This is a genomic window from Stenotrophomonas sp. YJH_SMC_29 (assembly GCF_059371235.1).
In genome coordinates, this window is the sequence record NZ_JCAFUK010000026.1 from 1 (window position 1) to 52,460 (window position 52,460).

Below are 52,460 nucleotides of genomic sequence, written 5' to 3' on the forward strand. Positions count from 1 at the left end.
AGCCCGGCTACACTCGGCGCTGGGCTACCACTCGCCTAACAACTACGCCCGGCAGCTCCGGACTGCCGCCTGAAACGGCTTCATGGCGTCCGTTTTCAGGGGGCCAGATCAGTCAGCCGCATGGATGCGGCTGCCAAGCCTCCAGGGACGGATTCACGGCGTCCCCCGCGTACCCAACCCGACCGGCCTACCCGCGGCTTCTGCTTTCCGCGACCACCCAGACTCCACCCACGAGGGGCTGCGCCGTTGGCTGGAAGCGCTATCCCCCGTGCACGGGCCGGTGCCCACGCACCGCCATCACCAACCCGATGCCGGCCAACAGCGAAACCGCCGAGGTCCCGCCGTAACTGATCAGCGGCATCGGAATGCCCACCACCGGCAGCAGGCCGGAGATCATTCCACCGTTCACCAGCACGTAGACGAAGAAGGCCAGGCCCAGGCTGCCGGCCAGCAACCGCGCATGCGTGTCGCGCGCGTGCACCGCAATCCACAGGCAACGCCCCACCACGAACAGGTACAGCGCGAACAGCGTCGCCACGCCGATCCAGCCGAACTCTTCGGCCAGCACCGAAAACGCGAAGTCGGTGGTGTATTCGGGCAGGAAATCCAGCGTGGCCTGGGTGCCCTGCCCCCAGCCGCGTCCCTGCCATCCCCCGGAGCCGATCGCGATGCGCGACTGCAGGATGTTCCAGCCGGTGCCCAGGGGGTCGGCCGCCGGATCGAGGAAGGTCAACACGCGGTCCTTCTGGTATTGCCGCAACAGCCCGAACCACGCCAGCGGCGCGGCCACTGCCAGCCCCGCCGCACCGGTCGCCACCCAGCCCCAGTGCAGGCCTGCCAGCAACAACGCGAACACGCCGCTGGCGGTGACCAGCGTGGCGGTGCCGAGGTTGGGCTGCATCAGGATCAGCAGCGCCGGCGCGCCGATCAGCACCGCGGCGGTCAGTACCGTGCGTGGCGACGGCGGCAGCGGTTGCCGGTGCAGGTACCAGGCCATCATCAGCGGCAGGCTGAGCTTGAGCAGCTCCGACGGCTGCAGGTAGAACACGCCGAGGTTCAGCCAGCGCTGCCCGTATTTGCCGGTACCGATCACGTACACCGCCATCAGCGGCAGCATCGACAACGCATACAACGCCGGTGTCCACGCGCGCAGGCGCAGCAGCGAAACACGCGACAGCAGCCACATGGCCAGCAGTCCACCGGCAAAGCGCGCCGCCTGCCCGGCCACCGGCCCGGACACACTGTGCAGCACCGCCAGGCCCGCGCCCATCAGGATCAGCAATGCGACCAGCAACGGCAGATCGATCGTGCGCACTGCCTCACGGCAGCCGCCAAACAGTCGTTTCCATTCCACGCGCAGCACGCTAGCAACGGGCGCTTGCGTGAAGCTGTCAGGGTGTTTCCGCTCCCGGACTCAGCCGTAGCCGCCGTGCACCGGGTTGTGGCTGCGCACCGCCATCACCAGCCCGAAGCCAGCCAGCAGCGACACCGCCGAGGTACCGCCGTAGCTGATCAGCGGCATCGGCACGCCCACCACCGGCAGCAGGCCGGAAATCATCCCGCCGTTGACCAGCACGTAAACGAAGAACGCCAGGCCAGTGGCACCGGCCAGCAGGCGCGAATAGGAATCGCGCGATTGGCTGGCAATCCACAGGCAACGCCCGATCACCAACAGGTACAGCGCCAGCACGGTGGCCACGCCGATCCAGCCGAACTCCTCGCTCAGCACCGAGAACGCGAAGTCGGTGGTTTGCTCGGGAATGAAGTTCAGGTGCGACTGCGAGCCCTCGCCCCAGCCCTTGCCGTCGAAGCCACCGGAACCGATCGCGATCTTCGACTGGATGATGTTCCAGCCGGCGCCCAGCGCATCCATCTCCGGGTCCAGGAACATCATGATGCGGTCCTTCTGGTACGGCCGCAGCAGCCAGAACCACGCCACCGGCGCGACTGCGGCCACGCCGCCCACGCCCAGGCCCACCCACCACCACGGCAGGCCCGCCAGCAGCAGCACGAACACGCCACTGGCGGCGATCAGCACGCCGGTACCGAAGTCCGGCTGCAGCATCACCAGGCCGGTCGGCACGCCGATGATGACCAGCGCGGTCAGCACCGTGCTGAAGCGCGGCGGCAGCGGCATCCTGTGCAGGTACCAGGCCACCATCATCGGCAGGCTGACCTTCAGCAGCTCGGCCGGCTGCAGGTAGAAGAACTTCAGGTCCAGCCACTGCCGGCCGTACTTGCCGGTGCCCAGCACGAACACCGCCAGCAACGGGATCATCGAGATCGCGTAGATCATCGGCGTGGCCGAGCGGATGCGCAGGATCGAGACCCGCGAGATGCCCCACAGTGCGGCCATGCCCACGGCGAAGCGCGCGCCCTGGGCCATCACCAGGCTGTCGCCACCGGCGCTCTTCAGGGTGGCCAGGCCGATCAGCATCAGCGCGCCCAGCGCCAGGCACAGCACCCAGTCCAGGGTGCTGAAGAAGCGGCGCAGCATGTCGCCGGCCCAGCGCAGGAAGACGCTCATCGTGCAGGCTCCGCGTGGGTCGGGCGTGGCGTGGCCGGCAGCGCGGCCGCCGCCGGTGCATCCGGTTGCGGTGCGGGCGCGGGCGCCGGCGCGGGCACGCCGATCAGCACCGGATGGTCCCCGAGCTGCGCGGCGGCAAGGTCGCCTGCCTGGCGCGCGCCCGCGTCCTCGTTGTCGAACGCGGTGGCGCCGATGGCCGTGGTGCCGCGCTCGCTGTCCAGCGGCTGCATGCCCTCGGGCATCTTGCCCAGCAGGTAGGCATCGAACACCTTGCGTGCGATCGGTGCGGCGGCCGAGCCGCCGTAGCCGCCGCCTTCCACCGCCACCGCAATCGCGATCACCGGGTTCTCGACCGGCGCGAAACCCACGAACAACGCGCGGTGGCGCAGGTGCATCGGCAGGCTCTTCGGATTCACCGCAGCGGTGCCCTTGCGGCTGATGACCTGCGCGGTGCCGGTCTTGCCGGCCATCACGTACGGCGCACCCACCGCCACGCGCCAACCACTGCCGCCAGGCCGCATGGTCGCCATCATGCCCTCGCGCACGGCCTGCACGTTGTTGGGGTTGGGACTGATCGGCTTGCTTTCGCCGGCCGGCATGGCCGTCCAGTCACTGTCGAATCCTTCGCGCTGCTGGATCACCAGGTGCGGGGTGCGCAGCTGGCCATCGGCCAGCGCGCTGACGCCGCGCGCCAGCTGCAGCGGGGTCACCTTCCAGTCGCCCTGGCCGATGCTGATGTTGACCGTGTCGCCCGGGAACCAGGCTTCCTTGCGGGTCTTCCGCTTGTAGGCCGGCGACGGCAGGATGCCGCCGATTTCGCCGGTGAGGTCGATGCCGGTCGGCTGGCCGAAGCCGTAGTACTCCATGTAATGGTCGAAGCGCTCGATGCCCAGGTCCAGCGCCAGCTTGTAGTAATAGGTGTTGACCGACTCGGCGATGGACTTGCGCAGGTCGGTCCAGCCGTGGCCGCCACGATGCGCATCACCCCAGCCACGGGAAGTGCCGGGCAGGTAGAACATGCCGGTGGACAGCACCTTGTCTTCCGGGCGGCGCACGCCCGAATCCAGGCCGGCCAGGCCGATCAGCGGCTTCAGCGTGGAACCGGGGGCAACGCCACCGAGCACCAGGCGGTTGAACTGCGGCCGCGACGGGTTTTCGTTCAATGCCTTGAAGTCGGCATGGGAAATGCCGTTGACGAACAGGTTCGGATCGTAGGACGGCAGGCTCACCATCGCCAGCACTTCGCCGGTGCGCGGGTCCATGGCCACCGCCGAGCCTTCCTGGTCGCCGAAGGCAGCGACCATGGCGCGCTGCAGGTCGGCGTCGATCGACAACCGCAGATCGGCACCGGACTGCGCGGCAACGCGGCCGATGGTGCGGATCGCGCGGCCCTGCACGTTGGTCTCGACCTGTTCGTAGCCGACCCGGCCACGCAGCTGCTGCTCGTAATAGCGCTCCAGCCCGGATTTGCCGATGTGCGTCAGCGCGGCATTGCCTTCGCCGAGGATTTCCAGATCCTTGTCATCGACGCGACCGACGTAGCCGATGATGTGCGCGAACAGATCGCCATACGGATAGCGCCGGGTCAGGTAGGGTTCCAGCTCGACCCCCGGGAACCGCCAGCGGTCGACGGCAAAGCGCGCCATCTCCTCGTCGCTCATGCGCAGCTTCAGCGTGACCGGCAGGAACTTGCGGCGCGCCTTGCGCGACTTGTTGAACGCTTCCAGCTCTTCCGGGCTGATGCTGATGATCTTCGCCAGCCCTTCCAGGGTGGCGTCCATGTCCTTGACCTTGTCCGGGGTGACGTCCAGGCGGAACGCCGGCACGTTCTCGGCCAGCAGGCGGCCGTTGCGGTCGTAGATCATGCCGCGCCCGGGCACCACCGGCCGCGGCTTGATGCGGTTGGCTTCCGAGCGGGTGGCGTAGACATCGTGGTCCAGCACCTGCAGCTTGAAGTACCAGCCGCCCAGGCCCAGCAGGCAGACCAGCACGCCCAGGAAGCCGAGCGCCGCGCGACGGCGGAACTGCTCGGCTTCGGCGTGCGGATTCTTGACCTGGCGGCGCGGAATCATGGCTCAGCGCCCGCGCTTGCCGAAGCGCACCGCGTCCAGCAGCACGAACACCAGCGGCCACAGGCCCATGCCCAGCAGCGGCGCCCACCAGTACGACCACGGCAGGGTCGGTTCGCCCACCAGGATGTGCACCAGCGCGCTGACGATGCGGTCGTTGAACAGCAGGCCACCGATGGCCAGCATCTGCTGCGACATCGGGAAGAAGCGGATGCGGGCGCGGAAGCGCTGCAGGATGAAGGCCAGCATCACCAGCCGCAGCGCCTGTTCGCCGAGGACACCGCCGTACAGCAGGTCGGCGACCACGCCGCTGGCGAAGGCGATGCCCAGGCCGACACGCTCGGGCGCTTCGATGACCCAGTACGCCAGTACCAGCGCCAGCCAGTACGGGCGCAGCGGCTGCAGCAGCGCCGGCAATGGCAGCAGGCCCAGCAGCAGCGCCACCACCAGGCTGGCCGGCAGCACCCACGGGTTGTCGCGCAGGCGGCTCATCGCTGCGCCTCCGGCGTGGTCGGTTGCCGGCCAGCGGCCGGCACTACCGGAGCAGCAGGATCAGGCGAGGATGCGGGGGCAACAGTCCTCGTTTGCGACGAGGGCTGTGGCCGGCCAGCGGCCGGCACTACCGGGGCGCTGACCGGAGCTGGCGTCGTTGCCGCTGGCGCGGTTGCCACAGGCACGGTGGCGCCGGTGGCCGGGCCACCCGGGGCGGTTTCTTCCAGCTGCAGGCGCAGTTCCGGCGGAATGCGGATCGCCGCGCCCGGGCGCAGCAGCAGCACGTCGCGGCCGCGGTCGAGCTGCGCCGCCGGCTTCAGTTCGCCGACCAGGAACGCATGGGTGTCGTCCGGGCGCAGGCCGGTGATGGTGCCGACCGGGAAGCCGGCCGGGAAACGCCCGCCAAGACCGGAGGTGACGATCTCATCGCCCACTTCCACCCCGGCGCTGAGCGGAATATCGCGCAGCTCCAGCGTGTCGCCGCGGCCGTAGACGATCAGGCGCACGCCGTTGCGGGCCACGGTGACCGGCACCGCGTGGTCGGGATCGGTCAGCAGCAGCACGGTGGAGGTGCCACCGGTCACGCTGATCACCTGCCCCATCAGGCCGCCGGCGTCGATCACGGCCTGGCCGACGTGCACGCCTTCGCGGGCGCCAGCGTCGAGCACCAGGCGCTGCTTCACCGGGTCCAGGTCGATGTCCAGGATCGGCGCCAGCTGCACGTCCAGGCCGCTGCGCTCGGCCACGTTCAGCAGTTCGCGCAGCTGCGCATTGTCCAGCGCGGCGGTCTGCAGGCGGGTCAGGCGCGCGTTGGCCAGCAGCAGCTGGTTGCGCAGTTCGCGGTTCTCGGCGACCAGCTGGGTATGGCTGGCGGCGGAATCCTTGACCTGGTTGCCGAGCTTGCCGGGCAGGCCGGCCAGGGCCCACACCGGCTGCACCAGGCTGTTGGCCTGCTCGCGCAGGCGCGCCAGCCAGCCGGCCTGGTCATCGAGCACGATCAGGGTGATGGCCAACGCGAGATAGGCCAGCAACCGCAGGGGGCTGGCGGCATCACCGGATCGGGAGGCGACGGGAGGACCGGCGTAGGGCGGCACGGCGACGATTCAACTGGCAGAAGGCGGAAGGGAAACACGCGGACGCCCCGCCGGTGCCGGCCCGCCTTCACGGCGGGCCGCACCCCGGAAGGGCGCGGCGGGCAGGAACGGCCGGGACGGCTTATTCCGGCGCAAAGAACTCGTTGCCGTGCATGTCCACCAGCTCCAGCGCACGACCGCCGCCGCGGGCCACGCAGGTCAGCGGATCGTCGGCCACCTGCACGTGCAGGCCGGTTTCCTCGGAGATCAGGCGATCCAGATCGCGCAGCAGGGCGCCGCCACCGGTCAGCACGATGCCGCGCTCGGCGACGTCGGCGCACAGTTCCGGCGGGGTCTGCTCCAGCGCCAGCTTGACCGCGCTGACGATGCCCGACAGCGGTTCGTGCAGGGCCTCGAGCACCTCGTTGGAGCTGATCTTGATCATCTTCGGCACGCCCTCGGCGAGGTTGCGGCCGGAGATTTCCATCTCGATCACTTCCGCCTGCGGGTAGGCGCAGCCCAGCTCGACCTTGATGCGCTCGGCGGTGGCTTCACCGATCAGCATGCCGTGGTTGCGGCGCACGTAGTTGGTGATCGACTCGTCGAAGCGGTCGCCGCCGATGCGGACCGAGGCCGAATAGACGATGCCGTTGAGCGAGATCACTGCCACTTCGGTGGTGCCGCCGCCGATGTCGATGACCATCGAGCCACGGGCCTCGGTGACCGGCATGCCGGCGCCGATCGCGGCGGCCATCGGCTCTTCGATCAGGAACACGTCACGGGCACCGGCTTCCTCGGCCGATTCCTTGATCGCGCGGCGCTCGACCTGGGTCGAACCGGCCGGCACGCAGACCAGCACGCGCGGGCTCGGGCGCAGCACGCGCGACTTGTGCACCTTCTTGATGAAGTGCTTGAGCATCGCCTCGGTGTAGGTGAAGTCGGCGATGACGCCGTCCTTCATCGGGCGGATGGTGGTGATGTGGCCCGGGGTACGGCCGAGCATCTGCTTGGCCTCGGCGCCCACGGCTGCCACCGAGCGGGTGCCACCGATGGCACGGTCCTGGCGCACGGCCACGACCGACGGCTCGTTCAGCACGATCCCCTGCCCGCGCACGTAGATGAGGGTGTTGGCCGTGCCCAGGTCGATGGACAGGTCGTTGGAGAACATGCCACGGAGTTTCTTGAACATCTGAGGAAGGAGTCCTGAGGGGTGTCGTGCCCGCCGCGGGATGGCGAAAAAATGGGCAGAAATCGAGGCCGACAAGCCTAGCAACCCGCCTGCCGCCGAGCAAGGAAAAAACTAGCTGAACCCGCGTCTTCACAGGCTTTCGGCCTGATCGGGCATCACCCGGTTCTGGCCCTGAGCGGCACCAGCGGGTAACCTTTGCGCCGTCGGGCGCCCAAGGGCGCCGTTTGCTTGCCCGCTGAACCGGGCCGGCCCACCCCAAAATTCACCGCATAGGCTTACATCGATGTCCGCTCTGATCTGTGGTTCTCTTGCCTTCGACACCATCATGGTGTTCCCGGACCAGTTCAAGAATCACATCCTGCCGGACAAGGTGCACATCCTGAACGTGTCTTTCCTGGTGCCGCGCATGCGCCGCGAGTTCGGCGGCTGCGCCGGCAACATCGCCTACAACCTGCACCTGCTGGGCGGCCAGCCGATCCCGATGGGCACCGTGGGTTCGGACTTCGGCCCGTACCGCGAGTACTTCGAAGGCCTGGGCATCGACCTGTCGCGCGTGCGCGTGATCGATGAGCTGTTCACCCCGCAGGCGTTCATCACCACCGACCACGACAACAACCAGATCACCGCCTTCCACCCGGGCGCGATGATGCGTTCCTACGAGAACCATGTGCGCGGCGTGCCGGGCGTGACCCTGGGCCTGGTCGGCCCGGACGGCCGCGAAGGCATGATCCAGAACGCGCAGGAATTCCATGAGGACGGCATCCCGTTCATCTTCGACCCGGGCCAGGCCATGCCGCTGTTCAACGGCCCTGAGCTGCGCGCCTTCATCGATCAGGCCGACTACGTGGTGGTCAACGACTACGAGTCGAACCTGCTGCAGGAGCGCACCGGCTGGGACGAAAAGGAGATCGTCAGCCGGGTCAAGGCCTACATCACCACCCGCGGCCCGAAGGGCGCGGTCATCCACACCCCGGAAAAGAGCTACGACATCCCGCCGGCGCACGAGCGCCGCGTGGTCGACCCGACCGGCTGTGGCGACGCCTTCCGCGCCGGCCTGATCTACGGCATCCAGAAGGGCTACGACTGGCTGACCATCGGCCGCATGGGCAACCTGATGGGCGCACTGAAGGTCGAGCATCCGGGCACGCAGAACCAGCGCTTCACCTTCGATGAGTTCAACGAGCAGTTCAAGCAGCAGTTCGGTTACGCGCTGGGCGCGTAAACCGAACTGCCCGCGCATTCCACCTTATCCCCGCGCCTTCGGCGCACCCCCTTGAGCAACAAGGGGGCTTTCCACCCGATGCGCTGCTGGGAATGCTGTTGGTAGGTGTCGACCTTGGTCGACACTGCCGGCCAGCGGCCGGCACTACCTCTTCTGCTGCCACGCCGCCAACAGGCTGTGACAATCGGCGAAATGCCAGTCGGCCCGGCCCGGCCCGGCCAAGGGTGTTCTGGTAGGTGTCGACCTTGGTCGACACTGCCGGCCAGCGGCCGGCACTACCCCTTCTGCTGCCAGGCCGCCAACAGCGCGCGGCAATCGGCGAAATGCCAGTCGGCACGGCCCGGCCATGGGTTCTCCGGCAGATTGACCAGCACGGTGTGCGTGCCTGCGGCACGACCGCACTCCAGGTCGTAGGCGTGGTCGCCAACCATCACCGCCTCCGTCGCTGCAATGCCCCAGCGCCGCAGGTGCTGCTGCAGGCCATCCGGCGAGGGCTTGGGCACCGCTTCATCACGGCCGACGATGTCGGCATCATCGAACAGTTCCCCGACCCCGATCGCCTCCAGCGTCAGCTTCGCCAGCGCATGGTCGTTGCGGGTCAGGATGCCCAGCCGGCACCCGGCGGCCGCCAGCGCGCGCAGCAGCGTCACCGCACCCGGCGCGGGCAGCGCGTCCTCGGCCAGCGCGCGCTCGTGATCCAGCAACCACGCGCGCTTGGCCTGCGCCGGCGCGTCCGGCAGCGCCGCGATATGGTCGAGGATGTCTTCCTCGGCCGCGATCTGCAGCGCACGGCGGATCGCGGCGAAATCATGCACGGCCACCGTCAGCGTGCCGTCCATGTCGAACACCCAGTGCCGGATCGCGGACAACGCGTGCACTGCGCTGCCCGCCGCCCCCGTCACTGCCACCACTGCGGCATGCGGCTGGCGTCGACGCCACCGGTTTCGAACACCGCCGTGCGGGTGCCGCCGGCCTTGACCGGGAACTCGATGCTGATCGACTTGCCCTTGCGCGCCAGCTTCCACAGGGCCTTCTGGTCGGTGATGAACAGGGCGATGGCTTCATCGGTCTTCGGGCGCCACGCGGCCATCGATACCGGCTTGCCGTCGTCCACGGTCACCTTCACCGTGCACTGCGGGCAGCGGAAATCACCGGCCTGCAGCACCAGGTAGGCGTGCCGCTTCCACTCCGGGTGATCGCGGAACACCAGCTGCACCGGCTTGGCGCCGCTGCCATCCACGTCCACCCGTTCCTTGCTGTAGATCTGCGCCGACACCTGGTTGCCCTTGCTGCCCACCGGGATCTGGTTGTACTGCCACAGCGCCTGCATGCGGCGCAGGTCGCGCGCGGCATCGCCCTTGGCCTTGACCTCGTCGAAGCCGGCGGCGATGCGCTCGGCGGCGGCGGTGTCCTTGTACTGGTCCAGCAGCGAGGCGCCATGCAGGCGCGCGCGTTCCCAGTCCTGCGCGGCCACGGCCATGTCGTACTGCTTGGCCACGTCCTCGGCCTTGGCTTCCTTCTGCGCCTGCACGGCGGCCGCGGCGGCTTCCTGCGCCTTGCGCTCTTCCTCGGGGTTGCTGCAGGCGGCCAGCGCGAAGGCACATGCAGCGGCCAGGATCAGTCTTTTCATTGCGTACTCCCAATCGGTGAAGACGCCTGCCGGCGTGACCGGGACACTTTAGCAACCCGTGGTGGATGGACGCATGCCCGTGAACGGGAGTGGCCGGCAACCAGGCACGTTGCCTATCCCTCTGATCACCATCTCGTTCCAGGAACCCACCGGTGCAAGCCCACTCTTTTCTGCGAACACCTCCCCATCGGTGACATTCACCTGCCGCTTCTGCCCATCGCGACGTCAGGCAAGCATCTCATCGCTGGAGGCCGCAACCATGACCTGCCTTCCGCGCAGCGGACACAGTGCGAAAACCGGAGCCACTGGCTGAACGCCAGCCTTGAAAGGACACCCCAGGAGGAAGCCAGAAGGGTCGCCAACCCGGAATGATCACCAGTTCATGCCATGTGCCATTACTTTCCAGGGAGGCCTCGCGCGCCTTCTTCTCCGCAGACGTAACCTCAGTGGGGCCGCCTCCTGCTGAAGGGGTCGAGTGGATGGTGTCCAGTTTCCAGAGTCGGATACGCTCATGACCTTCAGGGGTCCGATCGCTGGAGACCTCGTATCTTTCGACGCCGTACGCCCATGGCACCTCGACTTCGGTTTTACGCGCCTTGCCAACGCCGTTATCACCCCGCACTTCAGCGGCTGCGCTGGCTACCATCGAGATTCTGCGGCTCAGCTCAGCGTACATCCATGTTACGGCAGCCAAAGCCTCCGGGTCGTCGCCCCTACTGGGCAACCCCGTCCTAACCGGGTTGAACCAAGGCTCTTGCCCGCAAAGCACGATGGCCACAATCCCCCTTTCTCCAATCCAGGCCGTCTGGTCACCATTTTGATAGAGACGCAAACTGCCACTGAACGTGGGGATGGACTCCCCAGTGGAGTACTTGATGAGATTTGCGGACTTGAACAGCAACGCTTCTGCAGGCGATGCGGTAGAGACTGCGGGTGTGGCAAGGAGAAGTGCTGCGAGAGCCAGACTGATCAGAACCGGGATCGCGGCGGGCCACATGTATTTTTGCATTGACGTTTTCATGGAAATGCCCCTCGCCCGCAACGCTGCGGAAACCGGCCTGATGGAATTGAAGATTGCATACCTGTCGGATATGCAATGGACTGCACTGCATCCAGCGGCTGGCAACCAGCCCCGTTGATGCAAGAGAGAATGTTCAAGCTCAGGTCCAGGGAAATCCATACAACAATCTTCAAAAACTCTTGCAGACACCCATCACGCAGACCCAACGCCTCCTTCCGCCATCATGAACGTGACACCGCGACCGATGGTTGCAACCACAAAAAACGGCAGGTTTCCCTGCCGTTTTTTGTTTCGCGCCAACGCCAACGATTATTTGCCGGCGCTCGCCTTGGCCAGCATGTCCTGAACCGAGGCGGTGGTGATCGGGTGGTAGCCCGGCTTGGCCTTTTCGAAGGCCTGCTTGGCCAGCTCCAGCCCCTTCGGGGTCTTCACCAGTTCGGCGTAGATCGGCAGGATCAGCTTGCGACGGCCGACGCGCTCGATGAACGCAGCGGCGCCTTCATTGGCCTGCTCGTAGCCGCTGCGGATCGCCAGCGGGTACCAGCGCATGGCGATTTCGCCATTCGGGGTGCCGGTGAAGTGGAACGCCTTGTCCAGCGTGGCCAGCTTGTCCAGCGGCTGGGTCGCGCCCAGGCCGTCGATGAAGCGCACCCATTCCTGCGTGCTCCAGTCGGCGATGACCTGGCTGCTGGGCACGGTGCCGGCGCTGGCGAAGGCAATGCGCGCGGTATCGACGCTACTGAAGTTGCGCGACTGCGCCTTGGCCGCAAACGCCGGGATGCCCGGCTCGTCCAGCCACGCCTTCAGTTCGGCCTCGGTCACGGCCGACGGATTCTTCGGCAGCAGGTTCTTCTTCATGTACGCGACGAACTGGTCGGTGTTCGCGCTCTGGAAGGCGTGGTCATCGAACCAGCCGCGCAGGAACGGATCGAAGGTCTCGCGGCCGAAGCGCTGTTCCAGGAACTCCAGGAACCATGCACCCTTGACGTAGGCGACCTGGCTGAGCGCTTCGTCGGGGTCGCGCTCGTTCAGCGGCGGCAGCGCCAGCGCCTGGTCGGCCGGGCTCATGTCCTTCACTTCGGCCAGCAGGTCGGTCTGGTCGATCTGCTTCTCCATCTCGGCCATCTCCTTGCCGTACAGGGCTTCGGTGATGCGGCCCTGGACGTAGGTGGTGAAGCCTTCATTGAGCCAGATGTCCTTCCAGCTGGCGTTGGTCACCAGGTTGCCCGACCAGCTGTGCGCCAGTTCGTGGGCGACCAGCGAGACCAGCGACTTGTCGCCGACGATCACGGTCGGGGTGGCGAAGGTCAGGCGCGGGTTTTCCATGCCGCCGAACGGGAACGACGGCGGCAGCACCAGCATGTCGTAGCGGCCCCAGCGGTATTCACCGTACAGCTTCTCGGCGGCACCGATCATCTTCTCGGTGTCTTCGAATTCCTTGGCGGCCTTGTTGACCATGGTCGGCTCGGCCCAGACGCCGGAGCGGCCGGAGATCGGCTCGAACACCAGGTCACCGGCGGCGATGGCCAGCAGGTAGGACGGAATCGGCTGCGGCATCTTGAAGGTGTAGTCACCGTCACGCGCGGCCTTCGGATCGTTGTCGGCGCTCATCAGCACCATCACGTCCGGGCGCGAGACCACGTGCGCGCTGTAGGTGAAGCGCACGCTCGGGGTGTCCTGCAGCGGCACCCAGGAGCGGGCATGGATGGCCTGCGACTGGCTGAACATGAAGGGCAGCTTCTTGCCCTCGGTCATCGACGGCGCCAGCCACTGCAGGCCCGAGGCGGTCGGTGCGGTGTGGTAGGTCACTTCCACCTTGGCCGGCTGCTCCGCGGCCTCGATGGTCAGCTTGCTGCCGAACACCTTGTCGGCCGGGGCCAGTTCGAACTTCAGCGGGCTGCGCGCGCCATCGGCGGCGACGGCCTCGACCTTGGACACGGTCAGCTCGCGGGTGTCGAGCACCAGCTGGCTGGCGTCCTTCTGCTTCCACTCCAGCGTATAGGTGGCGGTACCGCCGATCTGCTTCTGGTCGAAGTCCAGCTTCAGATCCAGCGCGATGTCCTTGATGACGACCTTGTCCGGCTCGGCGTACGAGCTTTCGTCGTGGCTGCGGTTCTCGGCGTTCACGGGGGCGGCGGGGGCCTTTGCGGCAGTCGGGGCGGCGGCGGGCGCGGCCGCCTCCTGGGAGCAGCCGGCGGCCAGGGCCACGGCCAACGGAAGGAGCATCAGCGGATTACGCATGAATCGGGACCGTTACGGGGATCAAACCCCAATGGTACCTCCCTCCGGCCGCGCAGGCGTTGCGCGGTGCGGGGTAATGGCGGCCACAGCACCGGCAGTGCCGGCCGCTGGCCGGCATCCGCACGGACGATGACCGGGCACGGGGATGCCGGCCAGCGGCCGGCACTACCCGGACACCGGGCTTACAGCTTGTAGCCGGAGTGGATCGAGACGATGCCGCCGGTCAGGTTCTTGTAGTGGCAGCGCTCGAAGCCGGCCTGCCCCATCATCGCCTTCAGTTCGTCCTGCGGCGGGTGCTTGCGGATGCTCTCGGCCAGGTACTGGTAGCTGTCCGAATCGTTGGCGAACAGCTTGCCCAGCTTGGGCAGGATCTTGAACGAGTGGAAGTCGTAGATCGGCTTGAACCAGTCCGCCGTCACTTCGGAGAATTCCAGCACGCGGGCCTGGCCGCCCACCTTCAGCACGCGGTACATCTCGCGCAGGCCGGCGTCCTTGTCGGTCACGTTGCGCAGGCCGAAGGCAATGGTGACCAGATCGAAGCTGTTGTCCGGGAACGGCAGGGCTTCGGCGTTGCACTGCACGTAGTCCAGGCCCAGCACCAGGCCGCGGTTGGTCAGGCGGTCACGGCCGACCGACAGCATGCCGGCGTTGATGTCGCCCAGCACCACCGAACCCTCGGCGCCGACGCGCTCCTTCAGCAGGGCGGCGATGTCGCCGGTGCCGCCGGCCAGGTCCAGCACGCGGTCGCCCGGCTTCACCTGCGCGGTCGCCACGTAGTAGCGCTTCCACGCCCGGTGCACGCCCAGGCTCATCAGGTCGTTCATCAGGTCGTAGTTGCGCGCGACCGAGGTGAACACCTGGCCGACCAGCTTCTGCTTGTCCTTGGCGGCGACGTCGCGGAACCCGAAATGGGTGGTACCGGCTTTGTAGGGGGATTCGCTCATGCCCCGATTATCGCACCGCCGGGAGCCAGCGGCACCCCCTGCCCGTATCATGGCGGGCCACGACTTACCGGAGCCCCACATGATCACCACGCCCGACTACCAGGCCCTGCTGCAGACCGCCATCGCCGAAGCCCGCCAGGGCCTGGCCGAAGGCGGGGTGCCGATCGGCGCGGCGCTGTACCACAACGACGGGCGCCTGCTCGGCTGCGGCCACAACCGTCGCGTGCAGGAAGGTGACCCGTCGGTGCACGGCGAGACCGACGCCTTCCGCAAGGCCGGCCGCCAGCGTCGCTACCAGGACACCATCATGGTCACCACCCTGGCCCCGTGCTGGTACTGCTCCGGGCTGGTGCGCCAGTTCAACATCGGCACCGTGGTGGTGGGCGAATCGCGCACGTTCCAGGGCGGCATCGACTGGCTGCGGGAGAACGGCGTCAACGTGATCGACCTGGACAACCAGGAATGCGTGGACCTCCTGGGTGATTTCATCAGCCGCCACCCGGACATCTGGAACGAAGACATCGGTGAATGAGCAGCGCAGCGCCTGCCGTTCCACCCGTTTAATGAACGCTTCAGTGCCGGCACGTTCTAGTGCCGGCAGCGTTTGCGGCCATCACTGTGACCGTGTGCACAGTCAGAGAGCGGGCCTGCACACGTTGCGGTAACACTCGCCACCGCCAACACGCCTACGGTGGGGTTCACCGGGGCTCCTTTCCCCGGCGGAGCCAGCCATGTGCGCGCACGCCGTACGCCCTACGCCAGACCCGATTCTTGCCCCGATCCGCGACCGCCTGCAGCACCAGTTCGCGCTGCATCGGCGCGGTGCATTGTTCTGGACCGCCTACCAGGGGCTGCAGCTGGAACTGGCGCGCAGCCATCCGCTGGAGCATGAGCGCCTGTGCAACGCCATGGCCGACATGGCCGAAGACCTCGGCGCCGTCGAGCATGCGCAGCTCATAGGCAATCGCAACGCCGGCTCCACATCCCGCTGACACGGCATGCACCGGCGCATACGCCACACTGCGATCACCCCCCACTCCCATCCACCTCAACCGATTGGATCGACATGCACGCTGAAGTTCCCGCCATTCCCCCGGTCATCAACGTTGACGCCGAGCTTGATCACTGGCGCCGCCAGCATGCCGACGGCGCGCTGCCGCACAACTCGTTCGGCTCCTACGTGCCGTGGATCAAGTTCGCCTGTGATTCGCTGATCACCCAGCCGCGCGCCAGCAATGCGCAGCGCGACGAGATGTTCCAGACCCAGTACGCCCTGCAGATCATGCCCCGCCTGAGCGAAGCCCAGGCCCGCGAATTCGTCGACCGTTGCTGGCAGCACGTCTACCAGAGCAGCCCGGTACGCCTGCAGGACGCGCCGCGCCTGCGCGCCTGAGCTGCGGCGAAGCGGCTGCACGGTCCCTGCACGAGCCACTACCGATCATCCTCGTCACCTGAGTGGGACGGACGACGATGAAAGCACGCAACCTGTTCAACACCATCGCCAAGAAGGCCGCGGCAGCCACCGGCTCGCCCTGGACCTTCCTGGCCGCCGTGACCATCGTAGTGGTCTGGGGCATCAGCGGTCCGGTGTTCGGCTTCAACGACACCTGGCAGCTGGTGATCAACACCGGCACCACCATCATCACGTTCCTGATGGTGTTCCTGATCCAGCACACGCAGAACGCGGACACTGCCGCGATGCAGATCAAGCTGGACGAGCTGATCCGCGCGACCAGCGAGGCCAACAACGAGCTCCTGGACCTGGAAGAACTGGACGAGGAGCGGCTGGAAGAAATCCGGCGCGAGTACGAGCAGATGGCACGCGAAGCTGGCGACGCGCTGGCGCGCGTCCGGGCCTGCCACGCCGCGCGGCGTGACGACGAAGCGGTCTAGCCCTGTAGTGACACTGCCGGCCAGCGGCCGGCACTACCCTCGATCATCAAGGTAGAGCCGGCCGCTGGCCGGCTGTCCTTCAGCCGCGCTCGTGCCAGCCACCGCCCAGCACCTTGTACAGGGTGATGCGGTTGGACTGCTGCGCCAGCTGGGCCTGCAGCTGGGTCTGCTGCGCGTTGTAGGCGGTGCGCCGTGCGTCGAGCAGGGTCACGAAGCTGTCCAACCCGGCGTCATAGCGCGCCTGCGACAGGCGATTGGCCTGCTCGGCCGCCTCCACCAGGCGCTGCTGCGCGCTGACCTGCTCGTCCAGGCTGACGTTCAGCGCCAGCGCGTCGGCGGTTTCGCGGAAGCCCACCTGGATCGCCTTCTCGTACTGCGCCAGCGCGATATCGCGGTCGGCATTGGCAATGGCGAGGTTGGCGCGCAGCTTGCCGCCCTGGAAGATCGGCAGGGTGATCTTCGGCAGGAAGCTCCACACGCGGGTGCCGCTGTCGAACAGGTTGGACAGTTCGGTCGAGCCACTGCCGATGCTGCCGGTCAGCGAAATGCTCGGGAAGAACGCCGCACGTGCGGCGCCGATGTTGGCGTTGGCGGCCAGCAGCTGGTGCTCGGCGGCCATGATGTCCGGGCGCTGCAGCAGCACGTCGCTGGGCAGGCCCGCCGGCGGCGGTGCCAGCGCGAGCAGCTGCGGGCCGATGCTGTCCGGCAGCAATGCCGGATCCAGCTGGCCACCGGCCAGCAGCGCCAGCGCATTGCGGTCCTGGGCCAGCTGCCCGCGCAGGCGCGCGGCATCGGTGCGTGCGGTCTCGACCAGGGTGCGGGTCTGGGTCAGCTCCAGGGCGGAGCTGCCACCGCGTTCGTGGCGTGCCTCGGCCAGGCGCAGCGAATCCTCGTAGGTCTTCAGCGTGGCCTCGGCAATCTTCAGCTGCTGCGCATCGGCACCATAGGTCAGCCACGCGGTGGCGGTCTCGGCCACAAGGCTCAGCTGCGCGTTGCGGCGGTTGGCGGCCACGGCGAAGTACTGCTGCAGCGCCGCTTCGCTGAGGTTGCGGACGCGGCCGAACAGGTCCAGCTCGAACTCGGCCACGCCAACACCGGCGGTGAACTGCTCGGTGACGCCGGCGTCGGTGCCCTGGCGCTGCATCTGCCCGGTCACGGCCACGCCGGGCACGCGGTCGGCACGCTGCACGCGGTACTGCCCCCGCGCGCGTTCGACGTTGAGCACGGCCACGCGCAGGTCGCGGTTGTTCTGCAGCGACTGCTCGATCACCTGCTGCAGGCGCCGATCAGTGAAGAAGTCGCGCCAGCCGACGGCGGCGACATCGGCGACCTGGCCCTGCGCGGCCTCGGCCGGCCACTGCGCCGGGATGGCCGGCGCGACGGCGGTGTCCTTCGGCGCCAGGGTGGAGCAGCCGGCGAGCGCGAGCGCGGCGGCAATGGAGAGGAACAGGGATGCACTTTTCATGGGAATGGCTTCCATCGGTACTGCCGGATGGCAGGAGGTAGTGCCGGCCGCTGGCCGGCAACCTCGTTGGATTCACATCAAGCAAGCAGTAGGTGCCGGCCAGCGGCCGGCACTACCGATTCGCTTACGTCGCGGACTTGCGCTTGAACACGCGCTGCACCACCACGAAGAACAGCGGCACGAAGAACACGCCGAGCACGGTGCCGACGATCATGCCGCCCAGCACGCCGGTGCCGATCGCCTGCTTGGCGCCGGAGCCGGCACCGCTGGAAATCGCCAGCGGTACCACGCCCATGCCGAAGGCCAGCGAAGTCATCACGATCGGGCGCAGGCGGTCGCGCACGGCGTGCATGATCGCGTCGACCAGGCTGGCGCCCTTCTCCAGGTTTTCCTTGGCGAACTCGACGATCAGGATCGCGTTCTTGCTGGTCAGGCCCACCGTGGTCAGCATCGCCACCTGGAAGTAGATGTCGCGCTCCAGGCCCTTGAAGGTGTTGGCCAGCACGGCACCGAGGATGCCCAGCGGGGCGGCCAGCAGCACTGCGGTCGGCACGCTCCAGCTTTCGTACATCGCGGCCAGGCACAGGAACACGATCATCAGCGACAGCGTGTACAGCAGCGGCGTCTGCGAGCCGGCCTGGCGCTCTTGGTAGGACATCGCCGTCCACTCGATACCGAAGCCTGCCGGCAACTGCTTGGCCAGCTGCTCGATTTCGGCCATGGCATCACCGGAGGCAACACCCGGGGCCGGTTCACCCTGGATTTCCATTGCCGATACGCCGTTGTAGCGCTCCAGGCGCGGCGAGCCGTAGTCCCAGTGCTTGGTGGCAAAGGCGCTGAACGGCACCATCTCGCCCTTGTCGTTCTTCACGGACCAGAGATCGAAGTCCTCCGGCACCATGCGGAACGCCTGGTCGGCCTGCACGAACACGCGCTTGACGCGGCCGCGATCGACGAAGTCATCGATGTACGAACTGCCCCATGCGGCCGCCAGCGTGCCGTTGATCTGGTCGATCGACAGCCCCAGCGAGGTTGCCTTGGCTGCGTCGATGTCGATGCGGAACTGCGGCGTGTCTTCCTGGCCGTTCGGGCGCACGTTGGCCAGCTTCTTGCTGCCGGCGGCAAGGCCAAGCAGCTGGTTGCGCGCGGCCACCAGGGCCTCGTGGCCCTGGCCACTGTTGTCCTTCAGGAAGAAGGTGTAGCCCGAGGCGGTACCCAGTTCCGGAATGGCCGGCGGCGGGAAGGCGAAGATGAAGGCATCCTTGATCTGGCCCAGTGCCGCCATCGCGCGGCCGGTGATCGGCATCACGCCATTGTTGGCGTCACGTTCGCTCCAGTCCTTCAGCTTGACGAACGCCATGCCCGCGTTCTGGCCCATGCCGGCGAAGCTGAAGCCCTGCACCGAGAACACCGAGTCCACCGCGTCCTTCTCGTTCTGCAGGAAGTGGTTTTCCAGTGCCGCGATCGATTCCAGCGTGCGTTCCTGGGTGGCGCCGACCGGCGCCTGCACCAGCGCCATCAGCACGCCCTGGTCCTCGTTGGGCAGGAACGAGCTGGGCAGGCGCACGAACAGCACGCCCATCAGCACGAACAGCGCCGCCACGATTCCCATGAAGCGCCAGGGACGGTGGATGATGCCGCGCACGCCGCGCTGGTAGCGTTCGCTGGTGCGGTCGAAGCCGCGGTTGAAGCCATTGAAGAAGCGACCGGCCAGGCCACGGTGGGCGACGTGGTGCTCGCCCTTCTTCAGCGGCTTGAGCAGGGTCGCGCACAGCGCCGGGGTCAGCACGATCGCGACCAGCACCGACAGCGCCATCGCCGAGACGATCGTGGCCGAGAACTGGCGGTAGATCACGCCGGTGGAGCCGCTCATGAAGGCCATCGGCACGAACACCGCCGACAGCACCAGGCCGATGCCGACCAGCGCACCGGTAATCTGGCCCATCGACTTGCGGGTCGCTTCAAGCGGCGACAGTCCTTCCTCGGACATGATGCGCTCGACGTTCTCCACCACCACGATGGCATCGTCCACCAGCAGGCCGATCGCCAGCACCATCGCGAACATGGTCAGCATGTTCACCGAGAAGCCCAGCATCGCCAGCACGCCGAACGTACCCAGCAGCACCACCGGCACCGCGATGGTCGGGATCAGGGTGGCGCGGAAGTTCTGCAGGAACAGGTACATCACCACGAACACCAGCACGATCGCTTCGATCAGGGTCTGCACCACGCCCTTGATCGACACGCGCACGAACGGGGTGGTGTCGTACGGGACCTCGGCCTTCAACCCGGCCGGGAAGAAGCTCTTCATGTCCTCCAGCGCAGCGTTCACGCCTGCGGCGGTGTCCAGCGCGTTGGCGCCGGTGGCCAGGGTGACCGCCAGGCCGCTGGCCGGCTGTCCGTTGTAACGGGTGACGAAGTCATAGGATTCGGCACCCAGTTCGACACGGGCAACGTCGCCCAGGCGCAGCTCGGCACCGTCCTGCGCGCCGCGCACGATGATGTTGCGGAACTGTTCCGGCGTCTGCAGGCGCGACTGCGCGTTGATGGTGGCGTTGAGCTGCTGGCCCTTCACCGATGGCGCACCGCCGAGCTGGCCGATCGCTACCTGGGCATTCTGCGCCTTGATCGCAGCGGTCACTTCCGGCACTGACAGGCCATAGGTGTGCAGCTTGTTCGGGTCCAGCCAGATGCGCATGGCGTACTTGCCGCCGAACACCTGGATGTTGCCCACGCCCGGCACGCGGCTCAGGCGGTCGACGACATTGGAACCGACGTAGTCGGCGATGTCGTTGGCGTCCATGCTGCCATTCTCGGACACGAACGCGATGACGTTCAGGAAGCCCGAGCTGGACTTGGCCACGTTGATGCCCTGCCGCTGCACTTCCTGCGGCAGCAGCGGCATGGCCAGCTGCAGCTTGTTCTGCACCTGCACCTGGGCGATGTCCGGGTTGGTGCCGCTCTCGAAGGTCAGGGTGATGGTGGCCTGGCCGTTGGACGAGCTGTTGGAGGAGAAGTAGATCAGGCCATCAAGGCCCTTCATGTTCTGCTCGATGATCTGCGTCACCGAGTCCTCGACCACCTTGGCCGACGCCCCCGGGTAGGTGGCGCTGATTTCCACCGCCGGCGGTGCGACGTTGGGATACATCGAGACCGGCAGCTTGAACAGGGCCAGGCCGCCGGCGAGCATGATGATGATGGCGATCACCCACGCAAAGATGGGTCGATCGATGAAAAAGCGTGCCATGGGGTTCTCCGCTTACTTCGCGTCGCCGGCCGGGGCGGCAGGCTGGGCGGTCGCTGCCGTCGTGGCCGGAGCTGCGCCCTTCTCGGTGGCCTTGACCGGCATGCCGGGGCCGATCTTCTGCAGGCCTTCGACGATGACCTTGTCGCCGGCCTTCAGGCCGTCCTCGACCAGCCACTTGTCGCCGACCGTGCGGCTGACCTTGACCGGGCGCACTTCGACCTTGTTGTCCTTGCCGACCACCATCGCGGTGGTGTCGCCCTTCGGGTCGCGGGCGATGCCCTGCATCGGCACCAGCACCGCATCGCTGCGCACGCCGCCGCCGATCACCGCACGCACGTACATGCCCGGCATCAGCAGGCCGTCCGGGTTGTCCACCTTCACGCGCAGGCCGAAGCTGCCGGTGGTCGGATCGACGCTGACTTCGGAGAACTCCAGCGTGCCCTTGTGCTCGAAGGTGCTGCCGTCTTCCATCAGGATGCTGACCGGGAGGGTCTGGTTGTCCTGCAGGCGGCCGGCAGCCAGTTCGCGGCGCAGCTGCAGCAGCTCGGCCGAAGACTGGGTCAGGTCGACATAGATCGGGTCCAGCTGCTGCACCGTGGCCAGTGCATTGGCCTGACCGGCGCTGACCAGCGCGCCCTGGGTGACGCTGGACTTGCCGATGCGGCCGCTGATCGGCGCAGTGATGCGGGCGTAGCCCAGGGTGACGTTGGCCGCATCCAGCGAGGCCTTGGCGGCACCGACGTCCGCTTCGGCCTGCTTCTGCGCGGCCACGGCGTTTTCCAGGTCCTGCTGGCTGACCGCATCGACCTTGGCCAGCTCGGTGATGCGCTTGGCGCTCAGGCGGGCGGCATTGGCGGTGGCTTCGGCACGGGCCAGCTGGGCGCGGGCGTTGTTGGCCTGGGCGCGGTAGCTGGCGTCGTCGAGCTGGTACAGCGGCTCGCCGGCCTTGACCATGCCGCCCTCGGTGAACAGGCGCTTGGCGACGATGCCATTGACCTGCGGGCGCACTTCGGCAACCAGGAAGGCATTGGTACGGCCCGGCAGTTCGCGGGTCAGGCCCACGGTCTCGGACTTCAGGGTGACCACGCTGACCTCGCCCGGGCCCTGCTCGGGGGCCTGGGGTTGGCCGCCACAGGCAGCCACGGTCGCAGCGATCGCCAGCGACAACGCAATGGGTCGGATTCGGCTCAGCAACATGACGGAAAGGCTCTCAGGGGAAGAAATCTCAAAAAGCGCTGATATCGACCGGTGGGGCCGGCCGGCAACGCGCTCCGGCGTGCGGCGGCAGCCACGGGCGGCCTGCCAGGTACACGGCGGGAATGATGGGAGCGAAATATACATACATGCTTGTTTGTTTGTAAACAGGTACAATTCAGCCACGTTTCACCCGCACTCGTACCCATCCATGGCCCGCAAGACCAAAGAGGACACCCAGGCAACCCGGGAAGGCATCCTTGACGCCGCCGAAGCCTGCTTCCATGAACACGGCGTGGCCCGGACCACGCTGGAGATGATCGGTGCCCGCGCCGGTTACACCCGCGGCGCGGTCTACTGGCACTTCAAGAACAAGAGCGAGGTGCTGGCCGCGATCGTCGAACGCGTGCACCTGCCTTTCATGCAGGAGCTGGAGCGCACCTCGACCGACCAGCGCGATACCCCGGTGCACGACCTGCGCGCGGTGATGATCCACTCGTTCATCGAACTGTCCGAGGACGAGCGCCTGCGCAAGACCATGGAGATCATGCTGCGCAGTGATGCCTCGGCCGACACCCGGGTACTGACCGAAATGCAGCAGGCCGGCTTCCGTGATGCGCTGGACCGGATGGAGCGCGCGCTGCGCCGCGCCCGCGACCTGGGCCAGCTGCGCGAGGGTGCCGACCCCAAGATCGCCGCACGCATGCTGCACGCCACCGTGCTGGGCGTGCTGCACGGCGCGATGGTCGAACCGGACCTGATGGACCTCAAGCGCGATGGCATGCTCGCGCTGGACATGACTCTGGCTGCCTACGTGAAGGACGGCGTGTTCGTTCCCGGCACCGTCCCCGAGCCGCTGCCCGAGGCGTGAACGAGGCTGCTCCCATCACTGCAGCACCCCTGCAAGGGTAGATCGATGATCCTGGACAACGTGGTGTGGGGCTTCATCGGCTGCGGCAGCGTCACCGAGAAGAAGAGCGGTCCGGCGCTGGCCAGTACGCCCGGCTCGCGGGTGGCGGCGGTCATGCGCCGCAATGCCGCATTGGCCGAAGACTATGCGCGCCGCCACGCGATTGCGCGCTGGTACGCGGATGCCGATGCACTGATCGCGGATCCTGAAGTGAACGCGGTGTACGTCGCCACCCCACCCTCCACGCACATGCAGTACGCATTGCAGGCGATCGCCGCAGGCAAGCCGGTCTACATCGAAAAGCCGATGGCAATGGACCATGGCGAATGCGAACGCGTTCTGGACGCCAGCGCGCGCTGCGGCGTGCCGGTGTTCGTGGCTTATTACCGCCGTGCCCTGCCCCGTTTCGCGCAGGTGAAGCAGCTGCTGGACAGCGGCGCGATCGGTACGCCGCGCAGCGTGCGCGCGACCCTGCACCGGCCGCATTCGGCGGCTGCCGCATCGCCGGATTTCTGGCGGACCAACCCCGCCATCGCTGGCGGCGGGCTGTTCGTCGACCTGGGCTCGCACACGCTGGACCTGCTCGACCATCTGCTGGGGCCGCTGAGCGATGTACGCGGCCTGGCCAGTTCGTCGACCGGCGCTTACGCCGCCGAGGACAGCGTCTCGATGTGCTTCCGCATCGGGCCAGGCGTGCATGGCATCGCGCAATGGAGCTTCTGCGCGTTCCGTCGCCAGGATGAGGTCGAGATCACCGGCGACCGTGGCCAGCTGCGCTTTGCGACCTTCGAGGATGTACCGGTGGTGCTGGAAACCGAAGCGGGCGTGCAGGCCTTCGACATCCCGAACCCGCCGTCGATCCAGCAGCCGTTGATCGCGCGCCTCGTGGGCGAGCTGCGTGGCAGCGGCCGTTCGCCCTCGACCGGCGCCAGCGCTGCGCGCACCAGTGCGGTGATCGACCAGGTGCTGCGGGACTACCGCACCCGGCCATCGCGCTGACCGCACAAGAAAAAGGCCGCCTTGCGGCGGCCTTTTCTGTTGCAGCGGGCGGGGCCAGAGCCCTCGCCGCGGCGAGGGATCCGAACCCATCGGGCGTTACAGGATGTAGCGGCTCAGGTCCGGATCCTGCACCAGCTCGCCCAGGTGCTTGTCCACGTAGGCGCTGTCGATCGCCAGGCTTTCACCGTCACGGTCCGGTGCCTCGTAGCTGAGTGAATCCAGCAGGCGCTCCAGCACGGTGTGCAGGCGGCGGGCACCGATGTTCTCCTGGCGCTCGTTCACCTGGAAGGCGATCTCGGCCAGGCGGTCGATGGCATCGGCGGTGAAGCTGACCTTGACCCCTTCGGTGGCCAGCAGTGCTTCGTACTGCTTGGTCAGCGCGGCCTTCGGTTCGGTCAGGATGCGCACGAAGTCATGCTTGCTCAGCGCACCCAGTTCAACGCGGATCGGGAAACGACCCTGCAGTTCCGGAATCAGGTCGCTGGGCTTGGCCAGGTGGAACGCGCCCGACGCGATGAACAGGATGTGGTCGGTCTTGATCGTGCCGTACTTGGTGGACACGTTGGAGCCTTCCACCAGCGGCAGCAGGTCACGCTGCACGCCTTCGCGCGATACATCACCACCGCCCACGTTGTCACCGCGCTTGGCGACCTTGTCGATCTCGTCGATGAAGACGATGCCATGCTGCTCGCACGCCTCGATCGCGGCGGTACGGATGTCGTCCTCGTTGACCAGCTTGCCGGCCTCTTCCTCGACCAGCAACGGGCGCGCGGCCTTGATGGTCAGCGTGCGCTTGTGCGCCTTCGCACCGCCCCCCAGGTTGGCGAACATCGACTTCAGCTGCTGGCCCATTTCCTCCATGCCCGGCGGGGTCATGATGTCCATGCTGACGTTGGCGGCCAGGTCCAGCTCGATCTCGCGCTCGTCCAGCTCGCCGTTGCGCAGCATCTTGCGGAACTTGATGCGGGTCTCGTTGTCCTGCGCCGACGGCTCGTTGCGCGCCACTTCCGGATCGAAACCGATGCCGCCGCTGCGGCGCGGCAGCAGTGCATCGAGGATGCGGTCTTCGGCGCGCTCTTCGGCTTGGGTGCGCACGCGCACCTTGGCCTGTTCGCGATACAGCTTGACCGCGGTATCGGCCAGGTCGCGGATGATCTGCTCGACGTCCTTGCCGACATAGCCGACTTCGGTGAAGCGGGTCGCTTCGACCTTCACGAACGGCGCGTTGGCCAGCGTGGCCAGGCGGCGCGCGATCTCGGTCTTGCCGACGCCGGTCGGGCCGATCATCAGGATGTTCTTCGGCATCACTTCATTGCGCAGCTCGGGCACCAGCTGCATGCGGCGCCAGCGGTTGCGCAGGGCGATGGCCACCGCGCGCTTGGCGTCGTGCTGGCCGACGATGTGCCGGTCCAGTTCCTGCACGATCTCGCGCGGGGTCATGGTGGCGGAGGAAACTTCGATCTTCGACATGGATGTGCTCACGGATTCTTTGTCGGTAGTGCCGGCCGCTTGCCGGCAACCAGGCACGCGTGCGGGGGAGCATGAGGTTGCCGGCCAGCGGCCGACGCTACCCTCACAGCTCCTCGACCACCACGTTGCGGTTGGTGTAGATGCAGATGTCGCCGGCGATGCCGATCGCTTCGCTGGCAATGGTGCGCGCATCCAGTGCGGTGTGTGCCATCAGCGCGCGCGCCGCAGACAGCGCGTACGAGCCACCAGAGCCGATGGCGATGATGCCGTCCTCGGGCTCGATCACATCGCCGGTGCCGCTGATGATCAGCGAGGTTTCCTTGTCGGCCACCGCCAACAGGGCTTCAAGCTTGCCGAGGCGGCGCTCGGTGCGCCAATCCTTGGCCAGTTCGACCGCCGCGCGCTGCAACTGGCCGTGCTTCTCCAGCTTGGCCTCGAACAGCTCGAACAGGGTGAAGGCATCGGCGGCCGCACCGGCGAAGCCGGCCAGCACCTGGCCGTCGCGGCCAAGGCGGCGCACCTTGCGTGCATTGCCCTTCATCACGGTGTGGCCCAGCGTGACCTGGCCGTCGCCGGCGATGGCCACGTGCTCGCCGCGACGGACGCAGACGATGGTGGTGGCGTGGAAAACGTTGGGGTTCTGACTGGGGTCCATGATGCCTCCGGGGTGACAGAACCAGAGGTGGGGACTGCGCTGCGCCCTTCAAGCCACCCGCGACCGGCTGCCGCAGGGGCAACGTTCAGCTTTCTCCGCTGCCGTCGTTGCTGCGTCGGCGCTTCGCGCGCGGATGCGCGGCGTCGTAGACCTTGGCCAGGTGCTGGAAATCGAGGTGGGTGTAGATCTGCGTGGTAGCGATGTCGGCGTGGCCGAGCAGTTCCTGCACGCCGCGCAGGTCACCGGACGATTCCAGGATGTGGCTGGCAAAACTGTGCCGCAGCATGTGCGGGTGCACCTGCTTGAACAGGCCCTGGCGCTGCGCCAGCTGGCGGATGCGGATCTGTACCGCACGCGGGCTGATCGGCCCGTTGCGGCCGGGAAATACCGGCGAAGCCGGGCCGCCACCACTTTCCGCGCGCCAGGCGTGCAGCGCTTCGCGCGCCGGCCGGCCGAACGGCACCCTGCGCTGGCGGTTGCCCTTGCCCAGCACGTTGACCAGGCCGCTGTCGAAATCCAGATCGCGCCAGGTCAGCGCGCAGACTTCGCTCAGGCGCAGGCCCGAGGAATAGAACAGCTCCAGCAGCGCGCGGTCACGGCGGCCGAGGTCGCCGTCCGGCTCCAGCTCGACCAGCTGCACGGCCTCATCGGCATCGAGAACCTGCGGCAAGCGGCGCGGCGCGCGCGGGGCCTTCAACGTCGCCGCCGGGCTGGCCTCGACGCGTCCGTGCTTGAGCAGCCAGGCGTAGAAGCTTCGGCAGGCCGACAGGCGGCGCTGCAGGCTCTTGGCCGACAGCCCGCGGCGATGCTCATCGGCCACGAACTGGCGCAACGCATCGGCATCCAGTGCTTCCACGGCCACGCCGCGCGGCTCGGCCCAGGCCGACAGCGCGTCCAGGTCGCGGCGGTAGGCATCCAGCGTATGCGCCGACATCCGCCGCTCCACCTGCAGGTGCTGCAGGAAGGCCTGTACCGCGCTCATCGCCGTCGTACCCTGCTCAGCCCGCGAAGCGCTTCAGGCCAGTGGCCAGGGCGTCGCCCATCATGCGCAGGAACAACGTGCCCATGCCCGGGTAGAAGCGGTTCGGGTCGTGGCTGCCGACCGCGATCAGGCCCACCCCCGGCAGTGGCAGCAGCGCGGTGGTCTGCACTTCCTCGCTGCGCGCGCCGTACAGCACGGCGTTCTTTTCCGGCTGCAGGCGGCCGCAGATCGGCTCGCCGTCCTTCAGGCAGTCGCGGAACGGCCCCAGCTGCGGATCATCGGCAGCGATCACCTGCAGCCAGTCGGCCTGCTCCAGCCCGGCCACCGGCGCATGTACCACCAGCCGCACCAGGTCGCCGGCGAAGTCTTCCTGCAGCGATGCGGCCATCGCGCGCAGGGTGTCAGCCGCGCTGTCCTGCTTCATCAGTGCCAGGGTCAGCTGGTGCGTACGCACCGCCAGCCGTTCATTGACCTGGGCGGTCGCGCCCAGGTCGGCCAACCGTCGCGCCAGCTCGCGGTTCTTCTCGCGCAGCACTTCCAGCTGGTAGCTGGCCAGCGACGCGGTCGGGCCATCATCACGCGGCACCACCAGGGTCAGCGCCAGGTCCGGGAACTGCTTGAGGAAGCCCGGATGACGCCGCAACCAGGCAGCGACTTCATGGGCCCCGAGCTTGTCGACGGTTTCGGTCATGCCACCCACTCCCCTTCGAAGACGAATGCGGTCGGGCCGGCCATCACCACCGGCTGGCCCTCGCCCGGCCACTGGATGCGCAGGTCGCCGCCGGGCAGGCTGATGCGGGCATCCCGCTGCAGGCGGCCGCGCTGCATCAGGGTCACCGCGGCGGCGCAGGCGCCACTGCCGCAGGCCAGGGTTTCGCCGACGCCGCGCTCGAACACGCGCAGGCGGGCGTGCGCCGGGCCCATGACCTGGGCAAAGCCCACGTTCACCGACCTCGGGAACGACGCGTGCTGCTGCAGCAGCGCACCCACGCGCTCGACCGGTGCGGCATCGATCAGGCCCACTTCGATCACGGCATGCGGGTTGCCCATCGACACTGCGGCGAAGCGTACGCTCTCGCCCTGCAGCGGCAGCAGGTATTCCTCGCGCGGGTGGGCAAAGCCCACCAGCGGTACGTTGGCCGGCTCGAACGCGGGCACCCCCATGGTCACGGCGAACTGGCCACCGCCCAGCACCTTCACTTCATGGCTGGCCAACGGGCTGTCGATGACGAATGTATCGCCTTGCGCACTGCCTTCGCGCACCAGCCAGGCCGCGATGCAGCGCGCACCGTTGCCGCACTGTTCGGAGTTGGAACCGTCGGCATTCCAGATGCGGTACGAGGCCACCGAACCGTCCGCACGCGCCGCCTCGATGGTCAGGATCTGGTCGCAGCCGACGCCGATGTGGCGGTCGGCCAGGCGCGCGGCTAGTTCAGGCGTGGGCGGCGCGGTGCCGTCACGCAGATCAATCACTACGAAATCATTGCCCGCGCCATGCATCTTGCTGAAGCGCAGGGCCCTGGAACCGGCCTTACTCATTCCCGCTGCCCGCCTTCTTCTCCGGCGCGGGTGCCGGCTGGGTGGTCGGTGCAGCCGGGTCCACGGTGGTGGCCGGGGTAGCGGTGCCCTGGGTCTGCGCCGGGGTCGCCTCGGTGGCGGGCTCAGCTGCCGGTTCGACGGTCTCTTCCACCGGCACCGGCTTCTGCGGCAGTACCAGCGGGCCCTTGTTGCCGCAGGCGACGAGGAACAGCAGCGAGGCCGCTGCCAGCGGAATCAGGATGGCGTTTCGATGGGGGATCTTCATGCCCCGAGTATAGCCATTGGCGGCTGAGCGGTTGGTGCAGGGGATCGGGTTGCCGGCCAGCGGCCGGCACTACCGCCGGTGCTCAATCCGCGGGGGGCGGCAGTGGCCGGGTCCACAGCCAGATCGCCACCACGGTCATGCTGCCGATCGAGAACCACTTCACCCACGCGATCGGCACGCACCACAGCATGATGCAGGCGCACACGGCCATGGTGATCGTGGCCATCCACTTGCCGTAGCGGCTGACCGCCCCGTGAGCCTGCCAGTTGGCGATGGCCGGGCCGAAGCGCGGATGCTGCAGCAGCCAGGTGTGCAGGCGCTCGGATCCGCGCGAGGCAGCCCACGCCGAGATCAGGATGAACACGGTGGTGGGAAGGCCCGGCACGAAGATGCCGACGATGCCGGTGCCCAGGCTGACGTAGGCCAGCAGCCACCACGCCCAGCGGAAACGCACCACGCGTGGCGGCACAGCGCTATCGCCGGAGGCTGGTGGTTCGGGCAGGCTCATGGCCGCAAGGATACCGGTTCGGGGCGCCGGGAATGCCCGGCACCCCTTCACGCTCAGGGCTGGGCGATGCCCAGCTGCTGCAGCACGAATGCGTACGACTCGGACAGCTCGCGGTAGCGCTGGAAGCGCCCCGACTTGCCGCCGTGGCCGGCTTCCATGTTGGTGCGGAACAGGATCGGGTAGTGGCCGGTGTTGTCATCCCGCAGCCTGGCCACCCACTTGGCCGGCTCCCAGTACTGCACCTGCGAATCCCACAGGCCGGTGCCCACGAACAGCGCCGGGTAGGCCTGCCGCTTCACGTTGTCGTAGGGCGAGTAGGACAGCATGTAGTCGTAATACTGTTTCTGTTCCGGGTTGCCCCACTCGTCGTACTCGTTGGTGGTCAGCGGAATGGTCGGGTCGAGCATGGTGGTGACCACGTCGACGAACGGCACCTGCGCCACCATCACCCGGTAATCCTGCGGCGCCTGGTTGGCCACCGCGCCCATCAGCAGGCCACCGGCGCTGCCGCCGGACGCGGCGACGCGATCCTTCGCCGCCCAACCCTGCGCGACCAGGCCGCGGGTGACATCGATGAAGTCGTTGAAGGTGTTCTGCTTGTGCAGCAGCTTGCCGTTCTCGTACCAGTCGCGGCCCATTTCCTGGCCACCGCGGATGTGGGCGATGGCATACACCACGCCACGATCGAGCAGGCTGACCGCCGTCTGGTTGAAGTACGGGTCCATCGACATGCCGTAGCTGCCGTAGGCGTACTGGAACAGCGCGCCCTTGCCATCCTTCTGGTAGCCCTTGCGGTAGACCAGCGACACCGGCACCTTCACCCCATCACGCGCGGTGATCCAGACGCGATCGGTTTCGTACTTCGAGGCGTCATAGCCGATCACCGGCTGCACCTTCAGTTGGCGGCGCTCACCGGTGGCGGTGTTCAGTTCGAACACGGTGGTCGGGGTGGTCATCGAGGTGTAGACATAGCGCAGCCACGGCGTGTCGGCCTCGGTGTTGTCGCCCAGGCCCATCGAATACGCCGGCTCATCAGCCTTCACGTAGTCGCTGCGGCCATCCTTGAACAGCAGGCGGATACGCTCCAGGCCCTCGGAACGTTCGGCGATGGCGGTGTACGCATCGAACAGTTCAAAGCCCTCGATGAACACCGCATCGTCGTGCGCGATCCAATCCTTCCATTGCGCGCGCGAGGTGGCATCGGTCGGCGCAGTGACCAGCTTGAAATTCTTCGCACCGTCGTTGGTGCGGATCACCCAGCGGCCGTCGTAGTGGTCGGCGTCGTATTCGACGTCGCGCTGGCGCGGGGCCAGCACGGTGAACGTGGTCGGATCGCTGGCCGGCGCGTAGCGCTCTTCCGACGACACCGTGCTGTGCACGCCGATGGTGATGAAGCGATCGTCGCGGGTGCGGCCGATGCCCATGTAGAAGCTGTCGTCCTGTTCTTCGTAGACCACGGTGTCGGCGCTGACCGGGGTGCCCAGCACGTGCTTTTTCACCCGCACGGTCAGCAGCGTTTCCGGATCGTTCTCGACGTACAGCACGGTGCGGTTGTCGTCGGCCCAGACCAGGTCGCCGGAGCTGCCGGTGATCACATCGGGCAGCACCTGGCCGGTGCGCAGGTCCTTGAAGCGGATCGTGTACTGGCGGCGGCCGACATCATCATCGGCCCAGGCCAGCAGCTGGTTGTCCTGGCTCACTTCCATCGAGCCGACGCTGAAATAGCCCTTGCCGGCGGCCATGGCGTTGACGTTCAGCAGGATCTCCTCGGCGGCCTCCATGCTGCCCTTGCGGCGCGCGTGGATCGGATAGTCCTGGCCGGTCTCGAAGCGGCTGTAATACCAGTAGCCGCGCTCGCGCGCCGGCACGCTGGAATCATCCTGCTTGATGCGGCCGACGATCTCCTTGTAGAGGGTGTCTTCGAGCGGCTTGAGCGGCGCCAGCACCTGGTCCGCGTAGGCATTCTCGGCCTGCAGGTAAGCCAGCATGTCCTTGTTCTCGCGCTTGTCGTCGCGCAGCCAGTAATAGTCATCGTTGCGGGTCGCGCCGAACGGCGCCTTGACCACATGCGGATGCCTGGCGGCATCCGGCGGAACGGGCGGAGTGGCGGCGGTAGCAGTCGTGGTCATCAGGCTGGCGAGCAACAGGCAGAGGGTGGACTTCATGAAATAGGGTTCCTGGCGCATCAATGCAATGGTCTTCGGCGGGGACACATCCGTTTTCCCGAAAGGGGATCTGACCCCAATCCCGGCAACGCGGCAACCCTGCGGATCGTCATGGTGGCCATGCCTGCCGGTAGTGCCGGCCGCAGGCCGGCAACCGACCCACCCGCAGGCCGTGAGGTTGCCGGCCAGCGGCCGGCACTACCAGAGCGCGTGACCCCGGTGCGCGGCGTACCATGGGCACATGAGCACCCTGCCCCACCCGCCGGGCTACAGCCGGCGCAGCCATGAAATCGCCCCGTTCCACGTGATGTCCCTGCTGGCCCGCGCGCAGGCGCTGGAACAGGCCGGCCACGATGTGATCCACCTGGAAATCGGCGAGCCGGACTTCACCACGGCCGAACCGGTCGTGCGTGCCGGCCAGGCCGCATTGGCCGCCGGCCATACCCGCTACACCGCTGCACGCGGCCTGCCGGCGCTGCGCCAGGCGATCAGCGGCTTCTATCGCAGCCACTACGGGCTGGACATCGACCCTGAACGCATCCTGGTCACTCCGGGCGGCTCCGGTGCGCTGCTGCTGGCCAGCAGCCTGCTGGTCGACCCCGGGCGCCACTGGCTGCTGGCCGACCCCGGTTATCCGTGCAACCGTCATTTCCTGCGCCTGGTGGAAGGCGGCGCGCAACTGGTGCCGGTTGGCCCGGACACGGCCTACCAGCTCACCCCCTCCCTGGTCGAACAGCACTGGAACGCCGACAGCGTCGGCGCGCTGGTCGCCTCGCCGGCCAACCCCACCGGCACCGTGCTTGCCGCCGACGAACTGGCGGCACTGTCGCAGGCCCTGCACGCGCGGGGCGGCCACCTGGTGGTGGACGAGATCTACCACGGCCTGACCTACGGCCTGGATGCACCCAGCGTGCTGCAGGTGGACGACAGCGCGTTCGTGCTGAACAGTTTCTCCAAGTACTTCGGCATGACCGGCTGGCGGCTGGGCTGGCTGGTGGCACCCCCGGCAGCGGTACCGGACCTGGAGAAGCTGGCGCAGAACCTGTACATCAGCGCCTCCAGCATCGCCCAGCACGCCGCGCTGGCGTGTTTCAGCGAAGAATCGATGGCGATCTTCGAGCAGCGTCGCGAAGCGTTCCGCCAGCGTCGCGACTTCCTGCTGCCCGCGCTGCGTGAGCTGGGCTTCCGTATCGAGGTCGAGCCGCAGGGCGCGTTCTACCTGTACGCCGACGTCAGCGCATTCACCGACGATGCGCAGGCGTTCTGCGCCCACTTCCTGGAAACCGAGCACGTGGCGTTCACCCCGGGCCTGGATTTCGGCTTCCATCGCGCCAACCAGCACGTGCGGCTGGCGTACACGCAGGAAGTACCCCGGTTGCAGGAGGCGGTGGCGCGTATCGCGCGCGGGTTGAAGCGCTGGCAGGGATAACGTTGACGGTAGTGCCGGCCGCTGGCCGGCAACCCCGGAATGCGTGAATGATGCAGTTGCCGGCCAGCGGCCGGCACTACCGGCAAAGAAAAGCGCCGCCCTCGGGCGGCGTTTTCCGTTCTGCTTACTTGCCGCCCAGCCGCTCCCACAGGAAGCTGTAGGCCAGCGCCGACATGTGCGCGGCCTGCGCGTTGTTGGCGGCGCCGCCGTGGCCCCCTTCGATGTTCTCGTAGTAGGTCACGTCCTTGCCGGCGTCGATCATCTTCGCGGCCATCTTGCGGGCGTGGCCCGGGTGCACGCGGTCGTCGCGGGTCGAGGTGGTGAACAGCACCGGCGGGTAGTTCTTCTTCGCGTTGAACAGGTGGTACGGCGAGAAGGTCTTGATGAACTCCCAGTCGCTGGTATCCGGGTTGCCGTACTCGGCCATCCACGAGGCGCCAGCCAACAGATGGCTGTAGCGCTTCATGTCCAGCAGCGGCACCTGCACCACCACCGCACCGAACAGTTCCGGGTACTGGGTCAGCATGTTGCCGGTCAGCAGGCCACCGTTGCTGCCGCCCTGCACGCCCAGGTGCTTGGCGCTGGTGATCTTGCGCTTGACCAGGTCCCGCGCCACCGCAGCCATGTCTTCATAGGCCTTGTGACGGTTCTGCTTCAGCGCCGCCTGGTGCCAGCGCGGGCCGTACTCGCCGCCGCCGCGGATGTTGGCGACCACATACACACCGCCCTTCTCCAGCCAGGCGCGGCCCATGCCACCGGAATAGCTCGGGGTCAGCGAGATCTCGAAGCCACCGTAGCCGTACAGCAACGTCGGATTGGAGCCATCGAGCTTCATCGCCCTGTCGTGCACCACGAAGTACGGCACGCGGGTGCCGTCCTTGCTGGTGGCGAAGTGCTGCTCGATCACCTTGCCCTTGGCATCGAAGAAGGCCGGCATGGTCTTCAGCGTTTCCGGTGCCTGGCCGATCTCGGCCAGGGCCAGCGTGGTCGGGGTCAGGTAGTCGGTTGCAGTCAGCCACACCGCATCGCTGTCGTTGCTGTCCACGGCCGCCACGCCCAGCGTGCCAAAGGCCGGCGCGCCCACGAAGCGGCTGGTCTGCCAGCCATTGGCGCCCGGGGTCAGCACCGACAGGCGGTTCTTGACGTCGTCCAGCACATTCAGCACCAGGTGGTTCTTGGTCCAGGTGGCGCTGGCCAGCGAGGTGGTCGCGGTCGGGGTGAACAGCACGTCGAACTCGCGCTTGCCGGCCAGGAAGTCATCCAGCTTCGTCGCCAGCAGCGAACCGGACGCGTACGTCTTGCCGCCCACGGTCCACGGATCGCGCAGCTCCAGGGTCAGCCACTGCTTGTGCAGGCCCTTCTCGGCCGAATTCGGCGCGTCGATCTTGGTCAGCGTGCCGTCGTCGCCGCGCAGGTAGATCTCGTTGTTGTAGAACGCCAGGGTGCGGCTGACCAGGTTGCGTTCGAAGCCCGGGGTGTCATCGTGCATCGCCGCGATGTACATGTCCTCCGGCTTGCCTTCATACACCACGGTGGCCGAGGCCATCGGCGTGCCGCGCTTCCACAGCTTGGCCACGCGCGGGTAGCCGGAGGTGGTCATCGAGCCGGCACCGAAGTCGGTGTAGACGAACACGGTGTCGCGATCGACCCAGTTGAGGCCGCCCTTCGACTCCGGACGGAAGAAGCCGTCCTTGATCCAGGTCTTGTTGGCCAGGTCGAACTCGCGGGTCACGTCGGCGTCGGCACCGCCGCGCGACAGCGCGATCAGGCAGCGGCTGTAATCCGGGCGCAGGCAGTCGGCGCCGTGCCAGACCCAGTTCTCACCCTCGGCCTTGTTCAGTGCATCCAGGTCGAGCACGGTCTCCCACTGCGGCGAGGCCTTGCGGTACTCGGCCAGGGTGGTGCGCCGCCACAGGCCGCGCTCGTGCTGCTGGTCCTTCCAGAAGTTGTAGTAGTAGTCACCGATCTTCTGCACGCCGGGAATCTTGGCATCGGAGTCGAGCACCTCGCGGATGCGGGTCTCCATCTGCTTGAAGGCCGGGGTCTGCGCCAGGCGCGCCTCGGACTTGGCATTCTGTTCCTTGACCCAGGACAGCGGCTTGTCGCCGGTGACGTCCTCCAGCCAGGCGTAGCGATCGGTGTCTTCAGCGGCCACGGCGGTCCCCACCGAGGCAGCGGTCATCATGCCGGCCAGCAGGCAGGCGGAAGCGAGTCGTGACATTGCAGCTCCAGGCAGTCATAAGCCGTGGAACGCTAGCACGGAATGTCGTGGCCTCCCCCGTGTCGAAGGTCAGGCCGTGGCGGCCGGGCTGCGCCGGCCACGCGAGGCCGGAACAGGCCTGCGCCGCGCCTGTCCACCGGTACGCCGCGCCAGCCGCAGCCCTGACAGGCGCGGCAGTGGAAAGCGCAGCAGCGCCCACCAGGCCACCAGCGGCATGCCCACCAGCCACATCGGCAGCCAGCCCAGCCACGTGCTGTTGCCACGTGCCGCCGGCCAGACCAGCACCAGCGCCAGCCCGGCCAGGGCCAGCTGCCGCACGCCACGCAGCAGGCGCGGGTCGGCGCGTTCGACAATGCGTTCAGTTGCAGGGCGACGGACGGAACGTGCGTTCATGGGGCTTCTCCGGTAGACAATGCAACACAGCTTGGGCAAGCCCCTTCTCACAGGTTGCGACACCATTGACGGATCGCGCACGCTCAGTCGACCATGCTCAGGCAAAGCCCTCCTGAGCCCGCTCCCGCATGACTTCGATCCGCCCGCTCTGCGCCGTGTTGCTGGCCCTGTCCCTGGCGGGTCCCGCCATGGCGGCCGGTGAGCCGCCATCACCCCGTGCCAGCGTCCCGCGCGCCGCCGATCCGGATGCACCGATCGACCTGAAGCGCTTCATGGGCACCTGGTACGTGATCGGCCGCGTGCCGAACTTCATCGAGCGCGGGCACGTGGCCAGCGTCAACGAGTACGAACTGCGCGACGCGCACAAGGTCGGCATCACCTACCGTTACCGCGATGGCTTCGGCGAACCGCTGCAGGAAGTGCGCGCGCGCGCCAGCGTCGACCCGGACAGCGGCAACCACGGCTGGCGCACCTGGTTCTACCGCGTGGTGCCCACCCATTCGCGGGTACTGGAAGTCGCCCCGGATTACTCGTGGGCGCTGATCGGTTATCCGGGCCGTGAGATGGCCTGGATCTTCTCGCGCACGCCGGACATGGACAAAGCCCTGTACAAGGAGCTGGCCGAGCGCCTGCGTGACGAGTACGGGGTAAACACCGACAAGCTCAAGCGCGTGCCGCAGCACCCGGAGCAGGTCGGCAAGCTGGGCTACGAAGTACCGAACGCGCGTTGACCGGATCGTGGGCGCGGATCCGGGGCCGCGCGTCCAGGATTCATGCCGCCCGAGGCTGTACGCGGCGTTCGATCTCGCTGCGTGTTGGCAATGTCTTGAGATCGTAGGCCGCCTGCATCGCAAGCCAGGAAGCGGCATCCCCGCCGAAATGCCGTGCCAACCGCGCTGCCGTGTCCGCCGAGATGCTGCGCTGACCGTGGACGATGGCGTGCAGCCGCGTTGCGGGAACATCCAGCGCCTTCGCCAGCGCATTCACGCTCAGCGACAGGGGCAGCAGAAACTCTTCGCGCAGGATCTCGCCAGGATGGATGGCGCGCATGCCGTTGTGGGGACGCTTCATGGCGGGCACCTCAGTGATAGTCAACAATTTCCACGGCATCGGCGCCGCTGTCGGTCCAGGTGAAACAGAGCCGCCACTGATCATTGATACGGAGGCTGTATTGTCCTCTCCGATCACCTGACAGCGCCTCAAGACGATTCCCGGGCGGGCTGCGCAGGAAGGCCAGCGTCTGTGCCGAATCGAGCAGCTGGAGTTTACGTTCAGCCGCGCGTCGTATCGGGCGCCAAGCGCGAGGGCAGGCTCCTTCAAACAGGGCGCGGGTCTGCTTGCAGCGGAATGAACGGATCATTCCGTCAAACGTATTACGTCTTACGGAACATACCAAGGAACGCGATGTGCTGCCAGTCCCAGTCTGGCGATATCGATCCCTGATGGGCGTGGCGGCTTCCAGAGCCTGGCGCTATGACAGGCACCCTGTCGACCCTCTGCAGGCTGCAAGCTGCCGGCCAGCGGCCGGCACTACCCGAACGATGCCGGGCGCCGCCCGGCACTCTGTTATCTGCGGCTGTAATGCGCGACCAGGCGGTCGCCGAGCATCTGCAGCAGCTGCACCAGCACCAGCAGCAGGACCACGGTGACCAGGGCGACGTCGGTGTGCGAACGCTGGTAACCATCGCGGAACGCCAGGTCGCCAAGGCCGCCCGAGCCGATCGCACCGCCCATTGCGGTGAAGCCGATCAGGGCCACGGTGGTGACCGTCGCACCGGCAATCAGGCCCGGGCGCGCTTCCGGCAGCAGCACGCGGGTGACCAGCTGCCAGGTGGTGGCACCCATCGCCTGGGTCGCCTCGATCACGCCACGATCCACTTCGCGCAGCGCGGTCTCGACCAGGCGCGCGTAGAACGGCGCGGCACCAATGACCAGCGGCACGATCGCACCGCGCACGCCCAGCGAGGTGCCCATCAGGAACAGCGTGACCGGGATCAGCACGATCATCAGGATGATGAAAGGCACCGAGCGCAGCAGGTTCACCACCAGCGCCAGTGCACCGTAGGCGAACGGACGCCGCTTCATCTGCGGCGCGCCGAACAGGTACAGCAGCACGCCCAGCGGCAGGCCGATGGCCAGGGTCAGCGGCAGCGAACCAAGCAGCATCAGCAGGGTGTCGAGGGTCGCCTGGCCGATGTCGGCCCACTTGCCCGCATCCAGATGGCGGAAGAAACCACCGGCAGTGGCGATGATCATCGACGCAGCTCCTCAACATGCACGCCGGCAGCCACGAACGCGGCCTGCGCGGCGGACTGGTCACCGCCCACCAGGGCGACCACCAGCTGGCCATAAGGGGTGTCCTTGATCCGGTCGATACGCCCGGACAGGATGTTGTAGTCGACCCCGGTCTGGCGCGCGACGCTGCCGAGCAGGGGTTCGTAGGTGTCACCGCCAAGGAAGGTCAGGCGCACGATGCGCCCGCCGACCACGTCGAAATCGCGGTGCAACGCGCCTTCGTCCACATGCTCCGACTCGCTGACGAACCGGCGCGTGGTCGGGTGCTGCGGGTGCAGGAAGACGCGGGTAACCGGTCCGGTTTCGACCATCTGGCCGGCATCGAGCACGGCGACGCGGTCGCAGACGCGGCGGATCACATCCATCTCGTGGGTGATCAGCACGATGGTCAGGCCGAGCTCGCGGTTGATCTTCGACAGCAGCGACAGCACCGATGCAGTGGTCTGCGGGTCGAGCGCACTGGTGGCCTCGTCGCACAGCAGGATCTGCGGGCGGGTCGCCAGCGCACGGGCGATGCCGACGCGCTGCTTCTGGCCACCGGACAGCTGCGCCGGATACTTCTGCGCATGCGCTTCCAGGCCGACGGTCTGCAGCAGTTCGGCCACGCGCGCATCGATCTCCGCCTTCGGCGTCCCGGCCAGCTCCAGCGGGAAGGCGACATTGCCGGCCACGGTGCGCGAGGACAGCAGGTTGAAGTGCTGGAAGATCATGCCGATGCGCCGGCGCAGCGCGCGCAGCCCGTCCGCGTCCAGCGCGGTGACATCCTCGCCGCCGATCAGCAACCGCCCGCCACTGGGTTCTTCCAGCCGGTTGATCATGCGGATCAGGGTCGATTTGCCGGCGCCGGAATGGCCGATGATGCCGAATACCTCACCGGCTTCGATGGTCAGGTCCAGCGGTTGCAGCGCGCTGACTTCGCGGCCGGCAACGGCATAGGATTTGTGCAGGCGCTGGAACTCGATCACGGGCGTGGCTCACCGGCTGGGTGACGGAAGGGGGCGTGCAGCCTACCAGCGCAGGCGGTCGCGCGCCCGCGCCATGGGCCAGAATGTTATTCCTTTTGGTTCTAAGCCGCCCGCGCCGGCGCGTAGGCCGGGGTCAGAGCCCCTGCGGGGATCCGACCCCGGGGTCGGATCCCCGCAGGGGCTCTGACCGCATTCCCTGGCCCAACCGGCTCAGGGATGATCCAGCGGCTTCGGCGGCTCCTGCCGGTTCACCCGCTCGCGGTGCAGCAGGTACAGACCGGAGGCGACGATGATCGCGGCGCCCACCCAGGTATAGCCGTCGGGCAGCTGGCCCCAGAAGGCCAGGTCCCAGCCGATCACCCACACCAGCCCGCTGTACTCCAGCGGCGCGATCATCGAGGCCTCGCCCAGCTGGAAGGCCTTGGTCAGGGCGATCTGGCCCAGGGCCCCGGCCAGGCCCATGCCGGCGATCAGCGGCGCATGCGCCAGCTGCAGCGGCACCCAGCCGGGAATGGACAGCAGGCCGGCACCGATGGCCATGATGACCAGGAACCACACCACCATCGACTGCGAGGTATCGGTGCGGGTCAGCAGGCTGACCGTGATCGCCGCCACGGCATAGGCGGTTGCCGCCGCCAGCACCATCAGGCCGGGCACCGAAATGAAGCCGTCCACGCCCGGACGCAGCACCACCAGCACGCCGACCAGGCCGATGCCGATGGCGACCCAGCGCCGCGGCCCGACCCGCTCGCCCAGCAGCGGCACCGACAAGGCGGCGATCAGCAGCGGGGCGACGAAGTAGATGGTGTAGGCGGTGGACAGCGGCAGGTCGCGCAGGGCGAACACGAAGCAGCCGATCATCGTCATGCCCAGCGCCCCGCGCAGCAGGTGCAGGCCCCAGCGGCGCGGCACCAGCGAACGCGGCCCCGCGCTGGCCAGCACCCACACCAGCACGAACGGCAACGAGGCGGCGCCGCGCAGGAAGGTCACTTCCAGGGTGGGGTAGCTGGCCGACAGCTGCTTCATGCCAGCGTCCATCAGCGAGAAACAGGCGACCGCAGCGACCATCCAGGCCACCGCGCGCGAAGGGGAGCGTTGCACGTTCATGGCCCATTATCGCCCGGTCGTCGCCTTCTGCAGAACACGGGCATGCGGGCCCTCGCGATAGAATGGTCGCCACTGAATCCTGCGGAGCATCGCCCATGCCTTCCTTCGACGTCGTGTCCGAAGTCGACACCCACGAACTGACCAACGCCATCGACCAGGCCAACCGCGAACTGAGCACCCGCTTCGACTTCAAGGGCGTGGATGCCCGGTTCGAACGCGACGGCGATGTGATCAACCAGACCGCGCCGACCGAGTTCCAGCTCAAGCAGATGAACGACATCCTGCGCGCACGCCTGGCCGCGCGCGGGATCGACGTGCTCAGCCTGGAGTTCGGTGACATCGAGACCAACCTGGCCCAGGCCCGGCAGAAGATCACCGTCAAGCAGGGCATCGAGCAGAAGATCGCCAAGAAGATCGCCGCTGCACTGAAGGACGCCAAGCTGAAGGTGGAAAGCCAGATCAACGGCGACAAGCTGCGCGTGCAGGGCAAGAAGCGCGACGATCTGCAGGAGGCCATCGCAGTACTGAAAGCCGGCAAGTTCGAACTACCGCTGCAGTTCAACAACTTCCGCGACTGATCGATCCGCCGGGCCGTGCCCGGCGATCCCCGCGTCAATCGCGCAGCAGCTTGTACAGCGTGGTGCGCGAGATCCCCAGCTGGCGCGCAGCCAGGCTGAGATTGCCGTCCGCGGCCTGCGCCGCGCGGCGTGCCGCCTCGCGCTGCTGCTGACGCAGCAGTGGCGTACCGGTGGTGTTGCTGGCACGGCGCGGCGTACCGCGCCGCGCCGCGCACCGCGGCCCCTGCAGATGCTGCAGGTAGACCGCACTGCCCTCGCCCAGCCGGACCCGATGCGGTGCACCGGGTTGCAGCAGGCGGCGCCGCTGTGCCGCACTGGCGCCGGCAAACAGCACGCCCAGGTCCAGCAAGGGCAACGGCCCGCGCCTGGGCAGGCCCAGCAGGCGCCGCGCAACGCGGTTGGCCGCGCGCAGCTGGCCATCCTCCTGCACTGCCAGCAGCCCCTGCAGCGGCGACAGCAACCAGCGCGGATCATGCTGCACCGCCAGCAGGTGGACGTCGGCCAGCGCACTGAACAGGCGATTCTCGCTGGCCAGCGCCGCCTGCCGGAAATAGCCCTGCAGCAAGGACGGATCCCGCTCGCCCAGGCCGGTAATGTCGATCGCCCCACAGACCCGGCCATCGGGATCATGCAGCGGCTCACTCAGGCAGAACACCGGGGCGAAACGCTGCAGGTAGTGCTCGTTGCCACGCACCAGCGCAGGCAGGTCGTCGGCCAGGCTGACCGCCGGTGCGGTGGTGCCGATCACGCTCTCGCCGAGCCGCCGCCCGACCTGGATCGGCCGCAGCAGGGGGGCGTCTTCCAGGCCATGCGCCTGCTGCGCGATCACCATGCCATCGCGGTTGGCGCAGAACATCGTCCAGCCGCGCCCACCGAACGCGGCCCACAGCTGTTCGAGCTCGGGCCGCACGCAGCCCGCCAGGCGCCGGTCATCGGGATGGGACAAGTGGCGGCCGTCACCCAGCAGCGGTGGATAGCAGGGCTCCTGTCCCGGCTGCAGGCCCGCCGCACGCGAGCGCTGCCACGACCGCTGCAGGGGCAACGGCAACAGCTGCAATGACTGCGCATCGCCCTCGGCGAAGGCGGCACGCGCCGCCACCACCTGCTGTTGCCCGACTGTCGTGGCCATCATCACCTGCGCCCTCCGCCGGTGGCCGACGCGGCCACGGCTACCGAGGGTACACCTGCGTTGCCGCGGCGAACCAGGCGCCGCGGCAACGCATCGTTTCATGCGGCGATGCGCAGGATCGGCTTCAGCGTGATGCCACGGGTGCTGTCTTCGGCGGCCTGGTTGATCTGTTCCAGCGGATAGAACTTCACCAGTTTGTCGAACGGGAAGCGTCCCTGCTGGAACAGGGCCACCAGCTGCGGAATGAACACCTGCGGCACGCTGTCGCCCTCGACGATGCCACGGATGCTGCGCCCCCCCAGCAGCAGGTTGTTGACATCGAAGCTGGCGGTGGTGCCCAGCTTCGGCGCACCCACCACGCCCATCATGCCCCGTCCGCCGAGCGCCTCGATCCCGGCTGAAAGCACCTCCGGGCGCCCGGTCGATTCCAGCGCGTAGTCGGCCCCGCCGCCGGTGATCGCACGCACCGCCTCGACCACGTCAGTCTCGCGACTGTTGACCACGTGCGTGGCCCCCAGCTCCAGCGCCAGTTCCAGGCGCGAGGGCACCACATCGATGGCAATGATGGTGGTGGCGCCGGCCACCTTGGCCGCCATCACCGCGCTCAGCCCGACCGCACCGGCACCGTAGCTGGCGAAGCTGCTGCCGGACCGTACCTGCAGTGCGTTGAGCACCGCACCGGCGCCGGTCTGGATGCCACAGCCCAGCGGGCCGAGCAGTTCCAGTGGCGCATCGTCGGGCACCTTGATCGCGTTGATCTCGCGCGCCAGCGCATAGGTGGCGAACGAGGACTGTGCAAAGAAGTGGTCGTGCAGCGGCTGGCCGTGCGCATCGGTGATCGCGGTATGGCCGTGGCCATCGTCGCCACCGAAATTCAATGCGAAGAAGTCCCGGCAGTAGGCGCCGTGACCGCCGCGGCAGGGATTGCAGTGGCCGCAGGCACCATAGGTCAGCACCACGTGGTCACCCACCTGCAGCGCCTTGACGTTGGGCCCGACCGCTTCGACGATGCCGGCACCTTCGTGGCCGAGCACAGCCGGCAATGGCACCGGGTAGTACTGGTCGCGCACGATCAGGTCGGTGTGGCACAGGCCGGCGGCCACCACTTTCACCCGTACTTCGTCATCCTGCACGCCACGCAGCGTGGCCTGCTCGATGACGAAGGGCTGTTCCTTGCCGCGCACAACGGCAGCGGTGATCTCACGGGATGCAGCGTCGTTGTTCATGCGTAGGTCCTCCTGGATCAGATCGGGTAGGCGGGCGCTTCGCCCTTGACGGTCAACCACTGCCACTGGGTGAACTCTTCCCCGTTGGCCGGGCCGCCGATGCTGGTGCCGTTGCCGGACGCACCCACGCCGCCGAAGGGATTGATCACCTCGTCGTTCACTGTCTGGTCGTTGATGTGCAGCAGGCCAGTGCGCAGGCGCTCACCCAGCTTCAGCGCGCGACCGACATCGCTGGAGACGATGGCCATCGACAGCCCGTACTCGCTGTTGTTTGCCAGCTGCACGGCGTGGTCGTCGTCGTCGAACGGCACCACCACGGCGACCGGCGCGAAGATCTCTTCGTTGAACGCGGGATTGCCGGCGTCGACGTTGCCGAGCACGGTCGGTGCGAAAAACAGATCGTGGTACGTGCCACCGGCTTCCAGCGAAGCGCCGGCCTGCACCGCCTGCTCGACCACGCGCGCGGCATGGTCGCGCTGGCCGGCATTGATCAACGGGCCGATCGCCACGTCTTCGCGCGCCGGATCCCCCACCTTCAGCGACGCCGCCTTGGCCACCAGCTTCTGCAGGAACGCATCATGGATCTTCCTGTGCACCAGCACGCGGCCGGTGGCCATGCAGATCTGTCCCTGGTGCAGGTAGACGCCCCATGCCGTATTGGCCACCGCCAGCTCGAGATCGGCGTCATCAAGAATGATCAGCGAATTCTTGCCGCCCAGCTCCAGCGAAACCTTCTTCAGGTGCCGGCCTGCGGCTTCTCCGACCTTGCGCCCGGCCGCGGTGGAGCCGGTGAACTGGATCATCGCCACGTTCGGATCGCTGGTCAGTGCGGCGCCGGCGGCGCCGTCACCCGGCAGCACGTGCAGTACGCCCGCGGGCAAGCCGGCCTGCTCGAACAGGCGGGCAATCACCGCGCCACCACATACCGCCGTGCGTGGGTCCGGCTTGAGCACCACCGCATTGCCCAGCGCGATCGCCGGGGCCACCGCGCGCATCGCCAGATACAGTGGAAAATTGAACGGTGAAATGACGCCGACCACGCCCAGCGGGCGACGCCGCGCCAGGTTCAGGCGGCCGGGTTCGGAGGGCAGGATCTCGCCGACACTGCGCGACGGCAGTGCGGCGGCCTCGTGCAGCGCCTTGACGGTCACCTTGGCCTCGAAGCCGGCCTTCAGGCGGGTCGATCCGCTTTCGCGGACCAGCCATTCCACCAGGGTGTCGACATTCTCCTCGGCCAGCCGCGCGGCGGTGCGCAGCACCTGTGCGCGCTGCTCATAGGGAGCCGCGGCCCAGGCCTGCTGGGCCTGCGCCGCAGCGGCTGCCGAACGCGCGACCTGCGCCGGGTCGGCCAGGCCGATCTCGCCGAGCGCCCGGCCGGTGGCCGGCTCGATCACCGGCTGCCGCTGCACGGCGGCCTGCCAACGGCCATCAAAGAAGGTGCCGGACCAGAGCGCATCCGGCAGCCACGGGGAAGTTGCAGTCATGGGTGTCCTCCTGTGTCGTGCGTCCATTCCACGCCCACCGCCGTCGGCAGGCAATCCGCCATCCGCCGCTGGCCTGCAAGGGATTGACGTGGCGGGGATTTCCAGCATCGCCGCTGTCCAGTTCCTGCACAGTGAACGGCGCGTAGCGGCACACGCCTACAATGGGCGGCCCCGCCAGCCGACGTGCCCGCCATGACCGATTCCCCCCTGCCCATCGATGACCCGATCGCCGCTACCCGCCTGTGGCTGGAGCGCATCGTCATCGGCCTGAACCTGTGCCCGTTCGCCAAGGCGGTGTATGTGAAGGAGCAGGTCCGCATCGTGCTCAGCGATGCGACCACGCCCGAAGCGCTGGTTGAGCAGCTGGCCGAGGAGCTGGTGCTGCTGCGCGATACGCCGGCCGAGCAGATCGATACCACGCTGATCGTGCACCCGCAGGTGCTGACCGACTTCCTCGACTACAACGATTTCCTCGACAACGCCGACGCGGCCATCGAGGCGCTGGACCTGCAGGGCATCCTGCAGGTGGCCAGCTTCCACCCGGACTACCAGTTCGAAGGCGTGGCGGCGGACGATGCCAGCAACTACACCAACCGCTCCCCCTTCCCCACCCTGCACCTGCTGCGCGAAGACAGCGTGGCGCGCGCGGTGGACGTCTATCCGGACCCGGACGTGATCGTCGAGCGCAACATCCAGACCCTCGACCGCATCGGCGTGGACGGCTGGCACCGCCGCCTGCGTGGCGAGGACCTGACGTGAGCACGGTGCCATCGATTGCCCCATGGCCGGTCGCGCCGCTGTCGGGCAAGGTGGTGCTGGTCACCGGCGGCGCCAACGGCATCGGCCGTGGCATTGCCCAGTCCGTGCTCGGTGCAGGCGGCCGCGTGCTGATCGGCGACCTCGACGTGGACGCAGGGCAGGCCTGCCTGGACGAATGGCAGCGCGGCGATGACGCCGCGTTCCAGCGCCTGGACATCATGGACGAAGCCAGCGTGCGCGGTTTCGTCGCGGCCGCGCTGCAGCGTTTCGGCCGCATCGATGGACTGGTCAACAATGCCGGCATCGCCGCACCGCACGGCACGCTGCTGCAGGACATGGACTGGGAGGAATGGCAGCGCCGCCTGTCGTCGCTGCACGGTGCCTTCCTGTGCAGCAAGCACGCGCTGCCGGCGCTGTCGGCGAACGCTGCGGGCGCGATCATCAACATCGCCTCCACCCGGGCCTGGCAGTCCGAAGCGCACAGCGAAGCCTACGCCGCAGCCAAGGGCGGGCTGGTCGCCTTCACCCATGCGCTGGCGATCAGTGCCGGCCCGGCGGTGCGGGTCAACAGCATCAGCCCCGGCTGGATCGGTACGACGGCGTGGCAGGCGCCTTCGCGCCGTCACGCACCCGCGTACTCGGCCATCGACCACGCACAGCACCCGGTCGGTCGTGTTGGCCGCCCCGAGGACATCGGTGCGCTGGCGGTGTACCTGCTGTCCTCACTGTCCGGCTTCAGCACCGGCCAGGATTTCATCGTCGACGGCGGCATGACCCGGAAGATGATCTACGCCGAATGACCCGCCTCCGGTAGTGCCGGCCGCTGGCCGGCATTCCGGTGGATCCACGCCCTGCGTGGATAACGGAGACGTGCCAACCAGGGTTGGCCCCGCCACACTGAGGGTTTACGCCATGCCCGAGTGGCGCAGCAGCGCGTCGATCTGCGGGGCACGACCACGGAAGGCCTTGAAGTTCTCCGCTGCCGGACGGCTGCCACCCCGCGACAGGATTTCATCGCGGAAGCGTGCGCCGGTTTCGGCCACTGCCTGCGGGGCTTCTTCAAACGCCGCGTAGGCATCGGCGCTGAGCACCTCAGCCCACTTGTAGCTGTAGTAACCGGCAGCATAACCGCCGGCGAAGATGTGGCTGAACTGGTGCGGGAAGCGGTTCCAGACCGGCGGAGGGTTCACCGCCACCTCGGCGCGCACGCGGTCCAGCAGGGCCAGCACGCTGTCCTGTGCCGGTTCGAACTGGCTGTGCAGCAGCATGTCGAACAGGCCGAACTCCAGCTGGCGCACGGTGGCCATGCCGCTGTGGAAGTTGCGCGCGGCCAGCATGCGCTCATACAGCGCGCGCGGCAGCGGCTCGCCCGTGTCCACGTGCGCGGTCATGCCCTGCAGGTGCGCCCATTCCCAGCAGAAGTTCTCCATGAACTGGCTGGGCAGTTCCACTGCATCCCATTCCACGCCATTGATCCCGGCCACACCCAGCTCGCCGATACGGGTCAGCAGCTGGTGCAGGCCATGGCCCATCTCGTGGAACAGCGTGGTCACCTCGTTGTGGCTGAAGGTGGCCGGCTTGCCGTTGGCGCCACGTCCGAAGTTGCACACCAGGTAGACCAGCGGCGTCTGCACTTTGCCGTCGGCGCGCACGCGACGGTTGCGGCAGTCATCCATCCACGCGCCACCGCGCTTGCCCTCGCGGGCGTACAGGTCCAGGTAGAACTGGCCAACCAGCGCGCCCTGCGCATCGACCAGGCGGAAGAAGCGCACGTCTTCGTGCCAGACCGGCGCGCTGTCCTCCTGCACATGCAGGCCATACAGCTGCTCGATCACCGAGAACAGGCCGCCCAGCACCTTCGGTTCGGTGAAGTACTGCTTCACTTCCTGCTCGGAATAGCTGTAACGCGCCTGCTTCAGGCGGTCGGCGGCGAACGCCAGGTCCCAGGCCTGCAGGTCGTCGATGCCCAGCTGCGCGCGTGCGAACTGCTCCAGCTCGGCCCGGTCGCGGGCCGCGAACGGCTTGGCACGCGCGGCCAGGTCGCGCAGGAAGCCAAGCACTTCGGCCGGGTCCTGCGCCATCTTGGTCGCCACCGAGTAATGGCCGTACGAATCGAAGCCGAGCAACGCGGCCAGTTCGGCGCGCAGGGCCAGAATGCGGTCGATGTTGCCACTGTTGTCCAGGGCCTCGTCGCCGAACTCGGACGCACGCTGCGCGCTGGCGCGGTACAGGATCTCGCGCAGGTCGCGGTCTTCGGCCCAGGTCTGCACCGGCAGGTAGCACGGCATCTGCAGGGTCAGTTTCCAGCCGGTCCTGCCGTCCTTCTCTGCCGCAGCGCGCGCGGCGGCCTTCACGTCTTCCGGCAGGCCCTGCAGCCGCGCTTCGTCCTCGATGAACAGCGACCATGCATCGGTGGCGTCGAGCACGTTCTGCGAGAACTTGGCCGACAGCGCCGACAGTTCCTCCTTGATCGCAGCGAAACGCTGCTGCGCCTCCGGCGCCAGCTCGGCACCGCCCAGCCGGAAGTCACGCAGCGTGTTGTCCAGCACCTTGCGCCGGGCTTCATCGAAGCGTGCTGCCTCCGGGCTGGCGGCCAGTGCCTGGTATTGGCGATACAGCGCCAGGTTCTGGCCCAGCGCACTGGCGAAGCGGGTCACCCGCGGCAGATTGCTGTTGTAGGCCTCACGCAGTTCGGGCGTGTTGACCACGCCCTGCAGGTGGCCGACCAGCCCCCAGGCGCGCCACAGGCGCTCGGTGGCATCGTCCAGCGGGGTCACGAAGGTCTGCCAGGTGACCGGCTGCACCTGCTCGGCCGCGCTGACGGCGGCTTCGGCCTCCGCCAGCAGCACGTCCAGCGCCGGCGCCACGTGCTCGGGGCGGATCGCCTCGAAGCGCGGCAGGCCGGAAAAATCGAGCAGGGGGTTGGCAACGGTCACGGCAGATCTCCAGGGGACGGGCCCGGCACGCGGGCAGCGTTCCCGATATGGCGCTGCCAGGTGCGGCTGACAAGGGGGCGTGCATTGCCGTTCACGTCGGCCTGACGGCCGCGCGCCGAAGCTCTGGCTGCGGGGGAGTCCGCAGCGGTACTTACCGAACGAGGCCCTACATGGAAGGTCTGGCTGCAGTTGCATCCACCGCACCGCCGCGCTAGCTGGCATTGACCGCCAGTGCGGCCGAGCTGGCCTGGATCGCCGCGCTGTGCGATGCCGGCGACGACGCCCCGCGCCATCTGCAGCAGCTGCAGGCGGTGCTGCAGCAGGGGGGCACCTTCAACGACGCCCAGGAGTGGTACCCGTTCGAGGTGATCGAGCGCGGCGCCAGCCAGTTGCAGCTGGGCCACGAACGTGAGTTCGTGATCTGCGTGCTGCTGTGGCTGCAGGCGCTGGCCCAGGGCCGCGCCAGCATCCTGGACCCCAGCCTGCACCTGGATGACCGCGCGATGGATATCGAGGCGTTGCCGGACGCGCTGCGCGACGCCGTGCTGGATGCGTTCACTGCGGCGGGATATTGAGACGGCCCGGCGACGGGCAGAGTCGACGGTGGGTCGACCATCGCGCGCAGCGCGGCAATTTCACGACCTGAACGGAGAGCAGTCGAGCAACCGTCGACGCTGCCCAGCCGATGCAGATCCGGCCGTGCGTGCCGTGCTACAGCGCTTCCAGGCTGCACCACGGCAGTTCGGGCAAGCCCTGCCCGGCGACCGCTGCGGCCAGCTGTGCGTCGGCGCCGTCGACATCGATCCCCATCCGCGCGTACCACGCCGGGTCGTAGTAACTCTGCGCATAGCGCTCGCCGCTGTCGCACAGGATGCTGACGATGCTGCCGCGGTGGCCCGCCTCGCGCATCCACTGCGCGGCCTGCAGCACGCCGATGAAGTTGGTCCCGGTCGAGCCGCCGACGCGGCGCCCCAACTGCCGGCTGACATGGCGCATGGCGGCCAGGCTCAGCGCATCGGGCACCTTCACCATCGCATCGACGCTGGTCGGGATGAAACTCGGCTCCACCCGCGGCCGGCCGATGCCTTCCACGCGCGAACCACCGCTGCAGGTCAGCGCGCGCCAGTCCTGTTCACCCGCCACAGCGGCCCTGTAACCATCGAAGAACACCGACACTTCCGGGTCCGCGCACAGGATGCGGGTGTCATGCCGGCGGTAGCTGACATAACGGCCCAACGTGGCTGCGGTACCGCCGGTGCCGGGGCTGCATACGATCCATTCCGGAACCGGGCTGGGCTCTTCGGCCATCTGCTTGAAGATGGACTCGGCGATGTTGTTGTTGGCGCGCCAGTCGGTCGCGCGCTCGGCATAGGTGAACTGGTCCATGAAGTGGCCGCCGGTTTCGCGGGCCAGCTTTTCCGAATCACAGTTGAGGTCGCAGGCGCGCTCGACCAGGTGGCAGCGGCCACCGTGGAACTCGATCGCGGCGATCTTCTCGGGCGAGGTGGTGGCCGGGATCACGGCGATGAACGGCAGGCCGAGCAGGCGCGCGAAATAGGCTTCGGACACCGCCGTCGAGCCGCTGGACGCTTCGATCACGGGCCTTCCTTCGCGCAGCCAGCCATTGGCCAGCGCGTACAGGAACAACGAACGCGCCAGCCGATGCTTGAGGCTGCCGGTGGGATGGCTCGATTCATCCTTCAGGTAGAGGTCGATGCCCTCGAACCCGGGCAGTGCCAGCGGGATCAGGTGCGTATCGGCGGAACGGTTGAAATCGGCTTCGATCTTGCGGATGGCGGCGGCCACCCATTCACGCTGCGACATGGCGGGCAATCGTCTTCAGGACGGAACGGTGCGATCCAGCCATTGTACGTCGCAGTGCCGTCAGGTGCCGGCCGGTAGAATGGGCCATCCGGCCGGCAACGGCCCTGTCTGAAGGACCTCCCCCATGACCATTCCCGCCTTGCGCGATGTTCCCGGCGTCGCCGCCCAGGCCCCGGCCGAAACCAGCGGCTTTGTGTTCAACCACACCATGCTGCGGGTCAAGGACATCACCGCCTCGCTGGACTTCTACACCCGCGTGCTCGGCTACCAGCTGATCGACAAGCGCGACTTCCCCGAGGCCCAGTTCAGCCTGTACTTCCTGGCCTATGTTCCGGCCGGCGCGGTGGTGCCGGAAGACGACAGCCAGCGCCGCCTGTGGATGGCCGGCCTGCCGGGCGTGCTGGAACTGACCCACAACCACGGCACCGAGACCCAGCAGGGCGCGGTCTACCACGACGGCAACAGCGACCCGCGCGGCTTCGGCCACATCTGCGTGTCGGTGCCGGACATCGAGGCGGCCTGCCAGCGCTTCGAAGACCTGGGCGTGGCATTCCAGAAGCGCCTGACCGACGGCCGCATGAAGAACCTGGCCTTCATCAAGGACCCGGACGGCTACTGGGTCGAGATCATCGCCAACTGACAAAAAGGGGACGGAGGGGATTAAGCCGTTTCTGGCACTATTGGCCGGAAGCGACTTAATCCCCTCCGTCCCCTTTTTTGCGAGGTTCGCATGGAAACGATGGAACTGCACCGCGGCCGCTTGATCGACCACCTGCAGCTGGTGGTGCGTGACCTGGCCGCCAGCCGCCGCTTCTACCAGGCGGTGTTCGATACGATCGGCGTGCCGCTGGGCGGCGAAGGGCCGGACTTCTTCTGGGCCGACGAGCTGTTCATTTCCAGCGCCAGCAGCAAGGCTGCCGCCGGCCAGTTGACCGGCCGCCACCATCTGGCGTTCCAGGCACGTGACAGCGCGACCGTCGATGCCTTCCACACCGCCGCGATCGCCGCCGGTGGCACCGACAACGGCGCGCCGGGCGAACGTCCCTACCATCCGGGCTACTACGGCGCCTTCGTGCTCGACCCGGATGGCAACAACATCGAAGTGGTCTACCACGGCCCGGCCAGTTACAGCGCCGATTCGGTGAAGGTCACGTTCTGATTTCACCGGCGCCGTGAACGAAGAAGCCGGGCAATGCCCGGCTTCTCTGCATCCAGCGCTGCTGGCCCTCAGTGGGCCGCCATGTAGATGTCCTGCAGCACGGCCTTTTCCAGCTCCAGCTCGCCCAGCAGGTTCTTCACGATATCGCCCAGGCTGAGGATGCCGACCAGCTGGTTGCCGTCGGTCACCATCAGATGACGGCGCCGCGAGTACGTCATCAGCGACATGGCCTGCTTCAGCGTGGCGTCCGGCGCAATGCCCTCAAGGCCGGTGGACGGCAGGCTGGAAATCACCCGGCGGCCGGCCTGCGGGCCGTCGTCGGCCAGGGTACGCACGATGTCCTTCTCGGAAATGATGCCGACCGGGGCATCGTCCTTCATCACCACCAGCGCAGCGATCCTGTTCGCGCTCATCTTGTGGGCGGCGGCACCGATCGTGTCTTCGGCATCGATGGTGATGACAGCTTCTTTCTTGGATTGCAGGAGTTCGCGGACGTTCATTCTTGTTTCCTGGTGCAGGTCACTGAAGTCAAAAAAGTGTGCTCTTCCGATACGCCCCCTCCCCGGGAACAGACCTTTCAGCGCACGTCTGGCGCACCCGGCTGCCGCATCGAATGGTTCGGCAGGCGACGTGCTGCAACGCGAACGAGGAAGGGTTCAACCGCTCAACCCGGACCTCGGTCGAATCGATTCTACGACTGCGACCCTCGGTCACTACCGGCATCGATGGGACAGTTCGTCGTGGGAACCAACTGACGATCCAGAGAATGGCACCGCGGCTGAAACCGCCGCTGAATACTGCCGGCCCTGCGCATTAAAGATTGACGGACGCCTGCCGCCCGCGGACAGAACAGCCGGCCGCTGTCCCACTTGGCGCTGCCACCGCTGCAAACGAAAGGGGGCCACGCGGGCCCCCTTCGCTTGCAGCGTCGCCGCCATCCGACGGCTGTTACTCCACCGTCACGCTCTTGGCCAGGTTGCGCGGCTTGTCCACGTCGGTGCCGCGTGCCAGCGCGGTGTGGTAGGCCAGCAGCTGCACCGGGATCGTGTGCACGATCGGGCTGAGCACGCCGGCGTGGCGCGGGGTGCGGATCACGTGCACGCCGTCGGACTCATTGAAGTTGCTGTCCTGGTCGGCGAACACGAACAGCTCGCCACCACGGGCGCGCACTTCCTGCATGTTCGACTTCACCTTCTCCAGCAGGCTGTCGTTGGGGGCGATCACCACCACCGGCATGTCCTCGTCCACCAGCGCC

At 67.4% G+C, this 52,460-nt stretch carries 51 protein-coding genes; 16 read left to right on the plus strand and 35 right to left on the minus strand.

What is annotated here, in order from left to right:
• Window positions 1-259: 259 nt before the first annotated feature.
• The 6 genes from rodA (AC5P9I_RS20155) to AC5P9I_RS20180 form a co-directional block, all read right to left on the minus strand.
• On the minus strand, window positions 260-1,354 hold the full coding sequence (gene rodA / locus AC5P9I_RS20155) for a rod shape-determining protein RodA (RefSeq protein WP_187756830.1): 1,095 nt from the start codon (window positions 1,352-1,354) through the stop codon (window positions 260-262).
• A gap of 60 nt (window positions 1,355-1,414) precedes the next feature.
• Window positions 1,415-2,527, minus strand: coding sequence for a rod shape-determining protein RodA (rodA, locus tag AC5P9I_RS20160; protein ID WP_057494977.1), 1,113 nt, complete (start codon window positions 2,525-2,527; stop codon window positions 1,415-1,417).
• On the minus strand, window positions 2,524-4,599 hold the full coding sequence (mrdA, locus tag AC5P9I_RS20165; protein WP_049470241.1) for a penicillin-binding protein 2: 2,076 nt from the start codon (window positions 4,597-4,599) through the stop codon (window positions 2,524-2,526). Before mrdA ends, rodA (AC5P9I_RS20160) begins: the two co-directional genes overlap by 4 nt.
• Before the next feature lie 3 nt (window positions 4,600-4,602).
• Window positions 4,603-5,088, minus strand: a complete 486-nt coding sequence (gene mreD / locus AC5P9I_RS20170; protein WP_049470244.1) for a rod shape-determining protein MreD — start codon at window positions 5,086-5,088, stop codon at window positions 4,603-4,605.
• The gene (mreC, locus tag AC5P9I_RS20175; protein ID WP_049470247.1) at window positions 5,085-6,182 is read right to left on the minus strand and encodes a rod shape-determining protein MreC; all 1,098 of its coding nucleotides are present in this window, start codon (window positions 6,180-6,182) and stop codon (window positions 5,085-5,087) included. The genes mreD and mreC overlap by 4 nt, the downstream gene beginning before the upstream one ends.
• A gap of 121 nt (window positions 6,183-6,303) precedes the next feature.
• Window positions 6,304-7,350, minus strand: coding sequence for a rod shape-determining protein (locus tag AC5P9I_RS20180; RefSeq protein WP_005419402.1), 1,047 nt, complete (start codon window positions 7,348-7,350; stop codon window positions 6,304-6,306).
• A gap of 283 nt (window positions 7,351-7,633) precedes the next feature.
• On the opposite strand from AC5P9I_RS20180, the gene AC5P9I_RS20185 reads away from it, so the two are divergent.
• Entirely contained in the window at window positions 7,634-8,572 is a 939-nt protein-coding gene (locus tag AC5P9I_RS20185) for a carbohydrate kinase family protein (protein WP_005411078.1), read from the plus strand.
• 275 nt (window positions 8,573-8,847) lie between these two features.
• On the opposite strand, the gene AC5P9I_RS20190 is transcribed toward AC5P9I_RS20185, so the two are convergent.
• Window positions 8,848-9,483 (minus strand): HAD family hydrolase, encoded by a 636-nt coding sequence (locus tag AC5P9I_RS20190; protein ID WP_049464592.1) that lies wholly within the window; start codon window positions 9,481-9,483, stop codon window positions 8,848-8,850.
• Window positions 9,471-10,202: a hypothetical protein gene (locus AC5P9I_RS20195; RefSeq protein ID WP_049464594.1), complete on the minus strand. Its 732-nt coding sequence runs from the start codon at window positions 10,200-10,202 to the stop codon at window positions 9,471-9,473. The genes AC5P9I_RS20190 and AC5P9I_RS20195 overlap by 13 nt, the downstream gene beginning before the upstream one ends.
• Before the next feature lie 890 nt (window positions 10,203-11,092).
• Here AC5P9I_RS20195 and AC5P9I_RS20200 point away from each other — a divergent pair.
• Window positions 11,093-11,341 (plus strand): hypothetical protein, encoded by a 249-nt coding sequence (locus AC5P9I_RS20200; protein ID WP_130768210.1) that lies wholly within the window; start codon window positions 11,093-11,095, stop codon window positions 11,339-11,341.
• 191 nt (window positions 11,342-11,532) lie between these two features.
• Here AC5P9I_RS20200 and AC5P9I_RS20205 read toward each other — a convergent pair whose 3' ends face one another.
• Together AC5P9I_RS20205 and ubiE are read right to left on the minus strand one after the other, a co-directional pair.
• A complete protein-coding gene (locus AC5P9I_RS20205; RefSeq protein WP_049464598.1) occupies window positions 11,533-13,464 on the minus strand; it encodes a M1 family metallopeptidase in 1,932 nt (643 codons plus the stop codon).
• 182 nt (window positions 13,465-13,646) lie between these two features.
• Window positions 13,647-14,408 (minus strand): bifunctional demethylmenaquinone methyltransferase/2-methoxy-6-polyprenyl-1,4-benzoquinol methylase UbiE, encoded by a 762-nt coding sequence (gene ubiE / locus AC5P9I_RS20210; protein WP_005411082.1) that lies wholly within the window; start codon window positions 14,406-14,408, stop codon window positions 13,647-13,649.
• Window positions 14,409-14,487: 79 nt separating this feature from the next.
• Here ubiE and AC5P9I_RS20215 point away from each other — a divergent pair, with 79 nt between their 5' ends.
• The 4 genes from AC5P9I_RS20215 to AC5P9I_RS20230 all read left to right on the plus strand — a co-directional run bounded on the left by AC5P9I_RS20215 (window position 14,488) and on the right by AC5P9I_RS20230 (window position 16,301).
• Window positions 14,488-14,940 carry a nucleoside deaminase gene (locus tag AC5P9I_RS20215; protein ID WP_005419409.1) on the plus strand — a complete coding sequence of 151 codons (453 nt, stop codon included), beginning with the start codon at window positions 14,488-14,490 and terminating at the stop codon, window positions 14,938-14,940.
• 199 nt (window positions 14,941-15,139) lie between these two features.
• On the plus strand, window positions 15,140-15,400 hold the full coding sequence (locus AC5P9I_RS20220; protein ID WP_049464600.1) for a hypothetical protein: 261 nt from the start codon (window positions 15,140-15,142) through the stop codon (window positions 15,398-15,400).
• 74 nt (window positions 15,401-15,474) lie between these two features.
• Window positions 15,475-15,801 carry a hypothetical protein gene (locus tag AC5P9I_RS20225; protein WP_049464602.1) on the plus strand — a complete coding sequence of 109 codons (327 nt, stop codon included), beginning with the start codon at window positions 15,475-15,477 and terminating at the stop codon, window positions 15,799-15,801.
• A 77-nt stretch (window positions 15,802-15,878) separates the two neighbouring features.
• Window positions 15,879-16,301: a low affinity iron permease family protein gene (locus tag AC5P9I_RS20230; RefSeq protein WP_049464604.1), complete on the plus strand. Its 423-nt coding sequence runs from the start codon at window positions 15,879-15,881 to the stop codon at window positions 16,299-16,301.
• Window positions 16,302-16,380: 79 nt separating this feature from the next.
• Here the strand turns inward: AC5P9I_RS20230 and smeF are convergent, their stop codons facing one another.
• The 3 genes from smeF to smeD form a co-directional block, all read right to left on the minus strand.
• Entirely contained in the window at window positions 16,381-17,781 is a 1,401-nt protein-coding gene (gene smeF / locus AC5P9I_RS20235; protein ID WP_130768212.1) for a multidrug efflux RND transporter outer membrane subunit SmeF, read from the minus strand.
• 109 nt (window positions 17,782-17,890) lie between these two features.
• Window positions 17,891-21,013, minus strand: a complete 3,123-nt coding sequence (smeE, locus tag AC5P9I_RS20240) for a multidrug efflux RND transporter permease subunit SmeE (RefSeq protein WP_049464609.1) — start codon at window positions 21,011-21,013, stop codon at window positions 17,891-17,893.
• A 12-nt stretch (window positions 21,014-21,025) separates the two neighbouring features.
• Window positions 21,026-22,210, minus strand: coding sequence for a multidrug efflux RND transporter periplasmic adaptor subunit SmeD (gene smeD / locus AC5P9I_RS20245; RefSeq protein ID WP_049464611.1), 1,185 nt, complete (start codon window positions 22,208-22,210; stop codon window positions 21,026-21,028).
• Between the two features lie 208 nt (window positions 22,211-22,418).
• On the opposite strand from smeD, the gene smeT reads away from it, so the two are divergent.
• Together smeT and AC5P9I_RS20255 are read left to right on the plus strand one after the other, a co-directional pair.
• Window positions 22,419-23,078, plus strand: coding sequence for an efflux transporter SmeDEF transcriptional repressor SmeT (smeT, locus tag AC5P9I_RS20250; RefSeq protein WP_005411090.1), 660 nt, complete (start codon window positions 22,419-22,421; stop codon window positions 23,076-23,078).
• A 45-nt stretch (window positions 23,079-23,123) separates the two neighbouring features.
• Window positions 23,124-24,116, plus strand: coding sequence for a Gfo/Idh/MocA family protein (locus AC5P9I_RS20255; protein ID WP_130768213.1), 993 nt, complete (start codon window positions 23,124-23,126; stop codon window positions 24,114-24,116).
• Window positions 24,117-24,212: 96 nt separating this feature from the next.
• Here the strand turns inward: AC5P9I_RS20255 and hslU are convergent, their stop codons facing one another.
• From hslU to AC5P9I_RS20295, 8 genes are all read right to left on the minus strand, one after another.
• On the minus strand, window positions 24,213-25,586 hold the full coding sequence (gene hslU, locus AC5P9I_RS20260; RefSeq protein WP_049464617.1) for an ATP-dependent protease ATPase subunit HslU: 1,374 nt from the start codon (window positions 25,584-25,586) through the stop codon (window positions 24,213-24,215).
• A gap of 103 nt (window positions 25,587-25,689) precedes the next feature.
• Window positions 25,690-26,241: an ATP-dependent protease subunit HslV gene (hslV, locus tag AC5P9I_RS20265; RefSeq protein WP_049464619.1), complete on the minus strand. Its 552-nt coding sequence runs from the start codon at window positions 26,239-26,241 to the stop codon at window positions 25,690-25,692.
• A gap of 85 nt (window positions 26,242-26,326) precedes the next feature.
• Entirely contained in the window at window positions 26,327-27,223 is an 897-nt protein-coding gene (gene xerC / locus AC5P9I_RS20270) for a tyrosine recombinase XerC (RefSeq protein ID WP_049464621.1), read from the minus strand.
• A gap of 16 nt (window positions 27,224-27,239) precedes the next feature.
• Entirely contained in the window at window positions 27,240-27,914 is a 675-nt protein-coding gene (locus AC5P9I_RS20275; RefSeq protein WP_049464623.1) for a DUF484 family protein, read from the minus strand.
• Window positions 27,911-28,762, minus strand: coding sequence for a diaminopimelate epimerase (gene dapF / locus AC5P9I_RS20280; RefSeq protein ID WP_049464625.1), 852 nt, complete (start codon window positions 28,760-28,762; stop codon window positions 27,911-27,913). Before dapF ends, AC5P9I_RS20275 begins: the two co-directional genes overlap by 4 nt.
• Window positions 28,755-29,027: an LPS translocon maturation chaperone LptM gene (lptM, locus tag AC5P9I_RS20285; RefSeq protein ID WP_049464627.1), complete on the minus strand. Its 273-nt coding sequence runs from the start codon at window positions 29,025-29,027 to the stop codon at window positions 28,755-28,757. Before lptM ends, dapF begins: the two co-directional genes overlap by 8 nt.
• 82 nt (window positions 29,028-29,109) lie before the next feature.
• A complete protein-coding gene (locus tag AC5P9I_RS20290; protein ID WP_049464629.1) occupies window positions 29,110-29,535 on the minus strand; it encodes a YbaN family protein in 426 nt (141 codons plus the stop codon).
• 53 nt (window positions 29,536-29,588) lie between these two features.
• The gene (locus tag AC5P9I_RS20295) at window positions 29,589-31,700 is read right to left on the minus strand and encodes a S9 family peptidase (protein ID WP_049464659.1); all 2,112 of its coding nucleotides are present in this window, start codon (window positions 31,698-31,700) and stop codon (window positions 29,589-29,591) included.
• A 241-nt stretch (window positions 31,701-31,941) separates the two neighbouring features.
• On the opposite strand from AC5P9I_RS20295, the gene AC5P9I_RS20300 reads away from it, so the two are divergent.
• Window positions 31,942-33,129: a pyridoxal phosphate-dependent aminotransferase gene (locus tag AC5P9I_RS20300; RefSeq protein WP_064239221.1), complete on the plus strand. Its 1,188-nt coding sequence runs from the start codon at window positions 31,942-31,944 to the stop codon at window positions 33,127-33,129.
• Between the two features lie 124 nt (window positions 33,130-33,253).
• Here the strand turns inward: AC5P9I_RS20300 and AC5P9I_RS20305 are convergent, their stop codons facing one another.
• Both AC5P9I_RS20305 and AC5P9I_RS20310 read right to left on the minus strand, forming a co-directional pair.
• Entirely contained in the window at window positions 33,254-35,350 is a 2,097-nt protein-coding gene (locus tag AC5P9I_RS20305) for a prolyl oligopeptidase family serine peptidase (RefSeq protein ID WP_064239222.1), read from the minus strand.
• A gap of 69 nt (window positions 35,351-35,419) precedes the next feature.
• Window positions 35,420-35,743, minus strand: a complete 324-nt coding sequence (locus AC5P9I_RS20310; protein WP_103282036.1) for a hypothetical protein — start codon at window positions 35,741-35,743, stop codon at window positions 35,420-35,422.
• A 128-nt stretch (window positions 35,744-35,871) separates the two neighbouring features.
• Here AC5P9I_RS20310 and AC5P9I_RS20315 point away from each other — a divergent pair, with 128 nt between their 5' ends.
• A complete protein-coding gene (locus AC5P9I_RS20315; RefSeq protein WP_049464637.1) occupies window positions 35,872-36,474 on the plus strand; it encodes a lipocalin family protein in 603 nt (200 codons plus the stop codon).
• A gap of 40 nt (window positions 36,475-36,514) precedes the next feature.
• Here AC5P9I_RS20315 and AC5P9I_RS20320 read toward each other — a convergent pair whose 3' ends face one another.
• The 5 genes from AC5P9I_RS20320 to AC5P9I_RS20340 form a co-directional block, all read right to left on the minus strand.
• The gene (locus AC5P9I_RS20320; RefSeq protein ID WP_049439995.1) at window positions 36,515-36,814 is read right to left on the minus strand and encodes a HigA family addiction module antitoxin; all 300 of its coding nucleotides are present in this window, start codon (window positions 36,812-36,814) and stop codon (window positions 36,515-36,517) included.
• Between the two features lie 10 nt (window positions 36,815-36,824).
• Window positions 36,825-37,103: a type II toxin-antitoxin system RelE/ParE family toxin gene (locus AC5P9I_RS20325; protein WP_080355515.1), complete on the minus strand. Its 279-nt coding sequence runs from the start codon at window positions 37,101-37,103 to the stop codon at window positions 36,825-36,827.
• A gap of 206 nt (window positions 37,104-37,309) precedes the next feature.
• The gene (locus AC5P9I_RS20330) at window positions 37,310-37,999 is read right to left on the minus strand and encodes a methionine ABC transporter permease (protein ID WP_103282037.1); all 690 of its coding nucleotides are present in this window, start codon (window positions 37,997-37,999) and stop codon (window positions 37,310-37,312) included.
• Window positions 37,996-39,003: a methionine ABC transporter ATP-binding protein gene (locus tag AC5P9I_RS20335; RefSeq protein WP_010481369.1), complete on the minus strand. Its 1,008-nt coding sequence runs from the start codon at window positions 39,001-39,003 to the stop codon at window positions 37,996-37,998. The genes AC5P9I_RS20330 and AC5P9I_RS20335 overlap by 4 nt, the downstream gene beginning before the upstream one ends.
• Window positions 39,004-39,213: 210 nt before the next feature.
• The gene (locus AC5P9I_RS20340) at window positions 39,214-40,110 is read right to left on the minus strand and encodes a DMT family transporter (protein WP_130768215.1); all 897 of its coding nucleotides are present in this window, start codon (window positions 40,108-40,110) and stop codon (window positions 39,214-39,216) included.
• 95 nt (window positions 40,111-40,205) lie between these two features.
• Between AC5P9I_RS20340 and AC5P9I_RS20345 the strand changes: the two genes are divergently transcribed.
• On the plus strand, window positions 40,206-40,688 hold the full coding sequence (locus AC5P9I_RS20345; protein WP_049464641.1) for a YajQ family cyclic di-GMP-binding protein: 483 nt from the start codon (window positions 40,206-40,208) through the stop codon (window positions 40,686-40,688).
• Between the two features lie 34 nt (window positions 40,689-40,722).
• On the opposite strand, the gene AC5P9I_RS20350 is transcribed toward AC5P9I_RS20345, so the two are convergent.
• The 3 genes from AC5P9I_RS20350 to AC5P9I_RS20360 form a co-directional block, all read right to left on the minus strand.
• Window positions 40,723-41,820, minus strand: a complete 1,098-nt coding sequence (locus AC5P9I_RS20350; protein ID WP_049464643.1) for a helix-turn-helix domain-containing protein — start codon at window positions 41,818-41,820, stop codon at window positions 40,723-40,725.
• A gap of 95 nt (window positions 41,821-41,915) precedes the next feature.
• Window positions 41,916-43,043 (minus strand): NAD(P)-dependent alcohol dehydrogenase, encoded by a 1,128-nt coding sequence (locus AC5P9I_RS20355; protein ID WP_049464645.1) that lies wholly within the window; start codon window positions 43,041-43,043, stop codon window positions 41,916-41,918.
• A 17-nt stretch (window positions 43,044-43,060) separates the two neighbouring features.
• The gene (locus AC5P9I_RS20360) at window positions 43,061-44,527 is read right to left on the minus strand and encodes a benzaldehyde dehydrogenase (RefSeq protein WP_130768216.1); all 1,467 of its coding nucleotides are present in this window, start codon (window positions 44,525-44,527) and stop codon (window positions 43,061-43,063) included.
• Between the two features lie 192 nt (window positions 44,528-44,719).
• Here AC5P9I_RS20360 and AC5P9I_RS20365 point away from each other — a divergent pair, with 192 nt between their 5' ends.
• Window positions 44,720-45,286, plus strand: coding sequence for a DUF1415 domain-containing protein (locus AC5P9I_RS20365; protein WP_103282041.1), 567 nt, complete (start codon window positions 44,720-44,722; stop codon window positions 45,284-45,286).
• The gene (locus tag AC5P9I_RS20370; protein WP_130768217.1) at window positions 45,283-46,086 is read left to right on the plus strand and encodes an SDR family oxidoreductase; all 804 of its coding nucleotides are present in this window, start codon (window positions 45,283-45,285) and stop codon (window positions 46,084-46,086) included. The genes AC5P9I_RS20365 and AC5P9I_RS20370 overlap by 4 nt, the downstream gene beginning before the upstream one ends.
• Window positions 46,087-46,191: 105 nt before the next feature.
• On the opposite strand, the gene AC5P9I_RS20375 is transcribed toward AC5P9I_RS20370, so the two are convergent.
• Window positions 46,192-48,222 carry a M3 family metallopeptidase gene (locus AC5P9I_RS20375; RefSeq protein ID WP_235644585.1) on the minus strand — a complete coding sequence of 677 codons (2,031 nt, stop codon included), beginning with the start codon at window positions 48,220-48,222 and terminating at the stop codon, window positions 46,192-46,194.
• A gap of 215 nt (window positions 48,223-48,437) precedes the next feature.
• Between AC5P9I_RS20375 and AC5P9I_RS20380 the strand changes: the two genes are divergently transcribed.
• The gene (locus AC5P9I_RS20380; RefSeq protein WP_308304166.1) at window positions 48,438-48,797 is read left to right on the plus strand and encodes a hypothetical protein; all 360 of its coding nucleotides are present in this window, start codon (window positions 48,438-48,440) and stop codon (window positions 48,795-48,797) included.
• Window positions 48,798-48,933: 136 nt separating this feature from the next.
• On the opposite strand, the gene AC5P9I_RS20385 is transcribed toward AC5P9I_RS20380, so the two are convergent.
• On the minus strand, window positions 48,934-50,046 hold the full coding sequence (locus AC5P9I_RS20385; RefSeq protein WP_057495081.1) for a PLP-dependent cysteine synthase family protein: 1,113 nt from the start codon (window positions 50,044-50,046) through the stop codon (window positions 48,934-48,936).
• A gap of 124 nt (window positions 50,047-50,170) precedes the next feature.
• Here AC5P9I_RS20385 and gloA point away from each other — a divergent pair, with 124 nt between their 5' ends.
• Together gloA and AC5P9I_RS20395 are read left to right on the plus strand one after the other, a co-directional pair.
• Window positions 50,171-50,686 (plus strand): lactoylglutathione lyase, encoded by a 516-nt coding sequence (gloA, locus tag AC5P9I_RS20390; RefSeq protein ID WP_057495082.1) that lies wholly within the window; start codon window positions 50,171-50,173, stop codon window positions 50,684-50,686.
• A 90-nt stretch (window positions 50,687-50,776) separates the two neighbouring features.
• Window positions 50,777-51,205, plus strand: coding sequence for a VOC family protein (locus AC5P9I_RS20395; RefSeq protein ID WP_049464657.1), 429 nt, complete (start codon window positions 50,777-50,779; stop codon window positions 51,203-51,205).
• A gap of 68 nt (window positions 51,206-51,273) precedes the next feature.
• On the opposite strand, the gene AC5P9I_RS20400 is transcribed toward AC5P9I_RS20395, so the two are convergent.
• Both AC5P9I_RS20400 and AC5P9I_RS20405 read right to left on the minus strand, forming a co-directional pair.
• A complete protein-coding gene (locus tag AC5P9I_RS20400; protein WP_014648481.1) occupies window positions 51,274-51,705 on the minus strand; it encodes a CBS domain-containing protein in 432 nt (143 codons plus the stop codon).
• A 448-nt stretch (window positions 51,706-52,153) separates the two neighbouring features.
• Window positions 52,154-52,460 (minus strand): SIS domain-containing protein (locus tag AC5P9I_RS20405; RefSeq protein ID WP_495217405.1); only part of this gene is annotated, 307 nt, incomplete at its 5' end.

What these genes read in the sequence shown, in the direction of transcription:
- smeD (WP_049464611.1), bottom strand. Translation starts at nt 22,210, where the DNA reads ATGTTGCTGAGCCGAATCCGACCCATTGCGTTGTCGCTGGCGATCGCT.
- AC5P9I_RS20180 (WP_005419402.1), bottom strand. Translation starts at nt 7,350, where the DNA reads ATGTTCAAGAAACTCCGTGGCATGTTCTCCAACGACCTGTCCATCGAC.
- dapF (WP_049464625.1), bottom strand. Translation starts at nt 28,762, where the DNA reads ATGAGTAAGGCCGGTTCCAGGGCCCTGCGCTTCAGCAAGATGCATGGC.
- AC5P9I_RS20185 (WP_005411078.1), top strand. Translation starts at nt 7,634, where the DNA reads ATGTCCGCTCTGATCTGTGGTTCTCTTGCCTTCGACACCATCATGGTG.
- smeT (WP_005411090.1), top strand. Translation starts at nt 22,419, where the DNA reads ATGGCCCGCAAGACCAAAGAGGACACCCAGGCAACCCGGGAAGGCATC.
- rodA (WP_057494977.1), bottom strand. Translation starts at nt 2,527, where the DNA reads ATGAGCGTCTTCCTGCGCTGGGCCGGCGACATGCTGCGCCGCTTCTTC.
- gloA (WP_057495082.1), top strand. Translation starts at nt 50,171, where the DNA reads ATGACCATTCCCGCCTTGCGCGATGTTCCCGGCGTCGCCGCCCAGGCC.
- AC5P9I_RS20310 (WP_103282036.1), bottom strand. Translation starts at nt 35,743, where the DNA reads ATGAACGCACGTTCCGTCCGTCGCCCTGCAACTGAACGCATTGTCGAA.
- AC5P9I_RS20345 (WP_049464641.1), top strand. Translation starts at nt 40,206, where the DNA reads ATGCCTTCCTTCGACGTCGTGTCCGAAGTCGACACCCACGAACTGACC.
- AC5P9I_RS20385 (WP_057495081.1), bottom strand. Translation starts at nt 50,046, where the DNA reads ATGTCGCAGCGTGAATGGGTGGCCGCCGCCATCCGCAAGATCGAAGCC.
- AC5P9I_RS20400 (WP_014648481.1), bottom strand. Translation starts at nt 51,705, where the DNA reads ATGAACGTCCGCGAACTCCTGCAATCCAAGAAAGAAGCTGTCATCACC.
- mreD (WP_049470244.1), bottom strand. Translation starts at nt 5,088, where the DNA reads ATGAGCCGCCTGCGCGACAACCCGTGGGTGCTGCCGGCCAGCCTGGTG.
- AC5P9I_RS20300 (WP_064239221.1), top strand. Translation starts at nt 31,942, where the DNA reads ATGAGCACCCTGCCCCACCCGCCGGGCTACAGCCGGCGCAGCCATGAA.
- AC5P9I_RS20215 (WP_005419409.1), top strand. Translation starts at nt 14,488, where the DNA reads ATGATCACCACGCCCGACTACCAGGCCCTGCTGCAGACCGCCATCGCC.
- AC5P9I_RS20295 (WP_049464659.1), bottom strand. Translation starts at nt 31,700, where the DNA reads ATGAAGTCCACCCTCTGCCTGTTGCTCGCCAGCCTGATGACCACGACT.
- AC5P9I_RS20195 (WP_049464594.1), bottom strand. Translation starts at nt 10,202, where the DNA reads ATGAAAAGACTGATCCTGGCCGCTGCATGTGCCTTCGCGCTGGCCGCC.
- AC5P9I_RS20255 (WP_130768213.1), top strand. Translation starts at nt 23,124, where the DNA reads ATGATCCTGGACAACGTGGTGTGGGGCTTCATCGGCTGCGGCAGCGTC.
- smeF (WP_130768212.1), bottom strand. Translation starts at nt 17,781, where the DNA reads ATGGAAGCCATTCCCATGAAAAGTGCATCCCTGTTCCTCTCCATTGCC.
- AC5P9I_RS20360 (WP_130768216.1), bottom strand. Translation starts at nt 44,527, where the DNA reads ATGACTGCAACTTCCCCGTGGCTGCCGGATGCGCTCTGGTCCGGCACC.
- hslV (WP_049464619.1), bottom strand. Translation starts at nt 26,241, where the DNA reads ATGGACCCCAGTCAGAACCCCAACGTTTTCCACGCCACCACCATCGTC.
- AC5P9I_RS20305 (WP_064239222.1), bottom strand. Translation starts at nt 35,350, where the DNA reads ATGTCACGACTCGCTTCCGCCTGCCTGCTGGCCGGCATGATGACCGCT.
- AC5P9I_RS20350 (WP_049464643.1), bottom strand. Translation starts at nt 41,820, where the DNA reads ATGATGGCCACGACAGTCGGGCAACAGCAGGTGGTGGCGGCGCGTGCC.
- mrdA (WP_049470241.1), bottom strand. Translation starts at nt 4,599, where the DNA reads ATGATTCCGCGCCGCCAGGTCAAGAATCCGCACGCCGAAGCCGAGCAG.
- AC5P9I_RS20225 (WP_049464602.1), top strand. Translation starts at nt 15,475, where the DNA reads ATGCACGCTGAAGTTCCCGCCATTCCCCCGGTCATCAACGTTGACGCC.
- AC5P9I_RS20275 (WP_049464623.1), bottom strand. Translation starts at nt 27,914, where the DNA reads ATGACCGAAACCGTCGACAAGCTCGGGGCCCATGAAGTCGCTGCCTGG.
- AC5P9I_RS20205 (WP_049464598.1), bottom strand. Translation starts at nt 13,464, where the DNA reads ATGCGTAATCCGCTGATGCTCCTTCCGTTGGCCGTGGCCCTGGCCGCC.
- AC5P9I_RS20340 (WP_130768215.1), bottom strand. Translation starts at nt 40,110, where the DNA reads ATGAACGTGCAACGCTCCCCTTCGCGCGCGGTGGCCTGGATGGTCGCT.
- ubiE (WP_005411082.1), bottom strand. Translation starts at nt 14,408, where the DNA reads ATGAGCGAATCCCCCTACAAAGCCGGTACCACCCATTTCGGGTTCCGC.
- smeE (WP_049464609.1), bottom strand. Translation starts at nt 21,013, where the DNA reads ATGGCACGCTTTTTCATCGATCGACCCATCTTTGCGTGGGTGATCGCC.
- AC5P9I_RS20230 (WP_049464604.1), top strand. Translation starts at nt 15,879, where the DNA reads ATGAAAGCACGCAACCTGTTCAACACCATCGCCAAGAAGGCCGCGGCA.
- hslU (WP_049464617.1), bottom strand. Translation starts at nt 25,586, where the DNA reads ATGTCGAAGATCGAAGTTTCCTCCGCCACCATGACCCCGCGCGAGATC.
- AC5P9I_RS20220 (WP_049464600.1), top strand. Translation starts at nt 15,140, where the DNA reads ATGTGCGCGCACGCCGTACGCCCTACGCCAGACCCGATTCTTGCCCCG.
- AC5P9I_RS20395 (WP_049464657.1), top strand. Translation starts at nt 50,777, where the DNA reads ATGGAAACGATGGAACTGCACCGCGGCCGCTTGATCGACCACCTGCAG.
- AC5P9I_RS20325 (WP_080355515.1), bottom strand. Translation starts at nt 37,103, where the DNA reads ATGATCCGTTCATTCCGCTGCAAGCAGACCCGCGCCCTGTTTGAAGGA.
- AC5P9I_RS20320 (WP_049439995.1), bottom strand. Translation starts at nt 36,814, where the DNA reads ATGAAGCGTCCCCACAACGGCATGCGCGCCATCCATCCTGGCGAGATC.
- AC5P9I_RS20355 (WP_049464645.1), bottom strand. Translation starts at nt 43,043, where the DNA reads ATGAACAACGACGCTGCATCCCGTGAGATCACCGCTGCCGTTGTGCGC.
- xerC (WP_049464621.1), bottom strand. Translation starts at nt 27,223, where the DNA reads ATGAGCGCGGTACAGGCCTTCCTGCAGCACCTGCAGGTGGAGCGGCGG.
- AC5P9I_RS20330 (WP_103282037.1), bottom strand. Translation starts at nt 37,999, where the DNA reads ATGATCATCGCCACTGCCGGTGGTTTCTTCCGCCATCTGGATGCGGGC.
- lptM (WP_049464627.1), bottom strand. Translation starts at nt 29,027, where the DNA reads ATGAAGATCCCCCATCGAAACGCCATCCTGATTCCGCTGGCAGCGGCC.
- AC5P9I_RS20365 (WP_103282041.1), top strand. Translation starts at nt 44,720, where the DNA reads ATGACCGATTCCCCCCTGCCCATCGATGACCCGATCGCCGCTACCCGC.
- AC5P9I_RS20315 (WP_049464637.1), top strand. Translation starts at nt 35,872, where the DNA reads ATGACTTCGATCCGCCCGCTCTGCGCCGTGTTGCTGGCCCTGTCCCTG.
- AC5P9I_RS20290 (WP_049464629.1), bottom strand. Translation starts at nt 29,535, where the DNA reads ATGAGCCTGCCCGAACCACCAGCCTCCGGCGATAGCGCTGTGCCGCCA.